The following is a 54,811-nucleotide window of genomic DNA, read 5'->3' as shown; positions in this document are numbered from 1 at the left end:
CGTTTGTGCTTGCAACCTCCGCTCGACCCCCTGGATGTCACCATGCGCTTCAACGCTCCCCCCACCTGGCCGCAGCCCCCGGAAGGCTGGGCTCCCCACCCCGGGTGGTCCCCCGACCCCGCGTGGGGTCCGGCGCCGGACGGATGGCAGTTCTGGGTCGACGACGAGGCTGATGCTGGTGCGGGAGAGAAAGAGCCCCTGACCCAGCCCCTGCCGGCCAGTGATCCGGAAGCCGCCCACGAGGTGGACCGCACGGATCATCCCAGCTCCCGTCGCTCCGGCGCAGCACTCGCCGGCGCCTGGACGCGCGCCACGACGTCGTTCCGCCGTGACCGGTCCGACATCGGGGCCGACTCGTCCGCCCCGGAACGGCAGAAGAGCAGGACCAAGCCGATCGTCATGGCGGTGGCCGGTGTCGCGCTCTTCGCAGGAGGTCTGGGCATCGGAGGTGCCGTGGCCTCGGACCCCACCTCGAGTGACGAGTACGTCGCCCTGGCCTCCGCCAAGACGGGCGTCGAGGAGGACTACGAGTCGCTCCAGGAGGACTACGACACGATGTCGTCCGGTCTCCAGGACCGGCACACGGAGCTCCAGAAGCGCGAGGACGAGGTCAGCGCTGCCGAGAAGGCGCTCGAGGAACGCGAGGACGACGCCAAGGAGGCGGAGGACGCCGTCAAGAAGCGTGAGGAAGCAGTCACCGGAGCCGAACAGAAGAAGGCGGAGAACACCATCCGCGAGGGCACGTGGACCGTCGGCGTGGACATCGATCCCGGCACGTACCGCTCAACGGACGACGTGGGTTCGAGCTGCTACTGGGCCATCCTGACCTCCGGCACCAACGGGGACGACATCATCGCCAACGACATCCCCGGCGGTGGACGGCCGTCCGTAACCCTGGCCGAGGGACAGGACTTCGAGACCAAGCGCTGTGGCACATGGGAGCTCCAGTGACCACTGGCTGTTGCTGATCCGGGAATCCCGCTGACGCGTCGGAGGTTCTTCGGACCGGCGCAGAGCGCATCGGGACGATGTCCCAGGCGGCGTCGCAGGCTCCGGCGCGTCGACTCCTAAGAACCACAGCCGTGGCTCACCGAGGCGGTGTCGGCCCCACCGTCGCGTCCAGCGGCCGGTCTTCCCGCATCCGGGTGGTCAGCTCCGCGAAGAACGCCCGCAGCCGGGCCACCGCCTCTTGACCGGCGCCCTCACGCAGCAGCTGCAGCATGTCCTGCCAGCCCTCGACCCAGAGCGGCACGAGGTGGCCCGAGGGGTAGAGCGTGATCCGCCGCAGCGAGCGCAGCATGACCTGCTCCGCCATGGCGGTCAGTTCGTCGTTGTCGGCGGCCGCCAGCAGTACCCGCACGGCGTCGATGAGGCCGGTGCGGGACTCCTCGAAGTGGTGCTGCCCCGCCTCTTGGGTGAAGCGGGTGACGGTGTCGGCGAGCGCGTCGAGCCGGCCGTCGTCGAGGCGGGGGACCGCGCGCTCGAGCGCGGCCACGGTGACGACCCCGAGCACGTCCATCAGCTCGATCGCCTGCCGCTGGGTGAGCACGGCGACGTGCCGGCGCTTGTTGGCGGTGCTGACCACGAGCCCTTCGCCGATGAGCTCGGTGATGGCCTCGCGCACCGGCGTGATGCTCACGTCCAGGCGCGCCGCGATCTCGGCGTCGCGGATTGGGGCGCCGGGAGCGAGCGCACCCGAGAGGATTTCCTCCCGCAGGTGCTCCGCGACCGCCTCCCGCCGGGTGGCCGGCATCTCGAACGCCACAGTTGTCGTGTCCCTCCGTCTCGCCGGTCCGGACGTCGCCGCTGGTGCCGCAGCAACCACAGGCGGTCGGCCGGTGCTGCCCCCAGCGTAGCCAGAAGTGAGCGAGAAACATTCGGGGGCCCTCTAGAAAGAATGCAGTGTGCAGTCTACCGTCGGTGTGACCTGCATCACTCAGCACGAGCGGTGCCGGAATCGTTCCGTCGATGAGGAGACACCCATGTCCCTGGACCACGCCACCCTCGCCTTCCTGGCCGCCTCCGCCGAGGCCGCCGGGCCCGACGCCAAGCCCATGTGGCAGATGAGCCCCGCCGAGGCCCGCGCCACCGCCGCCGCCATGAACGAGATGTTCGGCACGGGCCCCGAGATGCACCGCACCGAGGACCACGTCCTGGACGCCTCCGACGGCGGGAGCTTCCGCGTCCGGGTGCACGTGCCGCGGGAGTCCCCGGCCGGCGTGTTCGTCTACCTCCACGGCGGCGGCTGGGTGCTGCAGGACATCGACGGCTACGACACCCTGGGCCGGCAGCTGGCCGAGAAGTCGGGCTGCGCCGTCGTCCTCGTGGACTACCGCAAGGCCCCGGAGCACCCCTTCCCCGCCGCGGTGGAGGACTCCTGGACCGCACTGACCTGGGCGGGCGAGCACCTGGCGGAGATCGCCGGGGCGCAGGTCCCGCTCTACGTCGGCGGGGACAGCGCCGGCGGCAACCTCTCGGCCGTCATGGCCCTGCGGGCGCGCGAGAACGGCGGGCCGGCGATCGCCGAGCAGGTGCTGATCTACCCGGTCACCGACGCCGACTTCACCCGCCCCTCCTACACCGAGGAGGAGAACCAGACGCTGCTGACCACCGAGTTCATGACCTGGTTCTGGGACCAGTACGTGCCCGACGCCGAGCAGCGCCGACACCCGGACGCCGCGCCGTTCCACGCGGAAGACCTCTCCGGCCTGCCGCCGGCGCTGGTCATCACCGCCGCCCACGACGTACTGCGGGACGAGGGCGAGGCCTACGCCGAGAAGCTCCAGGAGGCGGGGGTGGAGGTCCACCAGCGCCGCTGGGAGGGCCAGATGCACGGCTTCTTCTCCATGGTCAACGTGCTGCCGGCCAGCGCCGAGGCCCTGGACTTCGTGGTGGAGTCGATCGCCACGGACGTCCAGGCCGAGCTGGAGGAGGCGGGCGAGCGATGAGCACGGTGCGCGAGCTGGACGTCGTCGTCGTCGGCGCCGGGTTCTCCGGCCTCTACCTCCTCCACCGCCTCCGCGAGCAGGGACGGTCCGTGGCCGTCGTCGAGAAGGGCGACGGCGTGGGCGGCACGTGGTACTGGAACCGCTACCCCGGGGCCCGGTGCGACGTGGAGAGCCCCTACTACTCCTACTCCTTCTCCCGGGAGCTGGAACAGGAGTGGGAGTGGACCGAGCGCTACCCCACCCAGCCCGAGATCCTGCGCTACCTCAACCACGTGGCCGACCGCTTCGACCTGCGCCGCGACATCCAGCTGGACACCGAGGTGGTCTCCGCCGTCTACGACGACGCCACCGCCCGGTGGGCCGTCACCACCCGCTCGACCGCGGACGGCACCGAGGAGACGGTCAGCGCCCGGTACTGCATCATGGCCACCGGCTGCCTCTCGGCCGGGCGCGTGCCGGACTTCGAGGGCCTGGCCGAGTACACCGGGGAGGTCCACCACACCGGCTCCTGGCCGCACGAGGGCGTGGACTTCACCGGCAAGCGCGTCGCGGTGATCGGCACCGGATCCTCGGGCATCCAGTCGATCCCCGAGATCGCCCGGCAGGCCGAGCACCTCACGGTCTTCCAGCGCACCCCGAACTTCAGCGTCCCGGCGCGCAACCAGCCGCTGGACCCGCAGGAGTGGGCGCAGATCAAGGCCGACTACCCGCGGATCCGGGAGATCGCCCGGCAGACCCCGACCGGGCTGCCGTTCCCGCCCAGCACCGCCTCCGCGCTGGAGACCGGCCCGGCGGAGCAGCGCAAGGTGATGGAGGAGCACTGGACGCTGGGCGGGTTCCGCCTCGGGCAGTGCTTCTCGGACCTGGCGATCAGCAAGGAGGCCAACGACGTGGTGGCCCAGTACATCCGCGAGCGCATCGACGAGATCGTCGAGGACCCGCAGGTCGCGGAGTTGCTGAAGCCGTACGACCACCCCGTGGGGACCAAGCGGATCTGCGTGGACACCGACTACTACACGACGTTCAACCGGGGAAACGTCTCCCTGGTCGATGTCCGGTCCGCGCCGATCACCCGGCTGACCGAGCGGGGGCTGGCCACCACGGAGCGGGAGTACGAGGTCGACGCGATCGTCTTCGCCACCGGCTTCGACGCCATGACCGGGGCCCTGAACCGGATCGACATCCGGGGCACCGAGGGGCTCGCCCTGGCCGAGAAGTGGGCCGCCGGCCCGCGGACCTACCTCGGGCTGGCCACCGCCGGGTTCCCCAACCTGTTCCTGGTCACTGGCCCCGGCAGCCCGTCGGTGCTCAGCAACATGGTGACCTCGATCGAGCAGCACGTCGACTGGATCACCGAGCACATCCGCTACCTCGAGGACCAGGGCCTCGTCCGCTCCGAGGCCTCTCCCGAGGCGGAGGACGCGTGGGTGCAGCACGTCAACGACGCCGCGGACATGACCCTGTTCCCGCAGGCGAACTCCTGGTACCTGGGCGCGAACGTGCCCGGCAAGCCGCGGGTGTTCATGCCCTACGTGGGCGGGGTCGGCGCCTACCGCGCCAAGTGCGACGAGGTCGCCTCCCGGCAGTACGAGGGCTTCAGCGTCGCCTGAGCAGTTGAACAGCCGAACGGAGGGCTCCGGTGCTGCGGCACCGGAGTCCTCCGCATGCCGGCAGGCCGGGGCTTCGGGGCGCATCCCCTCCTCGGCAGCCTGGTGCTCGGAGGACGCCAGGAGAGCGGAATCGACGCGCCGCAAACGCATTTCTTTCTTTTTGCGAATTCCTGGGACAACAATGGAGATTGCCGGAGGAGATGGCCTTTCCCGACCCTCACGGAAGGGGCCGATCCCGTCGGCGATCTAATGTTCTGTGGACCTTTCCCGGCAAACGGTCGTGCCCTGCCACGGGTGGCGTCACCGATACTCGGCCCCAGGGCAGGGCATGCTTGCCCGTCGGCACGACCCGGACAGAGTTCCAGGTCAAGACCACTTTCGTCTCGAACTGAGCCTCCCGAGGGATCCCCATGGGCGCGCCTCACCGGACCACGGCGTCCCGGCGCGGAGGTGCCCTGCCGGATCAGCACTCAAGCCGAGACACGCCCGTGATCTAAACGAGACTTTCTCGTTACTTTTCGATTAGTGTTTCCTCCGTGCCGATCGCCTCATCGATCGGCACCCCCGTGCACATCGCCGAATTCTGCCGGTGCCCGGGGCCCCCCAAGACACATCGCTCGGCAGAAGCGGGGGAACCAGAAACGGTCCCTCCCCCGGGACCTAGGGGTTAAGTCGTCAGGGCCCCCACCCTGCGACCGGGTGTCTCCCACCCGCATCCGACAGCTCACCTCGCAGGCAAGAGGGAGGACATCACTCATGCCCGTTTTCCAGTCCCGCACGCCCCGCCACCGCGCCCAGAGCTCGTTCCGCCTCGGGCGCACCGCCATCCTGGCGGTCGCCGGCGGCGCCCTGGCGCTCAGCAGCGTGGCCCCGGCCCAGGCCGCCCCCGCCGCAGCCCCCCAGCAGGTCCTCAGCACCCAGTCCCAGTCCGGCAAGGCCGCGACCATCGCCGCCGCGGCCCGGAACCAGCTCGGCGTGCGGCAGGACTGCACCGCCCTGGTCACCAAGGCCCTGCGCGCGGCCGGGGTCAAGCACCACGGGTGGCCGGTCTCCTACCTGAAGCTCGGCACCCGGGTCTCCGCCGCACAGGCCCGGCCCGGCGACCTGGTCTACTACGCCAACGGCGGCATGGGCTTCGCCCACATCGCCGTGTACATCGGCGGCGGCAAGGCCGTCCACGGCGGCTGGAACGGCAACCAGACGGTCATCCAGACCGTCAACGTCGGCTCCGGCCCCGTCTACCTCCGCGTGCGCTGACACTCCACGCCTGATGCGGGTGTGCGGTTCCCCTCCCGACGGGAACCGCACACCCGAGTCTCGTTACGGGGCGCCTCAGGACTCAGAGAGGCGTCGGACTCCTTCAGCCGTGACCCTGTACCGGCGCTTGCGACTGGTGGGAGGAGCCGTGGCCTCGAGCATGCCACGGCCGATGAGCTCGTTGATCCGGCTCAGCGTCCGGCTGTAGGTCCATCCGAGGTGGGCGGCCACCGGGCGCGTGGCATCCAGACCCTCTGCACCCACAGCACGCAACACGGACTCCAAGTCTTCGTCCAGGACGATCGTCCCGCCGGGTCGAGGCACCAACCTTGCGGGCGGGCTCGGTGGGTCGACATCGGGGCCGGCCACTCGGGAAGACAGCGCGACGTCCGGTGAGAGCTGATACCGGGCATAACGTCTCCCTCCAGAACGCTCGGCCAGCCCCCGGTCGACGAGGTCGGTGAGTGCCGCGGTGGCTTCCCGGCTGTCGAGTCCCCAACTGCGCAACCGCTCGTTGGACACCTCGGTGCCGTGGTGGAGCATCGCCAGGGCCATGTGCTGGGCATCGCTGAGGCCGGTGGCACCCAGGGAGGCAATCCATTCTACGGTGTCGGTGTCGAGAAGGGCATGCCGGGGAACGGTGACCTTGACGTGGCTCAGCGTGGCCTCGAACTCGGGCGGGGTCATGCCTGCAGCGCGCAGCGTCGCCATAATCCGGGGAATGCCCGACCCCCTGTTCTCGCAGACGACCTCGCGCCGGCCCGGGAGTTCGACGTCGGAGAGCAGACGAGCCAGCAGACCGTTGCGCGAGGACGTGATCTCGTCCGCGCCGAGGCCCCCGACCTCGACGCCACCGTAAAGCGAACCCGGGTTCTTGACGACGAGCCGATCCGCATAGAGCTCGATCTGCACCTGGGTCCCCCTGGCCAAGGGCCCGTAGTCCCGGTGCATCAGGGCGTTGACCACGAGCTCGCGCACGGCTTCGAGCGGGTACTCGTACCGGTCCGACCGTCCAGCCCCCTGGATGACGGCGCCACGCAGCATATTGCGCTCCACCGCGGCCACTGCGTCCTGCACCATGACCGGCAGCGGACCGTCGACGGTCTGGTTGTCGAGAAACCGTCGTCCGTCCTGGGTGGTTTCGCCCATGGTGGTTCCCGGCAGCGCCACGAAGGTGACGTTGAGCTGCGGGAAGAACTGCTGCGGGTAGATGCCCAGGCACAGCAGGCCCGCCAGTGACGGAACGAGGTTCTCACCGTCCCGCACCAGCACGCCCAGGCGGGTGAGAGCGACGTCGTCGGGCACTGCGGCGAAGGCCCGAGGGGAGCGCTCCCGCACGCGGGCGAGCAGCGCGGAGACCGCTTGGGGGTCGAGGTCAGCGAGCGCGGCCTCCCTGACCGGCTGCTGATCATCGGTGGGTTGGCCCTGGTTGGCGAGAAGCTGAGTGACCTCGTACTGGGTCAGTTTCCGATCACCGTCGCCCACGCGGAGGTAAGAACCTCCGTAGACACCCCGGGCCGTCACGTAGCACGGCTTCTCGCCGGAGTTCATCTCCGGGACGTCGATCCGGACGATGCGGGCTCCTTCGAACGGCTCGATGGCGATCTCGCACCGCACCGCGGGTGTCATGGAGTCCGCCGCCATGCCTGCCGCAGCATCCCGGATGGCATCGGCGTCGAACGACGCCACAGGCGTGAAGTCCTCGTCCTCACTCAGTCCGAGGAGAACGATGCCTCCCTCCCCGTTACTGAAGGCGCTCAGGGTCTCCTTGAGGGATTTCGGCATTCCTCCCGCGGCGGCTTTGACCTCCACATGCGTGGGCTCGGCTCCGCGACGACGCAGATCGGCGACGACCTCGTGTGTTTCGCTCACGGAACTCCCTCACTCGTTCTCTCATTCACTTGTCACTCACTCATTGTGCCTGAATGAGGGGTGAATGACGGAGTGAGCGCCTGAATGAACCTTTAGGTCGCTCGGCGCTCACTGCCTCCCTGTAGGACATCATCCGGGAACCACTCTTCCCAGGCTGATATATGAGTCGTATGCTCGGTGCGGGTCCGCCAGCGGATCGATCGCCAACTCGACGAGGAGTGGAACAGCATGCGGGAACTCGCACACCGGCTCGACCGGCTGGGCACCGAAACCGCCTTCAGCGTCGCCCAGGCCGCCGCCGCCTGGAAGGCGAAGGGGAACCGGGTGTACCCCTTCCACCTCGGTGACATCAACATCCCGACGGCCCCGCACATCGTCGAGGCGATGGACCGGGCCATCGCCGACGGCTACACCGGCTACTGCCCGGGCCCGGGCATCCCGCAGCTGCGCGAGGCCCTCGCCGAGGACATCGGCTCGCGTCGGAGCATCGACCTCAGCCCCGAGAACATCGTGGTGATGACGGGCGGCAAGCCCGTCATCACGAAGTTCCTGCAGGCGGTCATGAACCCCGGCCAGGAGGTGCTCTACCCGAACCCCGGCTTCCCGATCTACGAGTCGCAGATCGAGTACCTCGGGGGCACCGCCGTGCCGTACCGCTACCTCCCCACGGAGGACGGCTTCGCGATCGACCTCGACCAGGTGCGCGCCTCGATCACCCCGAACACGGTCGCCATCATCTACAACGACCTGCAGAACCCCATCTCGGCCGAGTCGACGGCGGCCGAGCGCGAGGCCGTCGCGCAGCTCGCCCAGGAGCACGATCTCTGGGTGCTCTCCGACGAGGCCTACTTCGAGACCCGTTACGAAGGGGTCTCGAGCTCGATCGCCTCGCTCCCCGGCATGGCCGAGCGCACCGTCATCCTCTACACCTTCAGTAAGAAGTTCGCCATGACCGGCTCGCGCCTCGGCTGCGCCGTCGCGCCCCTGGAGATCGCGAAGGTGCTCAGCACGCTCAACACCAACGACGAGTCGTGCACCACGCACTACGTGCAGTGGGCCGGCATCGAAGCACTCCGCGGCACCCAGGAGCCCGTGCAGCAGACGCTCGACATCCTGCGCGAGCGCCGCGACGTCGCCTGTGAGCTCGTGAACGCCACCCCCGGCATGCACGTGGCCGTGCCGCAGTCGACCTTCTACCTGTTCCCCGACGTCACCGCCGCCATGGAACGCATGGGGTACACGGCGGTCGGCGACTTCGCCACGGCGGCGCTGCACGAGACCGGCGTCTCCTTCTGCACGCGCGAGCACTTCGGCCGGCGCCAGCCCGGCGAGGACCGGCAGTACATCCGGCTCGCCTACTCGGGCATCGACGTCGACGACATCCGCGACGGCCTCGGCCGCCTGCGCGCGTGGATCGAGACGGCATGAGCCGGGTCGTCGTCACGGGACGGATTCCCGACGCCGCGATCGAGAAGCTCCGCGCCGCCCACGAGGTCGACGCCTGGCCGGATCCGGAGCCGATCGGCCGCGAGGAGCTCCTGCGCCGGGTCGCCGGCGCCGATGCCGTCGTCAGTCTGCTCACCGAGCGCATCGACGCCGAGCTGCTCGACGCCGCCGGCCCGCAGCTCCAGGTCGTCGCGAACGTCGCGGTCGGCTACGACAACATCGACGTGCCGGCCTGCGCCGAACGGGACGTCGTGGCCACCAACACCCCCGGCGTGCTCACGGACGCCACCGCCGACATCGCGTTCGGCCTCATCCTCATGGCGACGCGCCGGCTCGGCGAGGCGGAACGGCTCATCCGCTCCGGCCAGGACTGGAAGTGGGGCATGTTCTTCCTGCTCGGCAGCAGCCTGCAGGGCAAGACCCTCGGCGTCGTCGGCATGGGCGGCATCGGCCAGGCGACCGCGCGCCGGGCCAGGGCCTTCGGCATGGAGATCGTCTACCAGTCGCGCAGCGAGATCGACCCCGGGATCGCCGCCGAGCTGGGCGCCCGGCGGGTCGAGCTCGACGAGCTGCTGGCAGTCTCCGACGTCGTCTCGCTGCACTGTCCTTATGGGCCCGCCACGCACCACCTGATCGGCCCCGAGCAGCTGGCGGCGATGAAGGACTCGGCGTACCTCGTCAACACCGCGCGCGGACCGATCGTCGACGAGGCGGCGCTCGCGTCCGCGCTGCGGGACGGTCGGATCGCGGGCGCCGGGCTGGACGTCTACGAGCACGAGCCCCAGGTGCATCCCGAGCTGCTGGAGCTCGACAACGTGGTGCTCCTGCCGCACCTGGGCTCCGCCACCGTGGAGACGCGCACCGCGATGGCGGTGCTCGCCGCCGACAACGCGCTCGCCGTGCTCAGCGGGGAACGACCGCCGGCACCGATCGGCTAGCAGCAGGGCCGTCCGTCGCCCAGGCAGGACCGCCGGCCCCCCTCGATTTCCCCAGAGCGCGGCCAACGTGATGCTCTTCTGGCCACGCCTGGGGAGGTTTCACCTGGGCACCAGAGATGAGCCACCAGCCCCCTCGGACATCATGCGCGACGGTAGAATCGGTCACCAGGAGGAGAGGAGGAGCAATGTCCCAGGACACCGAGATGAACCGGTCAAGCCTGCGCACCCTGCTGCTCCACCGGTCACTGGTCCCCAAGCTGAACGAGGAGACCCTGTCCGCCTGGACACCGCAGATCCTCCAGAACCTCGAGCGACTCAGCAGCTCGGTGCAAGGGCATCCGCACGTCGAGAACCTCGGCCGCTGGCGCCGCATCGTGGAGACCCGCGATGTGGAGACCCTGCGGACGGTCCTCGATTCCCCCGACCCTGGCAGCATCGAGATGCGCGAGGTCTCTCCCATGGGTGGCCTGATCGGCCAGGACGAGCGGCTGTCCATCCTGAAGTCGTTGCCGAGACGCTGAGTGCACCGCTACCAGCTCGAGCACGCGATCCGCGCCGCCTGCAGCATCATCCGCAGAGACCAGGTCATCATCGTGGGTTCCCAGTCCATCCTGGGTTCCTTCCACGAGGACGATCTGCCGGACCAGGCCACGATGTCCACGGAGATCGACATCCTTCCCATGGACGACGACCCGCAGACGGTTCTTGATCTGTCGGATGAGCTCTCGGCGGTTGCCGGCGAGTGGTCGGACTTCGACCAGATGCACGGCTTCTTTTTGGATGGCGTGGACGACATGACGGCGAAGCTGCCGGCTGGTTGGCGCGAGCGCTTGGTCGCGGTCAGCAATGAGAACACCCGCCAGGTGGGCACCGGCCAACAGTTCACCGGTCTGTGCCTGGACAAGGAAGACCTGTGCGTGGCGAAGCTGCTGGCCTACCGGGAGAAGGATCAGGCGTTCGTCGGAGCCCTGCTCCAGTACCAGATCGTCGACCGAGAAGTCATCATCGAGCGACTCCACAGCGTTCAAGAGCGTTGGCCCGTCGAAGTCGGACGAGCACTGGGATGGCTTCAACGCGGCACCTGACCATCCATATCGACGGACAGAGCCTTTGCGTCGGAAGGCCAGGTCTTCGGGGCTCGTCACCACCTCGGTAGCCTGATGCCCGTGGGGCATCGGGAAGTCGGAAACGAGGTCGAGGCGTTGCGATCGCGGATCGCCGACCTCGAAAGCGAACTGGCGGAGGCGCGCGCTGCGCTCCGCAAGCTGGAGAGTGATCGGGCAGGCCCCGGGAGCACCGGAAACTTTTCAGACATTCGTTCCAGCGCGTCTTCAAGCGTCACGGCGACGTCATCGAGCGCCGAGAAGCTCGCGCTTTTCGGCACTCGCTTCGTCGGCAGGAACGACGTCTACGCGGTCAGATGGACCAGCACCCGCACGGGAAAGTCCGGCTGGAGTCCCGCGGTCCGTGGTGGCTTCTACACCGGGGCGGAGACCGCGGCGGACCATTTGGCACTCGACGGTGCCGTCCTCGAGCGGCACCTTCGTGGGGGCACTCGCCCAGGGGATCGTGAGTTCCACGTCGGTATCTACCCGATGCTCGCGGAGGACACCTGCCAGTTGCTGGTGTGCGACTTCGACGACGCAGATTGGCGCCTGGATGCCGCAGCATTCGTCGAGGAATGCAGGCGTGCCGGCATTGATGTTCTCGCCGAGATCTCCCGGTCCGGCGAGGGCGCGCACGTCTGGATGTTCTTCACCGCGCCGGTGCCCGCCGCCACCGCGCGGTCGGCGGGGATGTCGCTGCTTCGCGCCGCGATGGCAAAACGGCCCGGGATGGCCTTCCGCAGCTACGATCGCTTCTTCCCCTCGCAGGACACGTTGCCGGATCGGTCAACAGGCCGGTCGCGTCTCGGGAACCTCATCGCACTGCCCCTGCAGGGGAACTGCCGCCGTCGCGGAACGACTGTGTTCGCCGACCCTGCGACATGGGACCCGTACGAGGACCAGTTCGCCGTGCTGGCGACGACGGCTCCCGTGCCTGTCGAGCGCGTGGCAGAACTAGGGATGACAACCGCGACCGACTCCCGCGTCGGTCCGTCAGAGACGCTGGGCGCGCGACCCCGGCGAGCGAGCATCACAGTGCTCGCTCGCGCAACAGCCGGGCAGGTACTCGAGTTGCGCCGTGATGCCGTCCTGCACGTCCCGGCAGGCGACCTTCCCGGCGTCGTGCTCACCGAGCTCAAGCACATGGCGTCGGTACCCAACCCCGAGTTCTACCGCAAGCAGGCCCAGCGATTCAGCACCTTCGGCACACCGCGCCTCGTCACCAGCTTCGAGCACGACGAGAACGAACTGCGCCTGCCGCGCGGCCTCACCGACGAAGCAGTGGCGTTGCTGCGGGAAGCTGGTTTCCGCGTCACCATCAGCACCAGCTCGGAGACCCACAAGCACCTGGAGTTGGCATTCGTGGGGGATCTCCGTGAGGAGCAGCGAGTGGCAGTCGATGCGCTCCTCGCGCACGACACCGGCGTCCTCGTCGCGCCCCCGGGCGCCGGCAAAACGGTCATCGCCTGCGCACTCATCGCCCAGCGTGCCGCGCCCACAGCGATCCTGGTGAACCGCGCCGAACTGCTCACGCAGTGGCGGGAGCGCCTGAAGCAGTTCCTCGGCCTGACGGACCAGCAGATCGGCCAGCTCGGCGCAGGACGGCGAAAACGGCGCGGGATCGTGGATCTCATCATGATGCAGTCCATCGCGCACCGGAACGCGGACCCCGCTCTGCTCGAGGAGTACGAGCAGATCATCATCGACGAATGCCATGCCGTCGCAGCACCCGCGACCGAGGCCGCGCTGCGCAACGTGAACGTCCGTCATTGGGCGGGTCTGACGGCGACTCCCTATCGAGCTGATCAGATGAACGGTCTGATCACGATGCAGTGCGGCCCCATCCGACATGTGATCGACTCCGCTGACCGAGCTCTTCGGGAGCTGATCACGCACGAGACCACATTCACCACCGAGGAACCGGGAACGGACGGGCCGTCCATCCAGGCGATCTACTCCGAACTCGCGGTCGATGTCGCCCGCAACACGATGATTGCGCAACACGTCACAGACGCCGTCGACCAAGGTCGCACCTGTTTGGTCCTGACGAACAGGCTCGGTCATCTTGACGCACTCGCTGATGCTATCCAGGGATGTGATGCACCCGTGTTTCGACTCCACGGTCGCATGACCCCCGCTGAGCGTGGTGAGGTCCGGAGAGAACTGGGAGCAGCGGACGCGCAGCAGCACCCATTCGTGCTCGTAGCGATCGACAAGATCGCCGGCGAAGGACTCGATCTCCCGTCTCTCAACACGCTGTTCCTCACGGTCCCCGTATCTTTCAAAGGCCGCGTGATCCAGCAACTCGGGCGCATCACTCGCGGGCGGACGGAGGCCCCCCTTCCGGCTGTCGTCCATGACTACCGTGACAAGGACGTACCACTCCTGGAACGCATGTATGCACGGCGGCGGCGAGTCATGGCGAAAGAAGGCTTCCAGTCGGCAGAACACGCGGTGCCTTCACGCCCGCAGTCATGAGGTGCCGCGGAGCCAGTCCTCGAACCGGGTCGGGGCAGTCGTGAAATTCCCCCGGGGCAGGAGGCCGCCGTTGCCGAGGGCGGTGAAGGACACCGGCACCCGAAGGACCTTGCGGCGTCCTCCGCGGCGCTCGGCGAGCGCACGGGCCAGCTCCGCCAGATCGCGGACCTCGGGCCCGGCAATGACGGCGTCGTCGGATGTCGCCGTGCCGAAGGGCTCCAGGGCACGGTCAGCGACGAACGCGGCGGCGTCCTCGGCGGCCAGCGGCCGGGAGCGCATCCCCGGCACCACCGAGAGCGGGCCGATGCGCAGCTGCGACAGCAGGGTCTCGGCCAGTTCGTACCACTGCGCCGAGGCCACGACGGTGACCAGGACCGGCCCGGCACGGTAGGTCTGCTCCTGGGCGGCCTTGCCCGCGTAGTAGCCCAGCCACCGGTGCACCTCCGGGTCCCGGGCGTTGAGGATCGTGACGCACACGATCCGGGACACACCGTTCCGCTGTGCCGCGGCCAGCACGTTGCGGGCGGTGGTGCTGAAGAAGTCGACGGCGCGCCGGCGGGACAGCGTCGGCAGGTGGAGGCAGTCCACCACGGTGGAGACCCCGTCGAACGCGGCGCCCAGGCCCTTCCCGGAGTAGACGTCGATGCCCTGTCCGCGCGAGACCTCGACGACGTCGACGCCGCGCTCGCGCAGATGCGCCACCACCCGTGAGCCCAGCTCCCCGGTCGCCCCCAGGACCGCCACCTTCCGGCGCTCGCCCTCACCCGTGCTCTCCATCGTCCACCGTCCGCTTCCCGTCCGCCTACGCTCCGGTCCTGATGACACCGATTCTCCTCACCCGCCGGCCCCGCCGCGACTGGCATTTTCATAGCTGTCGTCGACTTCCTGCCGCTCTGCTGGAAGCATGGACCCATGATCAGCAACGTGGCCGTCATCGTGTTCGGCGAGGTCTCCCCCTTCGAGCTCGGCGTGGCCTGCGAGGCCTGGGCGATCGACCGCTCCGCCGACGGCCTGCCGGTGATGGACTTCGCGGTGTGCAGTCCCGGCGGGCGGCCGGTCCGGACGATCGCCGGCTTCGACGTGGCCGTCCAGCACGGGCTCGATCGGGTGGCCGAGGCGGATCTCGTGGTCCTCCCGGCGATGTCCCGGGACCGGGAGGTCCCGGCCGAGGTGATCGACGCGCTGCGCGCGGCCCACGACCGCGGCGCCCGGATCCTGTCCATCTGCTCGGGGGCCTTCGTGCTGGGGGCGGCCGGTCTGCTCGACGGCCGCCGCTGCACGACCCACTGGATGCACACGGCGGAGCTGGCCGCGCGGTTCCCCGCCGCCCAGGTGGTGCCCGAGGTCCTGTACGTCGAGGACGGCAGCATCCTCACCAGCGCCGGCACCGCGGCGGGCCTCGACGCCTGCCTCCACCTGTGGCGCCAGGAGTTCGGCTCAGCCACCGCCAACACCGTGGCCCGGCGCATGGTCGTGCCGCCGCAGCGCCAGGGCGGGCAGGCCCAGTTCATCAAGGAACCGGTCCCCGAGCGCCGGGCCGAGACGCTGGACCCGCTGCTCACCTGGATCGTGGGACACCTCGACGAACCACTCGACGTCGACGCCCTGGCCCGGCGCGCCGCCATGTCCCCGCGCACCTTCGCCCGCCGGTTCCGCGACGAGACGGGCACCACGCCGCACGCCTGGATCACCGCGCGGCGCCTGCACCGGGCCGAGCAGCTGCTCGAGGAGACCGACCTGCCCGTCGAGCGCATCGCCGCGGACGTGGGCTTCGGCAACGCGGCCACGCTGCGCCACCACTTCACCCGGATCCGCCGGCTCAGCCCGCAGCAGTACCGCCGCCGCTTCGCGACCACTTCCTGAGCACAGCCACGCAAGCGCCTCGGCCGAGAGAGCGTGGCCGAGGTGCTCCGTCATGGTCGCCATCAGGGGCGAAGAACTGCCCCATGCCGGCTTCGAAAGGAGGCAATGACAGAAATGGCAGGAAGTGATCGACACTAGTCATTTCTGCCACTCGTGCGGAGAGTGCCAAGCGACCAGGCTTGTCAGCGTGAGAGTGAGCCGGATCGGCCGGCCCACGACGAGCAAGGAGCTCATCATGATCGCGTTCCTGTTTCTGCTGACGGCCACAGCCGCTGTGCTGTCGATGTACACGGCGATCGGGCGCCTGGCCATTCCCGCGGAGGAGCGGGTGCCGTGGCGCGACCTCGGCTGGGACGGCTGGCGGCAGACGCTGCGGCGCAGCCTGGTCTTCCTGGGTGGCTCCGCCCCGCGGGGCGGAGCCCGCACCTGCTGAGACCGTCGGGCATCCCGCCAGATCGGATGCGCAGGCGAACCCGACCATTCCCCGGAATGAGCGGCCGGCAACAGGTCCGGCCGCTCGGCGGGCTGTTCGACGCGAGGGACCGGGCAGGAGACGATGACCTGATGAAGATCCTGATTCCCGACACCACCGACATCGACCCCGGCGACCTCACCGGCCACGAGGTCGTCCGCTACGCGGCAGCGGAGCCCGTCCCGCCGGAGCACGCCGACGCGCAGGCCGTCGTCGTCTGGGGCACTTCCGGCGACGTCCTGCAGGAGACGGCCCGCCGGCTCACCCGCGTGGAGCTCGTCCAGGCGCTGGCGGCCGGGCCGGACAGCGTGCTGGAGGCGGGGTTCCGCGCCGAGGCGGTCGTCTGCTCCGGTGTCGGCCTGCACACCCGCCCTGTGACCGAGCACGCGCTGGCGCTCCTGCTGAACCTGGTCCGCCGGCTGCCCGCCGCGGCCCGGAGCCAGGGCGAGCGCACCTGGGACCCGCAGCTGGGCGGCCTGCAGCCGCTGCACCCCGAGGGCCGGGTCACCACGCTCATCGACGCCCGCGTCCTCATCTGGGGCTTCGGCGCCATCGGTCAGCACCTGGCCGACCTGTGCACCGCCCTGGGCAGCCAGGTCACCGGCGTCGCGCGGAGCTCCGGCGAACGCGGCGGGCACCCGGTCATCACCCCGGAGCAGCTGCCCGAGCACCTGCCCGGCACGGACGTGCTCGTCCTCGTCCTGCCCCACGCCCCCGCCACGGAGCGCGCCCTGGACCGCGAGATGCTCGACGCCCTTCCGTCGCACGCCCTGGTGGTCAACGTGGGCCGGGGATCGACCGTGGACGAGGACGCCCTCGTGGAGGCCCTCAGCACCGGGTCCATCGCCGGCGCGGCCATCGACGTCGCCGCCCAGGAGCCCCTGCCCGCAGACTCTCCCTTGTGGTCGGCCCCCAACCTGACCATCACCCCGCACATGGCCGGTGGCCGGCCCATCGGGGCCGCGGACCTGCTGCGCGAGAACCTCGAGGCGCTGACGCAGGGAGGCGGGTTCACCAACCGGGTCGACCGGGCGCGAGCCTGAGGACGGGGCGGCCGCGGGACCTCAGGGCGTCCAGCCGAGGACCGCTTCCCCGAACGTCATGACCGCGAACCAGGTCACCCCGGCCACGACGGGGACGAGGAGCACCAGGTAGGACCGGCGCTGCACCAGCCGCACGCCGACGTAGGTGAGGAGCACCCACCACACGCCCAGGAGCGCGATGGCCCACAGCGGGGCCATCAGGCCGCTGGCCATGTAGAAGTACCCGGCCACCAGCTGGGCCAGGGCCGCGACCACCACGGCCAGCACGAACAACGGCGTCGTCGTTCTCATAGCAGAACTGTGCGCCTCCGGGGAGGCGACCGCAACAGGGAGCGCGCACGATGCCGCGCCCCCCGGCTCTCCTGCGCCCGGGCCCCGGTTCCTGCGCTCGGGCCCCGGCTACGTCCGGCCCAGCTCGTCCCACAGGTGGGCGAGGGTGGCGGCCCCGGCCAGCAGCAGGTCCGTGCGGACGCTCTCGTCGCTGTTGTGCCAGTTGTCCTCGAGCAGCCCGGTGCCGAAGAACACCACCGGTGCCTCCAGCGCGGTGGCGAGCAGGTCGGCCGGCCCGCCCCCGGCATTGCCCATCCGTCCCACCTCGTCCACCCCGAAACCGGCGGCCATGGCCCGGGCCAGGGCCTCCACCACGGGGTGGTCGGGGGTGCGGTAGGCCTCCTGCGAGGTCTTGGTCGACACGGTCAGCTCGTACTCGTAGCCGTCCCCGACCCGCTCGGCCACCCAGGTGCGCAGCTGCTCGGCCACCTCCTGCACCTTCTGGCCGACCACCGTGCGGATGCTCAGGTCCATCGCCGCCATCGAGGGGATCACCGCCCTCGAGACCTCCGTGGGGTCGCCGGCGATCAGGGCGATGACCTCCAGGGCAGGGCGTTCCCACAGCCGCTCCAGCACGGTGTAGCCGGCCTCCCCGCCGATGCTGCGCGTGTGGGTGCGGGCCAGCCAGTCCCCCTCGTCGAAGGGCAGCGCGGCCAGCTCCGCCCGCCGGGCGGCGGGGATCTCCGGGACGCGGTCGTAGAAGCCGGGCAGGGTGATCCGGCCGTCCTCGTCGTAGAGCTGGGCGAGGACCCGGGCCATCTCCAGGGCGGGGTTGGGGGCGACCCCGGACACCGCCCCGCTGTGGATGTCGGTGAAGGGCCCGTGGATCTCCAGGTGCGCGCTGAGCATCCCGCGCACCCCGGTGCACAGTCCCGGGTGATCGGCGCGCCACAGCAGCGTGTCGGAGAAGATCACCACGTCCGCGGCCAGCTCCTCCGGGTGGTCCTGGATCAGCTGGGCCAGGCCCGGGGACCCGGCCTCCTCCTCGCCCTCGACCAGGAACTTCAGGTTCACGGCCGGCACCTCTCGCCCGGTGACGGCCAGGTGCGCCCGGACGCCCCACAGGTGGGCGAGGACCTGGCCCTTGGCGTCCGAGGCGCCCCGGCCGTAGAGGCGCCCGTCCCGGGCCACCGGGTCGAAGGGGGACGTCTGGTCCCAGTTCTCCTCCTTGACCGCCCGCACGTCGTGGTGGCTGTAGACCAGCACCGTGGAGGCGCCCGGGGCTGCGCACCAGGCGGCGTGGACGGCCGGGCCGTAGGTACCCGGCCAGATCTCCGTGGTGGGGAAGCCGGTGTCACGCAGTGCCCCGGCCAGCCAGTGCGCCGAGCGCAGCAGATCGTGCTCGTGCTCCGGGGCCGCGGCCACCGAGGGGATCCGCACCCACTCCTTCAGCCCGTCCAGCATCTCGGGCAGGTGTGCTGTCAGGAAGGAGTGCATCTCGTGGTCGGCGGTCACGGTCACCTCCGCGGAGACCTCTGGCTGCCGGGCCCTAGAGCTCGCGGTCCTCCACGACGTCGAGGTCCCGGAACACGGGCTCCCCGTCCATGAGCTCGGTCAGCTTCCGGGCGTACTCCTGGGTCTCCGGGAGCTGCGAGTTCTCCATGGCGGACTCGTAGGAGTCGAAGAAAACGATCTCGACGAAGCGCTTCGGATCGTTGCGGTCCTTCGCCGACAGGACGCGGCGAGCCGTGCGTTTCCCCTGGGAGGACTGCTGCCACTCCGCGAGGACCTCGGCCACCTCCTCCGGCCTCGAGGTGGTGTATTCGATCAGCTGCACGAAAGCCATCACGCACGCTCCTCCGGAAAAGTCCGTTGCGGGTCTCCATTCTAGGTCCGGGCGGCCAGGATGGCCCGGACGGACGGGAGATGACGGCCCGCCGTGGAAGCCTCCAGGCCAGGCTGTGCGCCGTGTTGGTGTCACACAGCACACGTATTGAAGGGCCTGGGGCTAGGCTGACGCTGATCTTTTCCGAACACGTGGGGGCGTGGACATGAAGCAGAGACTGGGCGGACTTCTCGGTGGGGCGGCGGCGCTGAGCCTGCTGGCGGGACTCGTGGTTCCGTCACCGGCCGCGGCCGTCATGGTGAAGGGCTACGAGATCGACGATCCGAACAGCGCGACGGTGGTGGTGAACAAGCACCGGCCCCTGAACCCGGTCACCCACGTGCCGAAGCCCCTGACCCGGATCAAGACCGAACAGCTGCGCACCGACGCCGCGCAGGCGTACCAGCAGATGGTCAAGGACGCCAAGGCGCAGCGGGTGAACATCGTGGCCGTCAGCGGGTACCGCTCCTACGACCACCAGGCCAGCCTCTACGACAGCTACGTGCAGCAGTACGGGCAGGAGACCGCCGACACCATCGCCGCCCGGCCCGGGCACAGCGAGCACCAGACCGGCCTGGCCATGGACGTGGGCAACGCCTCCGGGGCGTGCGCGCTGCAGGACTGCTTCGAGGGCACTCCGGTCGGGGCCTGGGTGGACGAGCATGCCTGGAAATACGGGTTCATCATCCGCTACCCCAAGGGCGAGCAGGGCATCACCGGCTACAAGTACGAACCCTGGCACCTGCGCTACGTCGGGATCGATCTGGCGGAGGCCATCAAGTCGGGAGCCGTCCCTGGCAAGATCGACGACATCGACACCATGGAGGAGTTCTTCGAACTCGGTCCGGCCCCGGACTACCTGTACTGAGCAGATCGACTCTCCCGTCCCGCCGACTGCCGGCGTCTGCGCAGGCCAAGAACTCGAATTCCGCCTGCACGTTGCTCTCCCGCGATCGCCCTCGAACGCCGGGTGCTGGTTCTCCAAGCCGTGGAGCACGCACAGCTGGAGGGTGCGAGCCACCCGTTCAAGACTTTTGTCCGCACGTTACAGGACGACGAGCGCCGGGTCGACGAGCTGGAGTCCGGGATCGCCTCAGTTCTTCTGCGGCTGTCGACTCTCGAACTGAAGCGCCGCAGCGGCTTCCGGAGCATCATGTACACGCAGGGTGAGGTGGACGACTTGCTCGAGACGGTGTATCGCCTCCGGGCCCTGGGCGATGAGCTCAGCGCGGGGATCCACCACGCTGACGTCGCGATCGAGATCGAACGGCGCAGCGACGGATCGATCGTCGTATTTCCCGGCGTGCCTGCGTGACCTTTTCCGAAGGCCGCGCAACACCGGACTGACACAACGACCCAGCGACTGTTCGCCTACGCGTTCGCTCCGAACCCCGGACCGGCGCCGAGCAGGGCCGCCAGGAGGTCCGGGCCGACGTTGACGGCGGCAGCAACGCCCCCGATGAGCAGCGCGAGTTCCCACAGCGCACGCCGGTGCTGCGCGCTCCGCACGGAAGCCCGAAGCTCGGCGAAGCGCTCCTGCAGCGCGATGGGATCCTCGGACGGAACAGGGCTGTTGTGCCAGGTATTCGGGCCCACGGCTGCGGCCGTGATCCGGGCGACCTGTTCAGGCGCCAGGACGGGGCGACGGCGCCGCAGCCAGCGCAGCAGCCGCCGGTCGGTGATCACGTGGACTCCCGCGGGTCGCTGCTTGACCGTCAGGTCCTTCGGTGCGATCAGCACCAGCACCGGAGTGACCGGCACCGGTTCCCCCACCACCGCGCTCAACCGCTTGGCCGCCCGCGCCGCCTCATGACGAGCGTGGGAGAGGTAGTGCTGCCTGTGCCCGTCGACGAGGAGCGCGCGCTCACCGACCCAGACCTTCTTGCCCGCGTGGTTCTTCGTGTTGAGCGTGAACACTCCCGGGGGGCCGATCAGGACGTGGTCGATGTCCGAGGCCCCGGCACCGACCGGAACGGCGTGGAGCACCGTCCACTCCGAGCCCAGGCCGCGGAGGACCTGCCCGACCGCGATCTCTCCCAGTGCACCCCGGAACCAGGATCGGCCGGCGGAACCGAGGGGACTGCTCCCGATCAGTCGTTGCCACCACGCCCGGGGCGGCTCTTCGCCCTGGAGCCGCAGCGTCTCGGCCATGACCGACTGACCTGCGCTCCGACCCAACAGGCTCGACGGGCTCGACGGGCTCGACGGGCTCGACGCGAGCTTCTGGGCGGTGGTGCCCGCCACCGGGCCGAGGAGCCGAAAGGCAGCGAACCCCAAGGTGCGGATGGGCGCAGGGGTCGGAAAAGTGGGGTCCGTGGAGGGCGTCATGGTGAACAGCTTTCGAGCAGAGCAGAACGGTGTTCCTGCATTTCATGTCTTTGCACTCGCATACGACAAGCCGGTGCCTCTGGACTCCGCATTGTGACGCTCGCCCGGAGCAGGACGGACTTGCCACTCCCCCGCGCGGAAAGCTCCACCCCCCGAACTGGGGACACGAGCCTCCCCGGTGATTGCTTGTGCATCCATAAGCTGGAGGGGAACTGACGACTTCCTGACAGGACCCCCCGTGACACCTCCCCCTGTTTCCCTCCGCCTGGGCGCCTCGGCGCTCGTCCTCCTGCTCCTGACCGGCTGCGGCGGGACGGCGGCCTCCAGCGACGCGACGTCGTCGTCGTCGAACACCTCCTCGACCGAGACGTCCGCCGCTCCGGAGCTGCGCGGCGAGCGCGCCGTGGTGGATCGGGTGGTCGACGGCGACACCGTCGACGTCCGGCGGGGCGGCGAGGTGGTCCGCGTGCGGCTGCTCAACATCGACACCCCGGAGACCAAGGACCCGAACGAGATCGTCGAGTGCCTCGGCCCGGAGGCCACCGCCCTGCTGGAGGAGCTCCTGCCGCCGGGCACCGTGGTGGGCCTCGAGTACGACCAGGAGCGCACCGACTCCTACGACCGCACCCTGGCCGGGGTGTTCCTGCAGGACGGCACCCTGGTCAACGCCGAGATCGCCCGCCAGGGCCTGGGCACGCCGCTCTACATCGCGCCGAACGCCCGCTTCCTGCCCCCGGTGGAGGAGGCCTTCGCCGAGGCCGAGCAGCAGCAGGCCGGCCTGCTCGACCCCGCCCACGGCTGCACCGTCCCGGCGCAGGTGCAGCAGGCCGCTAGTGCGCTCGCCGACGCCGCGCCGGCGGACCTCGCCGACCCGGCCGGTGAGGTCGCGGCCGCCGTCGCCTTCCTGGCGGCCCTCGACGCGGTCGACGGCGACGCCCACCCGCACGTCCGCCATCTGGTCGGGCTGCCATCGCCGAAGGGCGGGATCGCCGGAGTCCGCCAGGACGTCGCCGACCTCCAGGAGCGCGCCGCCGAGCAGCGCCGCGCGGCGGAGGCTGAAGCCGCGGAGCGCGCGGCGGCAGACGAGGAGCGCCGACAGGCCGAGGCAGCACGCCAGGCGGAGGCCGACCGGCAGGCCGAAGCGGCCCGTCAGGCGGCAGCCGACGCCGCCCGCCGGGCCCCCGCGCCCGCGCCGGCCCCTGCGCCCGCACCCAGACCGGCTCCCGCACCGGCCCCGGCTCCTGCCCCTGTGCCTGCGCCGAAGCCCGCCCCGAACCCGGGCGCCAACATCGTCGACCAGGCCCCTCCGGGGTACTACGCGGACATCCCCGGCTACACCGGTCCGCGGTGCTACGCGCCCGGCGGGAAGTTCTTCAAGCCCTGCTGACCCCGACGGGTCCGGATGACCCGGAGCCCCGGGGGACGGCCCGGCTTCACGGGCCGGGATCCGCTGGTGGTAGCCGGAGGCGGAGAGGATCATAGGACCCAGCACGACCCCTGCCCCGTTGCACCTCCATGACGAGGGTCCTGACATGGCCATCCACGCGCTCCCGTCCCGCCGGGACACCCGGTCGGTCCTCGCCGCCCCCGGCGCGCGGCCCGGGCCAGGGGGGTGGATCCGGTGAGCGAGGCCTTCCACCTCGAACTCGCGGCCGAGGACCCGGACGCCGTGATGCTGCTGTTCGAGACGATCGGGGCGCGCTTCTCCTTCCAGCCCTCCGAGCGCGGCCTGTCCTACCGGGAGGAGAGGACCGGGGACGAGGACGTGTCCCTGGCGCGGGTGGAGGTGGAAGGGTCCTACTCCTCCTGGGGGGACACCGAGATGTTCAGCGTGGTCCAGCGCACCGCCGGCCGGTGCGACTGGTCCACCCGCACCGAGTCCGGCACCGGGATCGGCGCCCCGGTGCTGATCACCCCGTCCAGCCCGACCCTGTTCGTGGTGGACTCCCTGCGGGCCAGCAACGTCTACCTCACCGCGGGCATGGTGCAGGACATCGCCGAGACCGTCTACGGCACCGAGAACACCCCGGTGGCGTTCGCCTCCGCCCACCCGCTCACCCCCCAGCTGGGCCAGTACTGGTCCTCCCTGACCCGCCTGGCCCAGGAGCTCGTGGACTCCGGGGCCTTCGACGCCCCGCTGGTGCGCGCCGGCCTCACCCGGCACCTGGCCGTGGCGCTGCTCGAGTGCTTCCCCCTGGTCGGGGACCAGGAGCTGCGCGCCCTGTCCATGGCCGCGCAGACGCGCCGCTACCGCATCGCCAAGCAGTTCATCGACGACCACGCCCACCAGCCGATCACCGTCGACGACGCCGCCCGGGCGGCGAACACCCCCACCTCCACCTTGGCCCAGGCCTTCCGCGCCAACCACCCGCACCGGCTCAGCCCCACCGAGTACCTCGCCCAGGCACGGCTGGCCGGAGCCCACGCCGAGCTCCTGCACGCCGATCCCACCACCGGGGAGACCGTGGCCGGCATCGCCGCCCGGTGGGGCTTCGCCCACTCCGGCCGGTTCGCGTCCCGCTACCGCGCCACCTACGGCGTGCCGCCCAGCACCACCTTGTACCGCTGACCCCGCCGCCGTCCCCTCCGGGACCGGCGCACGGCACGGGCCGGCTCCACGGCACGGGCCGGCCCCGCGGCAGGCCGGGGTCCACTCGACATGCCGGGAGAACCCTCGGACCCGAGGGATGTTTGCTGGAGCACAGAAATGTCTCGCTCAGAACCGCCGATGTTGCACGCCGGTTTGATTCGGCTGTGACCCGGCCCACACCATGGTGGGCGGAAGGGGCAGCATCCATGGGCCGGCCAGGGCCCCGGGTGCACCCTTCCTGACCGGAGGGGTCTGCCCGGACGACGTGGTCCGCAGCCCGCCGCCGGTCATCCGCCCACGGGGGGACAGAGCTGGGGACGGAACGTGCTGGGGGGCCGTTCCGCCTCCAGCCACCCCGACCGCCGCGATCGGCCATCCCTGCGCTGCCGTGTCGGACGGGCCGAGGACCCTGGTCCCTGAGACGATCGTCGTCCCAGCGACCCCGAGGAGCCCGCCGTGGAGAAGACAGGACAGCCGGTCGAGGAACACCTCGCCGGGGTCACACCGAAGCGGCGGCGGGCCGACGCCGAGCGCCTCGTCCCGCTGTTCACCCGCGTCACCGGGCAGCCGGCCGAGATGTGGGGCACCGTCGTGGGCTTCGGCCAGTACCACTACAAGTACGCGAGCGGCCACGAGGGGGACGCCCCCGCGGCCGGCTTCGCCGCACGCAGGGCGGCGACGACGATCTACGTGTACGACGGCGTGGACGCCCACCAGGAGAACCTGGCCCGCCTGGGCCCCCACACCACGGGAGTGGGCTGCATCTACCTGAAGGACCTCGACGCCGTGGACCTGGAGGTCCTCGAGCAGATCGTCGCGGCGTCCTACGCCAAGCTCGGCGACGACCCGTGGACGGACCGCGCCCGCGACGGCGCCTCGAGCTGACCGGACGCCCCCGACACGGAGACGCCATGGATCACGGACCGGCGACGATCCGGCCGACCCCCTTGGGGCCGGCCCCGCCGCGTGCCTACGGTCAGCACACTCCTGATCGAATCCGACGGGACGGACACGAGGGGACAGGACGATGCCGCTCTATCTGTCGAAATTCCGCTACACCCCCGAGACCTGGGCCCGGTTGATCTCCCACCCCGAGGACCGCCGCCCGGCGGGCCAGGACTACATCGAATCGGTCGGCGGGACGCTGCACGGGTTCTGGTACGCCTTCGGCGAGCACGACGGCTACAGCCTCTGGGAAGCGCCCGACGACGTGTCCATGGCCGCGGTGGCCCTGGCCATCACCGGTGGCGGGGCCGTGAGCTCCCTGGAGACCACGGTGCTCATGAGCGTCGAGGAGACGCTGGAGGCCCTGCACCATGCCCAGCAGATCAAGTACCGGCCGCCCGGGACCTGACCGGACCCACGGCCTGGAGCGGCGGGGCCCCGTGCCCACCGCCCGGTGCAACAGGCGGGAAAGATGCTGGCGAAGCGCACCTTCCCGGTCGCAGTGCCACACGTAGACGGCCGCCCTGGTCTCGGCCCCGCGGACGACGCATCTGCGCGTCGAACAACGATCCGGTCTCGCCCGCACGACCGGGCGCGGCTCGGGCTCTACCGTGGAGGCACCCGGCCCGTCGCGCAACGGCGGCGCTCGGACCCTGACCGCCCGGACACACCGCGGAGGAACACCATGCAGACCCTGGGCCGCGCCGAGGACTCCGTCCACGTCGAGGCGCCACCGCAGGCGGTCTACGACCTCGTTGCCGACGTCACCCGCACCCCCGAGTACAGTCCCGAGGTCGACGACGTCGTCTGGCTCGACGACGGCGGCCCCCGTGTCGGCGCACGCTTCCGCGCCCGCAACCGAGTGGGGGCCCACCCCCGATTCTCCTGGCACAACAAGCCGATCATCATGTCCGCCGAGCCCGGTCGGGAGTTCGCCTTCGCCCGCACCGAGCCCTTCGCAGGCACCCTCGTTTGGCGCTACCGCTTCGAGCCCGAGGGCACCGGCACCCGTGTGACGGAGTCCTACGAGGTCGCCCGCCCGGTCCGCCGCGCCGGCTGGTTCATCATCGGCACCCTCGGCCGGGACCCGGACCGGATGACCACGATGCGCAAAGGCCTCCACGAGAGCCTGCAGCGGCTCAAGCGCGTCGCCGAGGCCGACGCCGCGTCGCCGCCCGCTGCATCGTGACGGCTTCTCAGCCCTGCGGGGCGCTCAGCTGCTCGAGGTGCTCGGTCTTGAGCTTGCGGTAGTGGGGCATGAGCTCGGCCGCGGTGTAGGTGGCGGTGGCGGTCACCGGCGTCCCGGGATGGCCGTGCTCGGTCAGGATCTGCTGCAGCGCGGTCTCGTGCTGGGCGAGGATCGTCTGGTTGAAGTAGCCGTGGTGCAGCAGGGCGGCGATCCCGCCGGCGTAGGCCCAGGTGGGTGAGCCCTCGTCCATCGGGGCGCGGGGGTCGTCCCAGTCGGCGGGGCCGCCGGTGGCGGCCAGTTCGGAGGCCAGGACGCTCTCGAGCACGTCGGCGCGGAAGGACAGGGAGAGCTCGGCGACCTCGTCGACGATCTCGAACCGGTCCACCCGCACGCCGGCCGGGGGCGGGGTCTGCACCAGGTCCTTGACGGCCTGCAGGATCTCGGGGGTGGTCATCGTCGTCTCGCTTCGTCAGTGGGAGGGGAGAGGAGCCCGGTCGATGTGTTGTCATCAGCCTACTGGCTACCGATGAGTCACAATTCGGCCGATCTGTCCCCACAACAGCCCACGCACCGGGACGCCGTCGGCGTCGGGGGCACCCGTCCCCGGACCGGCTCCACCCCTGGTGGGGCGGCCCCGGCGCGCTCGGGAAGGCCCGGTCCGCCCTGCCGCTCGGCGACCGGCGCCCTCTTCCGTGGACGTCACACGTCCTCCATGGCATTTCATTTGAAAATGCGGTGATCTAGGGTGCAAGCAATTCGTCCGTACAACGGGACCGGGTGGGGGACAGATGAAGGTCACCGTGTTCGGGGCTGTCAGTCCCATCGGCCAGGAGCTCGTCGAGGACCTGCTGTTCCGCGGCTACGAGGTCGTCGCCCTCGTCACCGACGCCACGCACGTGCCGCCCGCCTGGGGCGAGGACGTCAAGCTGGTCACCGGGCAGATCACCGACCCCGCGGCCGTCGACGCCGCACTGGACGGCGCCGAGGCGGTGGTCAACACCCTGGACCCGCGCGTGCGGCCCCGCGCTCGCGGCCTGGACCTGGTCGAGGGCGCCGGTCAGATCGTGGCGGGCATGCGCCGCCGCGGGATCCGCCGCTACATCGGCCACGGCACCCCGGTGGTGACCCTGTGCCCCAAGGAGAGGCCCACCGCCCGGATCAAGGTCCACCGCTTCCTGGCCCGCCACCTCGATCCGCGCGCCTACCGGCAGATGGCGGGGATGCTGCAGGTGGTCGCCGGATCCGGGCTGGACTGGACGATCGTGCGATTCATGCACGTCACCGGCGGCAGCGCCCGGGGACTGAAGTACGTGGGATTCTTCGGCCCCGGTGCCGTGGGCTCCTCGGCCACCGCCGCCGACATCGCGCGGTTCACCACCTCCCAGATCCTCGAGACCGCCTACATCCGGGACGCCCCGGCCGTCAGCAACTGAGTCGTCGCCAACGGAGCGCGCACCCTCCGCCGGGGACAGCGGCGCCGCCGGCCCGGGACACGGTCGGGCGGCCGGTCACACCAGCCGTGCCGCCGCGGCGACGACGGCGTTGCGCACGGGCAGCAGGTGCCGGGCCGTGCTGACGCCGTTCGCCAGGCGGGCCACGCGCACCGTGCGGGTGACCCGCCGGCGGCGCGCGGCGTCGTACCGGCGCAGGGCGCCGGGCACGTCGGGGGCCGCGGCCAGCGCATCGACGAGGGCCGTGGCGTCGAGCAGCGCCTCGCACGCGCCTCGGCCGAGGTTCGGTGCCATGCCGTGGGCGGCGTCGCCGAGGAGCGCGGTCCGCCCGCTCACCCAGGAGGGCAGCGGGGGCACGTCGAGCAGCGTGCGCCGGTCGATCGGGCTGTCCCCGAGGGCGTCCAGGACGCGCCGCACGGCCGGGTGCCAGTCCCCGTAGAGATGGCGCAGGATCTGCGGGTCGGTGCGGCCGCGCCCCGCGGAGGCGAGCACGTCGGCGCGGACGCTGGCGAACCAGTTGGTGTGCTCGTCGTCGTGCGGGGTGATGCCGAAGAGCCGGGCCGGCCCCCAGGTCTCGGTGGTCCCGCCCGCCGGACCCGGGACCGTGCCGCGGAGGGCCACGGTGCCCAGCGGACGCGGGGCGACGCCGAAGAGCGCGGCGCGGACGGGGCTGTGCACGCCGTCGGCGGCGACGACGAGGTCGGCCGCGGGCAGCGCGCGGTGGTCGGCGACCGGGGCGTTCCACACGACGAGTCCCGGGGGAAGGCCCTCGGCCAGTGCCGCCAGGAGCGCGGGGCGCGGGACCAGCCGAGCGGCCCGGTCCAGGTCGACGTGGGCGATCTCGGTCCCGTCCGGCCGGAGGAGCCGCGCCCCGCGCTGCTCGACGGAGGCGGCCCGGACGCGCTCCCCCGCGCCCAGCCGGTCCAGGGCCCGCATCGCCTCGGGCCACATGCCCAGGGCCGTGCCGGTGCCCGGCAGGCCCTGCGAGCGCTCGAGCACGTGCACCTCCCAGCCCGCGCCGAGCAGGCCGCGGGCTGCGGCCAGGCCGGCGATGCCGGCCCCGACGACGACGGCTGATCCGCGCACGGGACCTCCTGGAGTCGGTGCTTCTCGGCCCGGGGGTGCGTCCGGGCCGGGAGACCCTACCGGCGGCACGGGGACGACCACCCCCGCCGGCGGGCTTCCCTGTCCAGTGTCTACGCCCGGGCCGCCCAGACGGTACGGGCGGTGCGCAGCTCCAGGTCCCGCCGGTTCGGCAGGGCCTCCGGTGCGTCCGGGGTCAGGAGGCGGTCCAGGACGGCGAGGTCCTCGGCGGCCAGCCGGCCCTGGAGGGCCGGGCGCAGGTGGGCGATCCAAGCCCGGGCGTAGCGGGCGATGGCCGCAGGGTCCTGCGCCGCCGCCGTGCTGACGGTGTGCGGGCCGTGGACCTCGAACCCGGACTGCTCCAGGAGGGGCCGCCAGTCCGGATGGGCGTTCCATCCGGCGTCGGCCAGGACCCGGTGGCAGCGGTCCTCCAGCCCGGGCCGGCCGATCCCGAGGTCGTCCGGCAGGAAGCGGGGCAGGCCGTCCAGCTCGACGACCACCAGCAGCGCGCCGGGTCGCAGCGCGGCCCGGAGCTCCGCCAGGAGCGCACCGGGGTCGGCGACCTCGTGCAGGAACGAGGAGGACCACACCAGGTCCGCCCCGGAGACCGCGGACCGGGCCGCGCCCAGGTCCGGGCCCAGGTCCGCGGGCAGCGCGTGCACCCGGCCCTCCAGGCCCTGGGCGCGGGCAGCGCCCTGCACCCGGTCGAGCATTCCCGCGGACCGGTCCACCGCCACGACCTCCGCGGTGGTGAAAAACCGGGCGAGGGTCAGGGCGCCGGTTCCCGTGCCGGCGCCCAGGTCGACGATCCGGAGCGGGCCGCCCTGGACGTGCTGGACGGCCCACGCGATCACCTCCTCCCAGGTGCGACCGGACGTCGCGGCATCCAGGTCGAGGAGATGGGCCAGTTCCTCCTCGAGTCCGTGTCCGGGTCCGTGGGCGTGTCCGTGGGCGGGGTCCGGGGCCGTTCGGAGAGGCGCGTGCTCGGTCATGCCCCCACCGTAGCGGGGTTGTGCCACAGTGACATGCCGTCTTGCTTCGAACGCAATAATCGTTCCCCGACGGTGGTGCGCGGCCCGGATACCCTGAGGACCGGCTCCACGGCGCGACCGGCCCGCCCTGCGCCCCGGCCGGTCGTGCAGATCGACCCCTGACCGGCCGACGGCACCCAGGAGGGAGACCAGGCATGGACGAGCTGGAGCGGATCGCCGCGGCCTTCCCGGACCTGCGGTGGTCGAGGGCGCGGCGGATCACGGAGGGCTGGGACCACGTCGTCGTCGTCCTGGACGACGCCCTGGTGTTCCGCTTCCCGCAGGAGCCGCCCTACACGGAGGCGCTCGGCCGGGAGATCGCAGTCCTGGACCACCTCGCGCCGCGGCTGCCCGTGCGGATCCCGCGCTACGACCGCGTGGCCCCGGACGGCTCCTTCGCCGGTTATCCCCTCCTGCCCGGGCGGACGCTCCAGCCGGAGGTGCTGGCCTCCCTGGATGGAACGGCGCGCAACGCGCTCGTGGACCAGCTGGCCGGCTTCCTCTCCGCCCTGCACACCGCGCCCGTTCCCGGCACCCCGCTGGCCCGGGTGCCGGCGTCCGCCCTGACCGAGGACCAGGCCGACGTCCGGGGCGCGGCCGCCGCGCACCTGCCGGCCGTGCTGACCGCGGCGGAGCTCGAGGAGGTGGAGCGGATCCTCGCGGACGTCGACGCGCTGCTCGCCGCCGACCTGCCCGCGGTGGTGGTCCACAACGACGTCTACAGCCGGCACCTGCTCTGGGACGACGCCGCGGCCCGCCTCGGGGTGATCGACTTCAGCGACATGTGCCTCGGCGACCCGGCCGTGGACTTCGCGGAGCTGTACGAGTACGGCGAGGCCTTCGTCCGCGCGGTGCACGAGCGCTGGACCGGCCCCGGGGACCCCGGGCTCCTCGACCGTGCCTGGACCTACCAGTGCTGGATCGCGGTGTACATGCTCACCGACCACTTCGACGTCGGCAAGACCTCGTGGGAGGTCGCCCGGGAGACCTTCGACCGCGTCCGGCGGGGCCGGCCGAAGGTGGTCCGCGCGGCGGGCTCTCCCTAGGGTGGAGCGCACGGGCGGCACCGTGCCGCCCCGCACCGAGGAGCAGCCATGGCCTCCACCCCGTTCACGATCCGACCGGCGACGAGCGAGCGGTTCGACGACGTCGCCACCGTCCTGGGTCCGCGGAACCCGGACTCGGCGGTCTGCTGGTGCCTCACCTACCGGCTCCCGTCGAAGGAGAACCGCGCCCTGGCCGCCCGGGAGCGCCCCCAGGTGGTGCGGGAGCTCTGCGCCCGGCCGGTCCCGCCGGGCGTCCTCGCCTACGACGACGACACGGTGGTCGGCTGGTGCGGTGTCGCCCCGCGGGCCGAGCTGCACGCCTTCACGCACGGCAGGACGATCCCGCACGTCGACGACCTCCCGGTCTGGGCCGTGTGGTGCTTCCGGGTGCGCGGCGGCCACCGCGGCCGGGGCGTGGCCCAGGCCCTGCTCGAGGGCGCCGTGGAGCACGCCCGCGGCCACGGCGCACCGGCCGTCGAGGGATACCCCGTGGACAACGGGGACCGGAAGGTCGACACCACCATGGCCTATGTCGGCACCCGCGCCATGTTCGAGCGCGCCGGCTTCACCAAGGCCGCCGACACCGCCTCGACGCTCAACAAGTTCCCGCGCGTCCTCATGCGGCTGCCGCTGCGCTGAGCAGAGTCTCCCGCTCGCCGCCGACCGGGCGGTGGCCGGGTCCTCAGACGTCACGTTGCGCCGGAGCAGGACCGCCGGGTGTGAGAGTGCCCACTCGGCCTGGGCATTCCCCGGTCCGTCCGGATAATGGGGAAGGCTGGCCCGAGCAACGTCGCGGGGAACAGCACCCCCTTCCCCGCAAGCGAAGCAGGACAGCATGACTCTGGAAAGACCACGCACCGAGGCCCCCGCGCCCGACGACCAGACCCCGATCCCGGCCGAGGCCGAGGAACAGCCCGAGAAGAAGAGCCCGGCCCTGAACATCCCGGGTCTGCTTGCCGGCGCCGCCACCGCCGCGACCATGTCCGTGATCGGCGGCCACCTGAGCGTGGTCGGCACCGTGCTCGGCGCGGCGCTGACCAGCATCGTCTCCGGCATCGCCGTGGTCGTCTACTCCACCTCCCTCGAGAAGAGCCGGCACGGGCTGAAGAAGGTGAAGACCACCGTGGCCCAGCGCGTGCTCGCCCGCCCGGGGCTGGACGCCTCCGGTTCGGACGGCAGCACCGCGGTGACCGGCGGCAGCCGGTGGAGCGCCCTGCGCCCCCGCCTCAAGCCGCTGCTGGTCAGCACCGGCGTGATCCTCGGCCTGGCGGTCGCGGCGGTCTTCGGCGTCCAGGCGCTCACCGGCACAGAACTCTCCGGCGGCACGGGCACGATCCAGCGCTCCGTGACCGGCAGCGAGTCGATCGCCGTGCGCAGCGCCGCCACCCCGGCCCCGGCCGAGGACCCGGCGGCGGGCACCGGTGAGGTCGCCCCCGCGGAGGGCACCGCCCCGACCGCGGAGACCCCCGTGGCTCCCGGTGAGGTCGCGCCCGGCGAGGCCGCCCCCACGGCAGGAGCCGTGACGGGGGACGGCAGCACGTCCGGCGAGGAGCTCCCGGCCACGGGCGGCCAGCAGCTGGACAGCGGCCAGACCGGCACCGGTGAGGCGGGCGCCGGCGCGGCCGCGGAGCCGGGCGTGACCGGCGCCGACGCCGGGGCGGTTCCCGCGGCACCGTGACCGGGAGCTCGCGAGCCGGGCCGGGGCGGGGACGTGGACACCACGTCCCCGCCCCGGCCCGTTCCGGCACGTTCGGCCCGGTGCCGGCGGCGCCATCTTTCGTCATGTTCGGTTCCCACCCCTGACCAGGAGCGATGTTCCCACGGCGACCTCGAGGTCTGGACTTAAGTAGCCAGACATATGCCCCGCTCGGCACCTAACTTGGGCTCAACCGGTTGCAGCAGCAGGCCGGTGGAGCAACGACGGAGGGAAAGACAGTGGCAGGGGTACGAGAGGTCCGCGGAAATCAGGTGGCGCAGTGGCTGACGGTCGCGGCCGTCATGCTGTTCGTCGCCAACGGCGCCGTCCTGGCCCTGGGCTCCCAGGCCTACGGGTGGGCCACGCTGCTCTTCGCGGCCGCCGCGTACTTTGCGGTCTCCACCGGGATCGTGGGACGCCCCCTGCGGCAGCACTGATTCCCCGGGGCGGCATCCCCCGGTGCGTCACTCGGGCGGAACGGGCTCCCCGTCGTCGTCCCGGCGGCGGTTCTGCACCACGGTCCGGCCGATGAGCCCGAGGATCAGCCCGGCGGGCACACCGACGGCCACGCCCAGGCCGACGTTGCCGATCAGCACGCCGAGGACGACGCCGAACGCCGGGCCGAGGGCGATGCCCAGGACGAACAGCTCGTTGCCGGGTGCTTCACCATCGCTCATGCGCTCACCGTAGGCACGGCGTCCGCCCACGGGCGGCACCCCGCCGCCCGTGTCGCGCTCCGGGCGGTCGGCGCAGGCCCGGAGCGGCACCGGCCGACTGGTATCGTCCCTGTGGTCCACCCCACTTTGCACATCCAGCGAGGACCACCATGTCGCGCTCCCCTGCCCCGCGGACGATCTCCGCCGATGCAGAAACCGCCCTCTCCCCGACGACCACGCCCCCTGCCCAGGGCCGCCCGGCCGCGCCCCGGAGGCGGCCCTCCGCGGTCGACACCGGCTGGATGCTCGGCCTGTTCGGCACCGCCATCGGCGCGGGCATCCTCTTCCTGCCGATCAACGCGGGCGCCGGCGGCCTGTGGCCGCTGCTCATCGTCACGGTCCTCATCGGCCCGATGACCTACCTCTCCCACCGGGCCCTCGCCCGCTTCGTGTGCGCCTCGCCGAAGCAGGGCGAGGACATCACGGTCGTGGCCCGCGACTACTTCGGGGAGGGCGCCGGGCGGGTCATCACCGTCCTGTACTTCCTCGCGATCTACCCCATCGTGCTGATCTACGGGGTGGGCATCACCAACACGGTCGACAGCCTGCTGGTCAACCAGCTGGGCCTGCCCCAGGTGCCCCGCGTGCTGCTCTCCGGGGTGCTCATCGCCCTGATGATGCTGGTCATGGTCGCCGGCCAGCGCCTCATGCTGGCCGTGACCCGGTGGCTGGTCTATCCGCTGATCCTGGCCCTGCTGGGCGTGACGGTCTACCTCGTGCCCACCTGGCAGCTGGGCGACCTCGCCGTGGTGCCGTCCACCGACGAGCTCGCCCTGTCGGTCTGGCTGATCATCCCGGTGATGGTGTTCGCGTTCAACCACTCCCCCGCCATCTCGCAGTTCTCCCTGGCCATGCAGCGCGAGCACGGGGCGCGCGCGCCGGAGGCCGCGTCCCGGGTGCTCCGCCGCACCACGGTGCTGCTGGTGCTGTTCACCATGGCGTTCGTCTGGTCCTGCGTGCTGTCCCTGGGCACCACCGGGCTGCAGGAGGCCCGCGAGGCCAACCTGCCGGTGCTCTCCCACCTGGCCAACGTGCAGGACAGCCCCTGGATCGGCTACCTCGGCCCGGCCGTGGCGATCGTGGCCATCGTCTCCTCGTTCTTCGGCCACTACCTGGGCGCCGCCGAGGGCGCGGCGGGCATCGTGCGCAGCATGCTGCCCGCGCAGGCCCGTCAGCCGCAGGAGCGGACGCTGCGCCGCGGGATCGCGGTGTTCGTCTTCCTCACCACGTGGGCGGCCGCGGTGCTCAACCCGAGCATCCTGTCGCTGATCGAGTCCCTGGCCGGGCCCGTCATCGCCGTGATCCTCTACCTCATGCCGATGTACGCCGTGCGCCGGATCCCCGCCCTGGCGCCCTACCGGGGGCAGCTGTCCAACGTGTTCGTGACCGTCGCCGGGTTCGTGGCGATCAGCGGCATCCTCTTCGCCCTGGTCCGCTGAGTCCGCTGCACCGGTGCACGCGCAGCGCCGGTGAGCCCGTGGCGCCGGTGAACGCACGCTGAGCGTCGCCGGTGCGGCGTGTCGTCCGGCCGCGGCGCCGGGAGGCCGGTGCTCAGCGCGTCAGCGCGGCGGCCCCGGGGCCGGTGAGCTCCCCGGGGCCCACCGGGCGCCCGGAGACCGCGAGCAGCAGCGCGAGGACGCTGCCGTGCACCTCCGGGCCGGTCCCGGCACCCAGGACGGCACCGGGGTCGGCGTCGGCGGGCACGAGGCGCAGCCCCGCCGCCCGGTCCCTGCCGCCGCCGAGCCTGCCGCTGGTCCGCAGCTGGTGCCGGAGGGCCTCGAGGACCGGCCCGGCCGGATATCGGCGGGTCAGGGCGAGCGGGCGCCGGATGTCCTCCCCGTGCACGAACGCCTCGACCAGCCGGGTGGGCAGCGGCGCCGGCGCGCTCGTCGTGCGGCCGCTCACCGCGCGGAACGCGGCCAGCGTGTCCCGCGGGTCGGCGCGGCGCTCCCGCGCGATGCCTCGGGCGTTGCAGCGGTCGAAGTCGAAGCCCGCGGCCGCGAGCCGGCGGAGGAAGCCCAGGCGCGTGGTGCTCGCGTCGTCGACGAGGTGGGCCAGGACGTCGTGCACGTCCCAGCCGGGCACAGTGAGGGGGTGGCCCACCGCGAGGCCGGGACGTTCGCCAGGTCCCGGGCCAGCGCCCGGCGCTCGGCGTGGACCACGGGCCAGATCTCGGTCATGCCGCCTCCGCTCAGGTCAGGGCCGTGCTCCGCACGCTACCGGGTCGGGCCCGCCCCGAGAACGGCCGGGCCGCGCCGGCTCCGCGCCCGGCGCCGCCGGGACCGCGCCCGCACCGGCCGGCGGGGACCGCCGTCGTCGTCGGCTACCGCACGTGCTCCCGGAGGAAGGCGACCGCGCACTCCCAGGCCGCGGCCGCCGCCTCGGGGCGGTGGTTCGGCCGGTTCCGGTCGTTGTGGAAGGCGTGCGGGGCGTCGTAGTAGTGGAACTCCACGACCGGCGCGGAGGACTCGCGGCGCAGCTGCTCCTCGAGCGCCTCCGCCCGCTCCACCGGGTAGGCCGTGTCCTCCCGGCCGTAGTGGCCCTGCACCGCCGCGCGCACCCCGTGGCAGGCGTCCGGCACGCCCTGCCCGACCCCGTAGAACGGCACCGCGGCACCGATCCGCCCGCCCTGGTCGGCGGCCAGGGCGAGGACGAAGCCGCCGCCCATGCAGAAGCCGATGGCCCCCGCCGTGGAGCTGGTGACCGCCTCGTGGCCCAGCAGGAAGTCGACGGACCCGGCGAGCAGCCGGACGCCCTCGTCCTCGGGCAGCCGGGACATCATCTCGGCGGCCTCCTCGCCGTCGTGGGTGACGGACCCGCCGTAGAGGTCGGGGGCCAGGGCCACGAAGCCCTCGGCGGCGAGCCGGTCGGCCACGTCCCGGATGTGGTCGGTCAGCCCCCACCACTCCTGGATGACGATCACCCCGGGCCCCCGTCCGGCGGGCGGCAGCGCCAGGTAGCCGTGGGCCTGCCCGCCGGCCGAGGGAAAGGTGACGTTCTGGTGCGGGGTGGTCTGCACTGCGGTGCTCCTTCGCGGTCGGGGCTGCGTCGGGCCAGTGTAGGCAGGACTGTGGACAGGCGGATCCCCGTCACAGAGCGCGGAGGAGGTGCTCCTGTCTATTTGCTTTCGTACACTTCAAGACGGCGGGCACGACCGCCGCCCGCGCACAGAAGCCAGGAAGCATGCACCAGCCCGGTGGCGCCACGCCGCATCGGGGAGCGTCGCCCCGCAACCGCGACGAGCGCACCGCCGGCGCACGCCTCCGGACGTCACCGAGCGGACGCACCCCGCAGTGGGTGCTCGACGACGCCCTGGAGCAGCGGCAGCAGGCCCTGCTGAGCCCGGGCGAACGGCGGCGCCGGGCCCGGCGTGCCGCCCGTGCCGCCCGGCGCTCCGCCCGCCGCTGGGCGAAGGTGCCCCGGAGCCGCAGCAGGGCGTGGCGGGCCACGCCGGCCGTGGGCGTGGTGGTGCTGCTGATGCTCTGGTTCACGCCCGGGCTGTTCCAGGACTACGCGCTGCCGGCCCTGCGCCCCTACCTCCCCGGCGCGTCGGCGCCCCCGCGCGGCGTCGAGGCCGCGCGGGCGCCGCTCGGCACGCCCCCGGCGGTCGCGGACACCGGCGGCTACCGCTTCATGGACTCCCCGGACCCCGGCCAGCCGATGGTCGCCTACGACCCCTGCCGCCCCGTGCACTACGTCGTGCGCCCGGACGGCGCCCCGCCGGGCGGGCAGCAGCTCGTCGAGGAGGCCGTGGCCGAGATCTCCGCGGCCACCGGGCTGCGGTTCGTCGCCGACGGGACGACGACGGAGGCCCCGTCCACCCAGCGCGCCCCCTATCAGCCGGACCGCTACGGGCGGCAGTGGGCGCCCGTGCTCATCACGTGGTCCGACGCCACCGAGGTCCCGGACCTGGCCGGGAACGTGGTGGGACTCGGCGGCAGCACGCCCCGGCAGGCGCCCGGGCGGCCGTTCGTCTACGTCACCGGCCAGGTCACCCTCGACGCCCCCGGGCTGACGGAGGTGCTGGACCGCCCGGACGGCGCGGCCCACGTCCGCGCGACCATCGTGCACGAGCTCGCGCACGTCGTGGGGCTCACCCACGTCGACGACCCCGCCCAGCTCATGCACCCGGGGGGCGGGGCCACCGCGCTCGCGGCCGGGGACCGGGCCGGACTCGCCGAGCTGGGCGCCGGGGAGTGCGTGCCGCAGCTGTGACCCGGTACGGGCGGGGCCTGGGCGGCCCGGGCCGTCAGCGGCGGCGCCCGCCCCCGCCGTCGTCGTCCTCGTGGCCGTCGGCAGCCGGCGCTCCGCGCCGGGAGACGCCGACGAGGACCGCGGCCGTCGCCGTGATCGCCACCGCGAGCACCGCGATCCAGACCGCCACCGCCCCGTAGCCGCCGGCCGACTCGTTGGGGTCCAGGAACGGATAGGGGTACCACCAGGGGTTGCCCGTGCCCTCGTCCAGCACCCACGGCGCCCGCACCAGGGTGTAGACCGCCCACAGCACCGGGTACACCACGATGCCCGCGACCGTGCGCCACCGGACCCGGCTCCGCCCCGGGGCGAACAGCCAGTCCAGCAGCGCGTAGACGGGCACGATCGTGTGCAGCACCTCGTTGGCCCACGGCTGCTCCAGGCCCGCCTCCTGCGGCAGGCTGCGCAGCAGCGCGTTGTAGACCACCCCGGTGGTGACCGTGTACGTCGTGGCCGCGGCCCGCAGGGCGGCGAACCGCCCCGGCTCGGCGCCCTGCCGGGCGAGCAGGAACCACGCCCCGGTCCCGAAGACCACGGCGTGGAACAGCGACGTCTGGATCGTGAAGTAGGAGAAGAAGTTCGCGACGTCGACCGCGAGGGCCTGGTCCCCGCGCTCGATCCAGAACCGCAGATAGGCCTGCAGCCGCCCGGCCACGGCCGCGAGCAGGGCCAGGCCCGCCAGCACGCGGGCCGCGGCGAAGCCTCGTCTCATTCCTGCCCCCCTCCGGTGCTGCAATCTACCCTGCCCGCCGACCTGCGAGAATAGGAGGCCCGACAGCACCGGCCCGAGCGGAGGGAGCACCGTGCGCAGGACCGCGTCCCCGCAGCCCCGTGCCCGGAGGGCGGGGCTCGTCCCGCTCGCGCTCGCCGTGGGCGTCCTGGCCGGGTGCACCCCGCCGGCCCCGCAGGGCTCCTCCCCCGCCGAGCGCGCGCTCGCCGCCCTGTCCGTCGAGGACGCCGCCGGCGGCGAGGACTACGACCGGCTCGCCCAGTTCGGGGACTGGGCCGATCCCGACGGCAACGGCTGCGACGCCCGCAACGACGTCCTGGCCCGGGACCTGACCGGCGACGTGCTCGACGACGACGGGTGCACGGTCCTCTCCGGGACCCTCGAGGACCCCTACACGGGACGGACGATCGCGTTCCAGCGCGGTCCTCTGACCTCCTCCGACGTGCAGATCGACCACGTGGTGGCGCTGCGGAACGCGTGGGTCTCCGGGGCCGACCGGCTCGACCCGGACGGGCGCACGGCCCTGGCCAACGACCCCCTGAACCTGCGGGCCGTGGACGGGCCGACCAACGGGGAGAAGTCCGCCTCCGACGCCGCCGAGTGGCTGCCGCCGCACGAGGCGTTCCGCTGCGAGTACGTGGCCACCCAGATCGCGGTCAAGACCCGCTACGAGCTGTCCGTGACGGCTCCCGAGCGGGACGCCATGGCGGAGGTGCTGGCCGGCTGCCCGGAGCAGGAGCTGCCCGGTGCCACGCCGCCCGCCGGGAACGCCGCCCCTGCGGAGCCGTCCGCCGCGGAGCCCTCGGCCACGGGGCCCCCGGCCATGGATTCCCCGGCCACAGGGTCCTCCGCCACGGACGAGGTCTACTACGCGGACTGCGCCGCCGTGCGCGCGGCCGGCGCGGCCCCGCTGCGCTCGGACCAGCCCGGCTACCGCCCGGCGCTGGACCGGGGCGGGGTCGAGGGCCTGGCCTGCGAGTGACGCGTGTCGCGGCCGACGCCTCCCGCGCTCCTCCGGGAAGCCGGCGGCGCTCCTGCGGACAGACGCTCGGGACGGCTCGCTCAGTGAGCGGCCAGCGCCTCGCCGACCGGCGGCTCGGCGCCACGCCCGAGCCAGCGGGCCACGGGCACCAGCACGATCAGGGCGAGGAAACCGGCCAGCACCACCGTCGGCACCGCCAGGGAGTCCTCGAAGTTGGCGAGCACCACCACGGTGGCCGCGCCCATGTTCCGCTGGGAGGCGGAGATGCCCAGGACAGCCCCACCGCCCGACCTCCAGGAGCCCAGGACCCACCCGAGCCCGAAGTTCAGGGCGATGAAGGCCAGGATCGCCGCGAAGGTCCCGGTGCCGGCCAGACCGGCCAGTTCGCGGTGGTCGGCGACGAACTGGTTGACCAGCATCACGACCATGGCCACGAGGCTCAGCCGCCCCACGTGCCCCTGCGCCAGGCGAGCGGCCGCCGGGGTGAACTGGCGCAGCAGCACCGCCCCGACCAGGGGCAGGAACATGGTCAGCAGCAGCACGGAGGCGATGGCGCCCGGGGCGACCTCGACACCGGGGAGCAGGACCGGCAGCGCCACCGGCATGTAGCCGATGGTGGCGAGCAGCATGACCGCCAGCAAGGACGAGGACACGGCCATGTCCGCGCGCGCGAGCTTCGACAGCTTGAGCACGAACGGCGCCCCGGCGGCGCAGGCCAGCACCATCAGCCCGATACGGGCCTCGTCCGGGATGCCGAGTGCGGAGACGACGCCGAAGGCCACGGCCGGGGCGACGACGAAGTTCGCCGCCATGCCCGCCAGCACCAGCCGCACGTCCTTGAGCGGGGCGAGGAACTGCTGGACCGTGTGCCCCAGGCCCACGGCGACCATGCTGGTGACCGCGAAGAGCGGCACCGCGACGGCGGCCACGGCGTCGGTGGCGGTCTGCAGGTCCATGGGGCTCATTGTGGGCGGGTGCCGCACTAGACTGGCCCCAGATTTCCATCCAGTGGAAGAGGAAAGCATGGCTGGGAACGCGGACACCCCGGGGCGCTCCGTCACCTCCCGGGTCCTGGAGGTGCTCGGGTCCTTCGATCCCACGCACACCAGGCAGACCCTGTCCCAGATCTCACGGCGCAGCGGGATTCCGGTGGCCACCTGCCACCGGCTCCTCAAGGAGCTGTCCGGGTGGGGAGCGGTGAGCCGCCAGCCGGACGGCACGTACACGGTGGGGCCCCGCCTGGCCAAGCTGGGGATGCTCGCCCCGATGCAGCGGGGGCTCCGCCAGGTGGCCGCTCCCTACATGCAGGACGTCCTCTTCGCCACGCGCCAGGTCGTCAACCTCTTCGTGCTGGACGGCACGGAGGCGCTGCTCCTGGACCGGATCGCGGGCACCCACGTCGGCGCTCCGATCGCCCGCCCCGGGGACAAGCTGCCGCTGCACACCAGCGCCGGCGGGAAGGTGCTGCTGGCCTACGGGCCCGCCGAGCTGTGGGAGGCCTGCACCCAGGCGCTCGTGCGGGAGACCTCGCGCAGCATCGTGGACCTTCCCCGGCTGGAGCAGGAACTGGCCTCGGTGCGCGAACGCGGCTACGCGACGACCGACGGGGAGCACTCCCCCGGTGCGCACGGCCTCGCGGTGCCGGTCCGGGACGCCGGAGGCGGCGTGATCGCCGCTCTGGGCATCGTCACTCTGGCGCGGATCAAGGACTCCCAGCGCATCGTTCCTGCGCTGCAGGTGGCGTCCGCGGCGATCACCCGTTCGTTGGGCGTTCCCGCCTGACACCCCGCCCGGCGGGTCAGGCGGGACTGGTCGCGGGGGCTTCGGCGGGCACGACGGCGTAGATCTCACCCGGCCGCGCCACGCTGACGGGCCCGGCGTACTCCGCGGCGACACCGGCGGTCCACTCCGCGTCGGTGGCGACCCCGGCCAGGTGGGACAGGACCACCCGGGCGGCCCCGGCACGGGCGGCGACCCGGCCCACCCCGGCCGGAGTGGTGTGCGAGATCTCCTGGTGGTTGAGGAACTCCGGGCCGAAGTCCCGAGCCCGGTAGAAGTCGAGGTTGACGGCCTCGTGCACCAGCAGATCCACACCGTCGGCCAGCGTGGCGGTGTTCCGGCTCTCCGTCGTGTCCCCGGAGACCACCACCGACCCGTAGGCGGTGTCGAAGCGGAAGGCGAAGGCCGGGAAGATCGGCGGGTGCTCCACGAGGATGGCGCTCACCCGCACGAATTCGTCCTCGTAGACCACGAACGGGTCCATCTCCGGGGTGTGCTCGCCGTCGGCTTCGGCCGCGGAAGCCGGCAGCTCGATCTCGTCGACCTGCACGAGGTCGTACAGCGGCGGACGGCCTTCGTCGACGATGCGGACGTCGATGTCGTAGGAGTAGGCCTGCAGCACGTGCTCCACGAGACCCGCGATCCCGACCGCCCCGGCCCGGGGGTCGGCCGGGCCGGGGCCGAGGATCTGCACCGGCCCGGTGAAGCCCTGCACGGGCCGGCCCCAGTTCCACAGCAGGTAGGCGGGGATCTCGGCCACGTGGTCCGAGTGCAGGTGGGTCACGAAGCAGGCCATCAGGTTCTCGCCGCGCAGGCCCGCCGCATGGGCGGCCCGGGTGACCCCGAGACCGAAGTCCACGAGGTAGAACCGGCCGTCCACCACGATGGCGGTCGCGATGCCGGGGCACTCCGAACGGATCGCGGGCCCGGCGGCCGTTCCGAGCGTGACCACGTGCAGCCCGCGGGCCTGGTCGAGAGGGGTGTCGAGGGCAGCGCGGTCAGTCATGGGGGGGCCTTCCGATCGGGACGCGTCCTGCACGGACGGGCAGGCGAAGTGGTCCCACTCTGCCCGAGCCGCCGGGGCGGGGAAATGCGCGATTTTCACTGACCGGAAAACGTCCTATGTGCTCCAGTTCACAGGCTCCTAGATTCACAGGGACACTTCACCACGGCCCGCACTTCTGTGGGTGCACGACGGGAGATCACCACCATGACCACCACTGCCGCACCTCGATCCGCCCAGCCGGCCCCGCCGGGAGCGGGCATCGACCCCAAGGACCCGAGCCGCTGGAGCAGCAAGAAGCGTTCCCGCTACGCCTGGATGCTGACGTTCCTCCTGCTGTTCCTCATGATGCTCAGCTGGGCGGACAAGGCCGTCCTGGGCCTGGCCGCGGTGCCGCTGATGGAGGAGCTGAACATCACCCCGGAGCAGTTCGGCCTGGTCGCCAGCGCCATGTTCCTCACCTTCGGGCTCGCCCAGCTCGTGGCCGCCCCGCTCGCGAACAAGTTCCGGGCCAAGAGCATCCTGCTGATCCTGTGCTTGATCTGGTCGCTGTCCGTGATGCCGGTCGTGGTCTTCGCCACCCTGCCGGCGCTGTGGGTCTCCCGGCTGGCGCTGGGCGCCGGTGAGGGCCCGCTCGCTCCGGTGCTCATGCACGCGGTCTACAAGTGGTTCCCCTCGAAGAAGGGGGCGACCCCGGCCGCGGTGGCCTCCTCCGGAGTGACGCTGGGCATCGTGGCGTTCGCGCCGGTGCTCGCATGGGTCATCGCCCAGCACGGGTGGCGCACGGCGTTCGTCGCCCTGGCCGTGGTGGGCGTGGTGTGGTGCACGGCGTGGATGATCCTCGGCAAGGAAGGGCCGTACACCTCCCTGGCTGCCGAGCGCGAGATCGAGGGCACCGAGATCGCGGTCTCCGCTCCCGGGGCCTCCCGGGTCAACGAGGAGAAGGTCCCCTTCTTCCGCAGCATCATGAACCCGACGTGGATCTTCGCCGTCATGGCCTCGTTCTTCGCCTACTGGACCTTCACCCTGGCCATGTCCTGGGGCCCGGCGTACTTCCAGAACGTCATGGGCTTCAGCGGGCAGCAGGCCGGCTCTCTCATCGCCCTGCCGGCCGCCTGGGGCGTCGTCGCCACGATCGGCCTGAGCATCCTGATCCAGCGGATGGACCAGCGGGGTGTGCCCAGCCGCCGTTCGCGCGGATGGACCCTGGGCCTGGCCGGGGCCGGTGCGGGCACAGCCCTGCTGGCCTCCACGTTCGTCTCCTCCCCGGTGCTCGGGGTGGCGCTCATGAGCATCGGTTTCGGCACCGCGCCGGCCATGTTCGCCATCACCTACCTGGTCGTGGGCGAGCTGACCACCATCTCCCAGCGCGGCGGGCACCTCAACGTGGCCAACGCCGTGCTGACCACCGGCGGCGTGTTCGCCCCGGCCGTCGGCGGCTTCCTGATCGGCGGAGCCGCCACCCCGGCCGACGGCTACCGGCTGGCCTTCCAGGTCACCGCCGTCCTGCTGGCGGTCTTCGGCGTGCTCGCCCTGGCGTTCGTCAACCAGCAGAAGCAGCGTCTCCGGCTGGGCATCGAGGCCTGACCGGCCCCGCCCGCGAAAGGGGCCCCGCACCGGAAGAACGGTGCGGGGCCCCTTTCGTCGTCCGTGCCGCCGGCGTCAGCCGGCGTGCGGGCGGGCGTTGACGGTGCGGGGCTCCAGGTACTCCTCCAGCCCCCACCGGCCGCGCTCGCGTCCCAGGCCGGAGCCCTTCCACCCTCCGAAGGGGGCGTCCAGCTCCACGACGGTGTGCTGGTTGATCCACGCCGTGCCGACCTCGAGCCGGGAGGCCACCTCGTGGGCGCGCTCGAGGTCCGGGGACCACACCGAGGCCCCCAGGCCGAACTCCTGGGCGTTGAGCTCGTCCACGGTGGCGTCCAGGTCGTCGTAGGCCACCACCGGCAGCGCCGCGCCGAACTGCTCGCACGCCACCAGATCCGTGTGCTGCGGGGCGTCGGCCACGACGGTCGGCTCCAGGAAGTACCCCGGCAGGTCGGTGCCGTGGTCCCCGCCGTGGGCGATGCGCCCGCCCTCGGCCACGGCCCGCGCCACGTAGTCCTTCACCAGCTGCTGCTGTCCGCTCGTGTGCATCGGCCCCATGGTGGTCCCTTCGGCCACACCGTGGCCGACCCGCAGGGCGGAGACCGCCTGCACGAGGGCCTCGGTCAGGGCCGCCGCCTGCGCACGGGGGACATAGACCCGCTTGACCGCCATGCACACCTGGCCGGCGTTGCGGAAGGCCGAACCGGCGATCCGGGCGGCCGTTAGCTCGAGGTCCGCGTCCGGGAGCACGATCGCCGGATCGTTGCCGCCCAGCTCCAGCGTCACCTTCTTCACGGTCGGCGCGGCCTGGGCCATGATGGCGGCGCCGATCTCGGTGGACCCGGTGAAAGAGATCTTCCGCACCCCCGGCAGCTCCGACAGCGCCCTGGAGAGGACACCGCGGCCGGTGACGACCTGCAGCACGTTCTCGGGCAGGAACCGGTTGAGCACCTCGGCGAGCGCGCGGGTGGACATCGGGGTGGACGGGGACGGCTTGGCGATCACGGTGCACCCTGCCACCAGCGCCGGGGCCAGCTTCACCGCCAGCAGGGAGATCGGGAAGTTCCAGGGCGTGATGGCGCCCACCAGCCCCACGGGGGCGTACTGGACCTGCACGGAGCGGCCGTCGCGCTGGGGCAGCGTCTCGACCAGGTCCCAGTCGAGGTCGGCGTAGTGGCGCAGCAGCCCCGCCGCGGCCTTGAACTCCTGGGTGGCCTCGGCCCAGACCTTGCCCTGCTCCAGCGACAGGATCCGGCCGAGGTCGTCCGCCTCGGCCAGCACCGCCTCGGAGGCCCGGCGCAGCGCGGCACGGCGGGCCTCACGGTCCGCGGCCCAGGGACGGGAGACCGTGGCCGCGGCGGCAATCGCTCGCTCGACGTCCTCGGGCCGGTGCAGAGGCACCTCTCCGACAGGGTCCAGCGTGGCCGGGTCGATGACTTCGTAGGTGGCAGGCACCGGATCTCCTTCTCGATCGTGTTCCGGAAGTGCCCACCGACCGGCGGACGGACTTCCCTGCTTCCAGCATCGAGCTCCTCTGTGACCGGACACACGCCATCTTCCACCCAGTGAAAAGCAGAGATGAACCGGGGTGCGCCACGCCACATAGTGGAGGAGAACAGCCGAACCGCACGCGAAGGACCTCTCGAGCGTGCGGGGCCACCCTCCTGGAAGGACCACGTCCATGACTTTCGACGGACAGACTTTCGTCGTCACCGGCGCCGCCTCCGGCATCGGTGCTGCCACCGCAGCCCTGCTGCGCGATGCCGGTGCGGAGGTGATCGGCGTGGACCGCAACACGGCCGCCGACTTCCCGGGGGCCTTCGTCCAGGCGGACCTCTCCACGGCCGAGGGCGTCGCCGCGGCCGCCGGGCAGATCCCGGAGGGCATCACCGGCCTGCTCAACATCGCCGGCGTCCCCGGCACCGCCCCGTGGCGCCTCGTGCTCTCCGTCAACGTCTTCGGCGTCCGCGACCTGACCCGGGCCCTGCTGCCCAAGCTGGTCCAGGGCGGTGTGGTCCTCAACCTGGCCTCCAACGTGGCCAGCGGCTGGGCGGAGCGCCGCGACCAGATCATGGCGTTCACCGCCGCCGAGAACCGGGAGGCGGCCCTCGACCTGGCCGGCGCGGACCCCGAGGTCACCGGCAACTCCTACCGGTTCTCCAAGGAGTGCGTCCGCTGGCTGACCCTGGAGGCCGCCGCCTCCGCCCTGGGGACGGTGCGTGTCGTCTCGGTCAGCCCCGGGCCCATCCAGACCCCCATTCTGGAGGACTTCAAGACGGACCACGGCCGGGACAAGGTCGAGGGCGCCGTCGCCCTGCTGGGCCGTGCCGGTCAGCCGGCCGACATCGCCCGCACCATCGGTTTCCTGGTCGGTCCGGAGGCCGCCTGGATCAACGGCACCGACGTCTGCGTGGACGGCGGCCTGAGCGCGCACCGCGCTGTGGCCGCGTCCTTGTCCGTGACCGCCTGAGTGGAGGAATCATGACCACCGTGAACACCGTTCCCAGCCCCGTCACCGGGGGTCAGCCCGCGAACGGCTACCGGCACGAGGTCGAGGAGGTCATCGTCGACCGGCTCGAGACCGTGGCGGAGGGCGTCCGCCGCGTGACGCTGCGCCTGCCCGGCGGTTCCGACTTCCCGCAGTGGGAACCCGGCTCGCACATCGACCTGATCCTGCCGCACCACATGCGCCAGTACTCCCTGTGCTCGCCGCTGGCCGACCGCAGCCGGATCCAGGTGTCGGTGCTGCGCACCCGGGACTCCCGTGGTGGTTCCGCCTACGTGCACGAGGATCTGGCCGAGGGCGACACCGTCCACATCAACGGCCCCCGCAACAACTTCCCTTTCCTCGACTCCCGCAAGTACCTGTTCGTGGCCGGGGGCATCGGCATCACGCCGATCCTGCCGATGATCGAGGCCGCAGAGGCCGCCGGCCGCGAGTGGCGCCTGGCCTACGGCGGACGCAGCCGGGCGTCGATGGCCTTCGCCGACGAGCTCGTGGCCAGGTACGGGGACCGCGTCCTGCTCTACCCGGAGGACGAGGTCGGCCGCATCGACCTGGAGGGCCTGCTGGCTCTGCCCCGGGCGAAGATGCTCGTCTACGCGTGCGGTCCCGATCCGTTGCTGCGCGTGATCGAGGACTACTGCATGGGCTGGCCCCCGGGTGCTCTGCACCTGGAGCGCTTCGTCGCGGCCAACCTCGATGCCGGGGCCAGCGCCGAGCCCTTCGAGGTGGAGCTGACCGACACGGGCAGGACCGTCACCGTGCCCCCGGACCGCACCGTCCTGGACGTGGTGGAGGAGCACGGGGTCCGTGTGCTCTCCTCCTGCCGCGCCGGGGTGTGCGGCACTTGCGAGACCCGTGTGGTGTCAGGGGAGGTCGAGCACCGGGACGCCATCCTCAACGAGGAGGAGAAGCACTCCGGCGACGCCATGATGATCTGCGTCTCCCGCGCCGCCGCCGGGTGCCGCAAGCTCACCCTGGAACTCTGAACCACCGACCCGCCACAGGAGCCACCATGACTGTCACCGCCACGAGGCACGAGGCCGTGTCCCTGCCCGACGATCCCTTCTCCGTCGAGAACATCTCCGACCCCTACCCGTTGCACGAGAAGCTCCGGGACGCCGGTCCCGTGGTCTGGCTGGAGAAGTACGGCTGCTACGCCGTGACCCGCTACGAGTGGGTCTACGAGATCCTCACCGACTTCGAGTCCTACTGCTCCAGTGGCGGGCTCGGCCCCAAGGACATCCGCAAGGAAGCCGAGTGGCGCCCGCCCTCGATCCTGGAGTCCGACCCGCCCACGCACACCGTGATGCGCCGGGGCCTGGCCGGGGTCATCTCCCCGTCCACCATGCGCCGGCTGCGGGAGCAGTTCAGCCCCTTCGCCGAGGAGCTCGCCGACCAGGTGGTGGCTCGGGGCGACGTCGACGGCATCAAGGACATCGCCGAGCCCTACCCCCTGAAGGTGTTCCCCGACGCGGTGGGCCTGCGTCCGGAGGGCCGGGAGAACCTGCTCCCCTACGGCGCGATGGTGTTCAACGCCTTCGGCGCGGACAACGAGATCCGGGCAGAGGCCTTCACCGAGGGCGAGAAGGTCGCCGCCTGGATCATGGACAGCTGCGCCCGCGAGAACCTGTCGATCACCGGCCTGGGCGCCGACATCTGGAAGGTCGCCGAGGAGGGGCGCATCGCCCCGGAGCAGGCCACCCTGCTGGTGCGTGCCCTGCTCTCGGCAGGAGTCGACACCACGGTGTTCGGCATCGGCAACACCCTCTACAGCCTCGCCCGGCACCCCGAGCAGTGGGAGAAGCTCAAGGCCGATCCCAAGCTGGCCAAGTTCGCCGTCGACGAGGCCCTGCGCGTCGAGTCCCCGTTCCAGATGTTCCACCGCACGGCCACGGTCAACACCGAGATCGGAGGCGTCCGGATCCCCGCGGACGCGAAGATCCTGCTGTTCATGGGCGCGGCCAACCGGGATCCCCGCAAGTGGGGCGAGAACGCCGACGTCTTCGACCTCGACCGCAGCGCCTCCGGTCACGTGGCCTTCGGCATGGGCCTGCACCAGTGCGTGGGGCAGCCCATCGCCCGGATCGAGATCGAGCTCGTCCTGCAGGCGCTGGCCAAGCGGGTGGACCGGATCGAGCTCACCGGCGAGCCGTCCCCGTGGGTCCACAACGTGCTGCGCGGCTTCGCCCGTATGCCCCTGCGCCTGACGCCGCTGGCCCGGACGAGCTGATGCGCCTCCCGCTGGTCCCCCGGGCGCGGACGTCGCGTCCAGCACGAGCCGGGGAGGCACCGCATGGATGAGTCCGTGGCACAGCGCCCCCGCTTCTCGGCGCGCGTGCTGGGCGGCGGGACGGAACCGGATCCGCGGTTCACCCTGGCCAACGAACGCACCTTCCTGGCCTGGATCCGCACCTCCTTGGCGTTCCTGGCCGGCGGCATCGCGGTGGAGGCGTTCACGGAGGACCTCTTCCCCGAACCGATGCGCACCTCCCTGGCGGTGGTCCTGCTGCTGCTCGGGGTGCTCATCAGCGCCGGCGCCGCCTGGCGCTGGGTGGGGGTGGAGCGCAGCCTGCGACGCCGAACGCCCCTGCCGCTGCCGCTGATCGCGCCCCTGCTGGGCATCGGCGGGGCCATCGCCTCCGGGGCCCTGGTCGTGTTCGTCCTGCAGACCTGACCGGGACCACTCGATGATCAGCTCCTCCCCGCAGTCCCCGGGCACGCGGACACCGGCGCCGGCGCACGAGGACCCCGGCCTGCAGCCCGAACGAACCGTCCTGGCCTGGGGGCGCACCGTGCTGGCGCTGATCACCGCCGCCGCCGTCTGCCTGCGCTGGGTCTCCCACCACGGGCCGTTCGTCCTGGCGCTCTTCGCCGTCGCCGTCCTCACCGGCACGGCGGTCTATCTGACCCAGCGGGCCCGCTACGCCCGCAGCTCCTCGGGAATCACTGCCGAACGCGTCGCCGCCGACGTCCGCGGCGTGCTCGGTGTCACCGCGGCCACGGTCGTGCTCGGCTGCCTGGGCCTCTACGTCGTGGTCGTCCTCGCCTGATCCCACCGCTCGGGCCCGGCCCGGTCGTCCCACCCCTCGGGCCCCGCCCGCTCGTCGGATCGACGTCGCCCGGACCTCGTCTGCGCTTCACCTCGCGTTGATCCTGCTGTCTTCTCCGTCCCGTTGGCTGGCCGTGCCATCACTGCCGATCGGAAAGACACCCCCCATGAGCATTCCCCGCCCCGCGTTCCGCCCCTTCCACGTCGCTGCCGCCGGCGCCCTGACGGCCGCCGGCCTGCTCGGCGTGGCGGCCCCCGCTGCGGCCGCCCCCACCGGGCCCGCCGTCGCCGAGCCCCCGGCCGCCTCCACCACCACCCAGGACCGCCCCCTGGTCATCGGCCACCGGGGTGCCGCCGGCACCGCGCCGGAGAACACCGTGTCCGCGTTCAAGGACGCCCGCGCCGCCGGGGTCGACTACCTCGAGATCGACGTCCAGCTCAGCGCCGACGGGGTGCCCTTCCTGTTCCACGACAACACCCCGGCACGCACCACGGACGTCGCCGAGGTCTTCCCCGGCCGTGAGCACGACCCGATCACGTCCTTCACCTGGGCCGAGCTCCAGCAGCTCGACGCCGGCTCCTCCTTCGACGGGAAGTTCGCCGGCGAGCGGATCCCGCACCTCGACGACGCCGCGAGGATCGCCACCGTCAACACCGGCGTCTACATCGAGATCAAGTCCCCCACCCACTCCCCGGGCATCGAACAGGTCGTCGCCGACGCGCTGGAACAGGACCAGGACTGGGCGAGGCTGCTCGAGGCCGGCAAGGTCACCGTCATCGGCTTCGACGAGACCTCCAACCGGACCTTCGCCGGGCTCGCCCCCGAGGTGCCCCTGCAGCAGCTCACCGGCACCGTTCCCGGCTCCGCGACGCTGGAACGGTGGGCCGGGTTCGTGGACTCCGTGGGCACCAACTACCGGGCCCTGGACGCCGCGGGCGTCGCCCGCGTCGACGCCGCCGGCCTGGACCTGGGGGTCTACACCGTGAACTCCCCCGAGGCCGTCCAGCAGGTCATCGGCCTCGGCGTGGACATGATCACCGGGGACTTCCCGATCCAGACCGACCGCTACCTCGACGGGCAGCACCCCTACCCCGCCGACCACGGCGTGCAGATCACCGACTCGGTCAACGACGTCCCGGGCAACGACGTCCAGCCCGAGACCGGTGAGCACGTGGTGCTCACCAACACCGGGAGCCGCACCGTGGACGTCAGCGGATGGCTCCTGCGCGACGCCGCCAACAACGCCCTGGTGGTGGGCGAGGGCTACGCCCTGGCCCCGGGCGCGCAGCTGCGCGTGCACACCGGGCCCGGGACCGACACCGGCAGCGCCTACTACAACGGCGGAACGAGGTCCGTGCTCAACAACGGCGGCGACTCCCTCGCCCTGTGGACCGACGAGGACAGGCTCCAGGACGTCTTCGCGAACTGAACCGGGACGGATTGCCGGACTACACTGAGTGGCGTCGAGGCAACCGCGGAACAGCTCGGCGGCTGCCACGGACCGTTTCGAGGGGCGTGATCCGATGACCGACCGCAACCAGGACGACGCGGGACCGAAACTGCTCTCGGGAGGCAATCCCCAGATCCCCAAGGGCGAGGGGGACGGCCCGGTGCAGGAGTACATCGCGGCCATGCCGGGGTGGAAACGGGACCTCGGCCGGCGCCTCGACGACCTGATCGTGCGCACCGTCCCCGAGGTGCACAAGGCCGTGAAGTGGAACCAGCCGTTCTACGGGCTCCGGGACGAGGGCTGGTTCCTGGCCTTCCGGTGCTACACGCACTACGTGCAGCTGCAGTTCTTCAAGGGAGCCGCACTGGAGCCGCCGCCGCCCAAGGCCTCCAAGCACCCGGAGGTCCGCTACCTCGACATCCGCGAGACCGACGAGCTGGACGAGGCGCGGCTGCGGTCCTGGATCGAGCAGGCCGCCGGGCTGCCCGGCGAGAAGATGTAGCCGGACCGGGCCCCGGGGCCGCCCGCGCTCGGGCACCCCGGCAGCGGTCCACCCGCAGGAGAAGGTGAGAGGGCCGTGTTCGCCACCGTCGCCGAGGTCGCCGACCTCGATCAGTTCCTGAGGACCTTCTCGACCATCGGCGTCGAGAAGCGGAGGCAGCACGGGTGCCGGGGCGCCCACGTGTTCCGGGATCCCGACGACCCGCACCGGGTGTGGGTCCTCTTCGACTGGGAGCTCAAGGACTACCAGGGGTTCCTCGCCGATCCCGAGATCCCGGCCATCGCGCGGGAGCTCGCGCTCCGCGAGCCGCCGGTGAAGGTCGACCCCCTCGCGCAGTACGACGCCTGACCCATCCGTCCCCGCCGCCGCACGGGTGCGACCTCGATCCCGACGGCGCGGACGCCGCCGTCGAGGCGGTCCGCACCGCGGGAGGCGCGGCCGCTCAGCCGCCCTGTTCCCTGCCGCGCAGTTGCGCGCGGCCGACCCGGCGGACGCACTCGGTGATGCGGTGCAGCCGCGGCGAGTCCAGGGTCCAGCTCTGCCAGTAGAGCGCGACGTCGTGGTGTGCGTGGTCCTCCAGCAGGTCCAGGGACCCGTCGGCGAGGTCCGTGCCCAGCTGCAGCTCCGGGAGCATGCCCCAGCCCAGGCCGGCCCGGACGGCGGCGAGGAATCCTTCGGCGGACGGGACCGTGTGCGTGGGCGGGGGCCGGTCGACACCGCGGACGCGCAGGGCGTGCTGCTGCAGGTCGTCCTTGGCGTTGAACCGGAGCACGGGCATGGCCGCCCAGTCGACGCCGTCCTCGGTGCTGAACCGCCGGCGCAGTGCGGGGGCGGCCACGGGGACGTAGCGCATGAACCCCAGCCGCTCGAGCCGGCACCCGTTGACGGGCGCGGGATCGGAGGTGACGGCGCCGATGACGTCGCCCTGGCGCAGGAGCCGGCTGCTGTGGTCCTGGTCCTCCACGTGCAGGTCCAGGGTGGTGTCCGACCAGCCGGCGGCCTCGTGCAGGACGGGCACGAACCAGGTGGCCAGGGAGTCGGCGTTGACGGCCACCGGGGTGACCGTCCGGGAGGAGGCGCCGTGGCCCAGGGCGTGCAGGGCCTCCGCCTCGAGGACCTGCATCTGGCGGGCGGTGCGCAGCAGCACGGCTCCCGCCTCGGTGGGGACGCAGGGCACGCCGCGGCGCACCACGACCTGCCCCACGGAGGTCTCCAGGGCCTTGATCCGCTGGCTGACCGCCGAGGGACTGATCCGCAGGGCGTCCGCCGCGGCCTCGAAGGTGCCCTCGTCGACGATCGCGGTCAGGGCGCGCAGGTGCTCGAGATTCATGAAGCAAAGCTAACGCACCCGTCAAATCATTCGTTTGTCTGAATCCGCGGGGCTGGCTAGCGTCGAGGCCATGTGGAGCATCTGGGGCACCGGGCTGATGAGCGGCCTGGCACTGATCATCGCCATCGGCGCGCAGAACGCCTTCGTGCTGCGCCAGGGCATCCGGCGCGAGCACGTGGGCGTGGTGGTGGCGCTGTGCATGGTCAGCGACGCGGTGCTGATCCTCGGCGGCACCGCCGGGATCGGAGCACTGGTGTCCCGGTTCCCGGGGGTCCTGGACGTCCTGCGGTGGGGCGGCGCCGCCTACCTGGCGTGGTGGGCCGTGCGGTCCTTCGTCTCCGCCGTGAAGCCGTCGTCCCTGACCGCCGAGGCCCCGCGGTCCCGCGGATCGGTGGTCGCCACCACTCTGGCCCTGACCTACCTCAACCCCCACGTCTACCTGGACACCGTGGTGCTGCTGGGCAGCCTCGCCAACCAGCACGGCCCCGACACGCGGTGGGTCTTCGCGGCAGGGGCCGTGGTGGGCAGCGTCGTGTGGTTCTCGGCCCTGGGCTACGGCGCCCGGGCCCTGTCCGGAGTGCTCAGCAGCCCGCGCACCTGGCGGGTGGTGGACCTGGTGATCGGCCTGGTGATGCTCGCCCTGGCCGTCAACCTGATCCGGGGCTGACGGGGCTGAGTCCACCGTCCCGGCCCACCGCCGCTCCTGCTCCTGCGGGCCCCGTCAGGACTCCGGTCCCGAGGACGTCGGGACGGGGTCGCCGCCCGCGGGGCCGGGCTCCCCGGTGGCCGGTTCATCGGTGGCCGGCCCGTCGGTGGACGGCTCGTCCGTGGCCGGCTCGTCCGTGGCCGGCTCCGGCGGCACCGCGTCGGTCCACGAGGCGCCCGGTTCCCGGGGCACGCCCGCGATGAAGGCCTGCCGGACGGCCTCGGCCTGCTCCTCGGGGCCGGCGTGCTCGGCCGCAGCGATCACCGTGGCGAAGGCCTTCGTGTCCTGGACCAGCTCGGTGATCGTCTCGGGCGAGTCGACGCACCAGGCGTAGGCCGTCGCGTAGTCCACGGGGCGTCCGTTGGCGGTCACGGTCCCGTGCTCGTCGATCTCCACGCTCATGCGTCCTCCTCGGTCGGGTCTCCGGCGCTGCGGAGCCGGCCGGACGTAGGGCGAGAGTACCCCCGGCCGCCGCTGCGGGACCGGAGCGGCCCCCGTCGGCGGGCCGGATCCGCCCCTCCCCGGCCCGGGCGGACCGCGCTCGCAGTGACAACCTGTCGTCAGCGGGTGTCAGGGCCCCTCCCTAGACTGGACGGGTGCAGGCCTGGCTGGAGTCCCTCCCCCTCGGCGCCGCGATCCTGTTCTTCTGGGCGGGAGCCGTCGTGCGGACCACCACGATCTTCGCCCTGGGTCGCGCTGCCGCCACCGGCGGGAGCCGGCGCTCCGACCGCGTCCGCGGGCTCATGGACACCGCTGTCTACCGGCGGGCCCAGAAGCTCGTGCACCGTTGGGGCGTCCTGGCCGTCCCGGCGTGCTTCCTGACCGTGGGCCTGCAGACCGCCGTCATCCTCACCACCGCCGTCACGGGCATGCCCCTGCGCCGCTGGATCCCCGCGATGCTCGTGGGCACCCTCATCTGGGGAGTCGTCTACGGCACCGTGGGCATGGCGGTCGTCTGGGCGTGGCTGGAGCAGCCGTGGGTGGTCGCGCCGATCGTCGTCGTCGTGCTCCTGCTGGTGCTCGGCCGGACCCTCCGCGCGCGGTGCCGGGCCCACGGCGAGCGCCGCGACGGGAAGCTGCCGGTCTCCCGGTGATGCCCTGGACCCGCAGCGACCCCGCCATCGTTGTCGTGCGACGCAGGTCACAGTACGGTGGCCCCAGCATCCGGCGTTCCGCAGCGTTTCCAGCGTCCGCACGCCGGACGGCCCCCGATCGTGAGGATCTCCCATGAGTCTGAGCTGGAACATCGAAGAAGCCACCATCGACACCGTCCACTCGGCCTACCGGGAGGGGAAATCCACCGTCCGCGAGGTGGTGCAGACATACCTGGACAGGATCGCCTCCCTCGACGGCGCCGGACCGGCGCTCAACTCCGTGATCACGGTGTCGGAGACCGCCCTCGAGGAGGCCGACGCCCTCGACCTGCAGTACGCGGCCACCGGTGAGCTCTCGGGGCCGCTGCACGGCGTGCCGGTCCTGATCAAGGATCAGGTCGCGACCGCCGGCCTGCGCACCACCTATGGCAACCGGAACACGGCCGAACACGTCCCGGAGCGTGATGCCACGGCAGTCACCAAGCTGAGAGCGGCGGGGGCGATCGTCCTGGGCAAGACCACGATGCCCGACTTCGCGACCTCCTGGTTCTCGACCTCGTCCGTGTCCGGGGTGACGA

59 protein-coding genes and 1 riboswitch (1 of these 60 running past the window's edge) are annotated in these 54,811 nt (G+C 71.9%); of the genes, 40 read left to right on the top strand and 19 right to left on the bottom strand.

Features of this window, described 5'->3' with window-relative positions; all coding sequences use genetic code 11:
- Positions 1–243: 243 nt before the first annotated feature.
- On the top strand, positions 244–951 hold the full coding sequence (locus RCG67_RS01825) for an Rv1352/Rv1906c domain-containing protein (protein ID WP_368824576.1): 708 nt from the start codon (positions 244–246) through the stop codon (positions 949–951).
- 136 nt (positions 952–1,087) lie between these two features.
- Here RCG67_RS01825 and RCG67_RS01820 read toward each other — a convergent pair whose 3' ends face one another.
- The gene (locus RCG67_RS01820) at positions 1,088–1,765 is read right to left on the bottom strand and encodes a GntR family transcriptional regulator (protein WP_368824575.1); all 678 of its coding nucleotides are present in this window, start codon (positions 1,763–1,765) and stop codon (positions 1,088–1,090) included.
- A 217-nt stretch (positions 1,766–1,982) separates the two neighbouring features.
- Between RCG67_RS01820 and RCG67_RS01815 the strand changes: the two genes are divergently transcribed.
- The 3 genes from RCG67_RS01815 to RCG67_RS01805 all read left to right on the top strand — a co-directional run bounded on the left by RCG67_RS01815 (position 1,983) and on the right by RCG67_RS01805 (position 5,815).
- The gene (locus RCG67_RS01815) at positions 1,983–2,948 is read left to right on the top strand and encodes an alpha/beta hydrolase (protein ID WP_368824574.1); all 966 of its coding nucleotides are present in this window, start codon (positions 1,983–1,985) and stop codon (positions 2,946–2,948) included.
- Positions 2,945–4,558: a flavin-containing monooxygenase gene (locus tag RCG67_RS01810; RefSeq protein ID WP_368824573.1), complete on the top strand. Its 1,614-nt coding sequence runs from the start codon at positions 2,945–2,947 to the stop codon at positions 4,556–4,558. Before RCG67_RS01815 ends, RCG67_RS01810 begins: the two co-directional genes overlap by 4 nt.
- A 564-nt stretch (positions 4,559–5,122) precedes the next feature.
- Positions 5,123–5,309, top strand: a riboswitch (cyclic di-AMP (ydaO/yuaA leader).
- Positions 5,310–5,314: 5 nt separating this feature from the next.
- Entirely contained in the window at positions 5,315–5,815 is a 501-nt protein-coding gene (locus tag RCG67_RS01805) for an NlpC/P60 family protein (protein WP_368824572.1), read from the top strand.
- A 75-nt stretch (positions 5,816–5,890) separates the two neighbouring features.
- On the opposite strand, the gene RCG67_RS01800 is transcribed toward RCG67_RS01805, so the two are convergent.
- Positions 5,891–7,687: an ATP-binding protein gene (locus tag RCG67_RS01800; protein WP_368824571.1), complete on the bottom strand. Its 1,797-nt coding sequence runs from the start codon at positions 7,685–7,687 to the stop codon at positions 5,891–5,893.
- Positions 7,688–7,915: 228 nt separating this feature from the next.
- On the opposite strand from RCG67_RS01800, the gene RCG67_RS01795 reads away from it, so the two are divergent.
- The 5 genes from RCG67_RS01795 (at position 7,916) to RCG67_RS01775 (ending at position 13,655) form a co-directional block, all read left to right on the top strand.
- Positions 7,916–9,115 carry a pyridoxal phosphate-dependent aminotransferase gene (locus RCG67_RS01795; RefSeq protein ID WP_368824570.1) on the top strand — a complete coding sequence of 400 codons (1,200 nt, stop codon included), beginning with the start codon at positions 7,916–7,918 and terminating at the stop codon, positions 9,113–9,115.
- Entirely contained in the window at positions 9,112–10,071 is a 960-nt protein-coding gene (locus RCG67_RS01790; RefSeq protein WP_368824569.1) for a 2-hydroxyacid dehydrogenase, read from the top strand. The genes RCG67_RS01795 and RCG67_RS01790 overlap by 4 nt, the downstream gene beginning before the upstream one ends.
- Positions 10,072–10,256: 185 nt before the next feature.
- Positions 10,257–10,592 carry a hypothetical protein gene (locus tag RCG67_RS01785; protein ID WP_368824568.1) on the top strand — a complete coding sequence of 112 codons (336 nt, stop codon included), beginning with the start codon at positions 10,257–10,259 and terminating at the stop codon, positions 10,590–10,592.
- On the top strand, positions 10,593–11,156 hold the full coding sequence (locus RCG67_RS01780) for a DUF6036 family nucleotidyltransferase (protein WP_368824567.1): 564 nt from the start codon (positions 10,593–10,595) through the stop codon (positions 11,154–11,156).
- An 81-nt stretch (positions 11,157–11,237) separates the two neighbouring features.
- Positions 11,238–13,655, top strand: a complete 2,418-nt coding sequence (locus tag RCG67_RS01775; RefSeq protein WP_368824566.1) for a TOTE conflict system archaeo-eukaryotic primase domain-containing protein — start codon at positions 11,238–11,240, stop codon at positions 13,653–13,655.
- Here the strand turns inward: RCG67_RS01775 and RCG67_RS01770 are convergent.
- Positions 13,650–14,432 carry an SDR family oxidoreductase gene (locus RCG67_RS01770; RefSeq protein WP_368824565.1) on the bottom strand — a complete coding sequence of 261 codons (783 nt, stop codon included), beginning with the start codon at positions 14,430–14,432 and terminating at the stop codon, positions 13,650–13,652. The two genes, RCG67_RS01775 and RCG67_RS01770, sit on opposite strands and share 6 nt — an antisense overlap.
- A gap of 135 nt (positions 14,433–14,567) precedes the next feature.
- Here RCG67_RS01770 and RCG67_RS01765 point away from each other — a divergent pair, with 135 nt between their 5' ends.
- The 3 genes from RCG67_RS01765 (at position 14,568) to RCG67_RS01755 (ending at position 17,033) form a co-directional block, all read left to right on the top strand.
- Positions 14,568–15,518 (top strand): helix-turn-helix domain-containing protein, encoded by a 951-nt coding sequence (locus RCG67_RS01765; RefSeq protein WP_368824564.1) that lies wholly within the window; start codon positions 14,568–14,570, stop codon positions 15,516–15,518.
- Positions 15,519–15,705: 187 nt separating this feature from the next.
- On the top strand, positions 15,706–15,951 hold the full coding sequence (locus RCG67_RS01760; RefSeq protein WP_368824563.1) for a hypothetical protein: 246 nt from the start codon (positions 15,706–15,708) through the stop codon (positions 15,949–15,951).
- 131 nt (positions 15,952–16,082) lie between these two features.
- Positions 16,083–17,033, top strand: coding sequence for an NAD(P)-dependent oxidoreductase (locus tag RCG67_RS01755; protein WP_368824562.1), 951 nt, complete (start codon positions 16,083–16,085; stop codon positions 17,031–17,033).
- Positions 17,034–17,054: 21 nt separating this feature from the next.
- Here RCG67_RS01755 and RCG67_RS01750 read toward each other — a convergent pair whose 3' ends face one another.
- From RCG67_RS01750 to RCG67_RS01740, 3 genes are all read right to left on the bottom strand, one after another.
- Positions 17,055–17,324 (bottom strand): hypothetical protein, encoded by a 270-nt coding sequence (locus tag RCG67_RS01750; protein WP_231738265.1) that lies wholly within the window; start codon positions 17,322–17,324, stop codon positions 17,055–17,057.
- Positions 17,325–17,432: 108 nt separating this feature from the next.
- Positions 17,433–18,818: a M20/M25/M40 family metallo-hydrolase gene (locus RCG67_RS01745; RefSeq protein WP_368824561.1), complete on the bottom strand. Its 1,386-nt coding sequence runs from the start codon at positions 18,816–18,818 to the stop codon at positions 17,433–17,435.
- Positions 18,819–18,852: 34 nt separating this feature from the next.
- Positions 18,853–19,149, bottom strand: coding sequence for a hypothetical protein (locus tag RCG67_RS01740; protein ID WP_368824560.1), 297 nt, complete (start codon positions 19,147–19,149; stop codon positions 18,853–18,855).
- A gap of 205 nt (positions 19,150–19,354) precedes the next feature.
- Here RCG67_RS01740 and RCG67_RS01735 point away from each other — a divergent pair, with 205 nt between their 5' ends.
- Together RCG67_RS01735 and RCG67_RS01730 are read left to right on the top strand one after the other, a co-directional pair.
- Positions 19,355–20,056, top strand: a complete 702-nt coding sequence (locus RCG67_RS01735) for a M15 family metallopeptidase (RefSeq protein WP_368824559.1) — start codon at positions 19,355–19,357, stop codon at positions 20,054–20,056.
- A 120-nt stretch (positions 20,057–20,176) separates the two neighbouring features.
- Positions 20,177–20,503, top strand: coding sequence for a hypothetical protein (locus tag RCG67_RS01730; RefSeq protein WP_368824558.1), 327 nt, complete (start codon positions 20,177–20,179; stop codon positions 20,501–20,503).
- A gap of 56 nt (positions 20,504–20,559) precedes the next feature.
- Here RCG67_RS01730 and RCG67_RS01725 read toward each other — a convergent pair whose 3' ends face one another.
- A complete protein-coding gene (locus tag RCG67_RS01725; protein ID WP_368824557.1) occupies positions 20,560–21,516 on the bottom strand; it encodes a nuclease-related domain-containing protein in 957 nt (318 codons plus the stop codon).
- A gap of 238 nt (positions 21,517–21,754) precedes the next feature.
- Between RCG67_RS01725 and RCG67_RS01720 the strand changes: the two genes are divergently transcribed.
- The 5 genes from RCG67_RS01720 (at position 21,755) to RCG67_RS01700 (ending at position 26,240) form a co-directional block, all read left to right on the top strand.
- On the top strand, positions 21,755–22,903 hold the full coding sequence (locus tag RCG67_RS01720; protein WP_368824556.1) for a thermonuclease family protein: 1,149 nt from the start codon (positions 21,755–21,757) through the stop codon (positions 22,901–22,903).
- 234 nt (positions 22,904–23,137) lie between these two features.
- Complete coding sequence (locus RCG67_RS01715; protein ID WP_368824555.1) at positions 23,138–24,085, top strand: helix-turn-helix transcriptional regulator; 948 nt, start codon at positions 23,138–23,140, stop codon at positions 24,083–24,085.
- Positions 24,086–24,562: 477 nt separating this feature from the next.
- A complete protein-coding gene (locus RCG67_RS01710; protein ID WP_368824554.1) occupies positions 24,563–24,991 on the top strand; it encodes a DUF1801 domain-containing protein in 429 nt (142 codons plus the stop codon).
- A gap of 142 nt (positions 24,992–25,133) precedes the next feature.
- Positions 25,134–25,460 (top strand): GYD domain-containing protein, encoded by a 327-nt coding sequence (locus RCG67_RS01705; protein ID WP_368824553.1) that lies wholly within the window; start codon positions 25,134–25,136, stop codon positions 25,458–25,460.
- A 276-nt stretch (positions 25,461–25,736) separates the two neighbouring features.
- A complete protein-coding gene (locus tag RCG67_RS01700) occupies positions 25,737–26,240 on the top strand; it encodes an SRPBCC family protein (protein ID WP_368824552.1) in 504 nt (167 codons plus the stop codon).
- 7 nt (positions 26,241–26,247) lie between these two features.
- Here RCG67_RS01700 and RCG67_RS01695 read toward each other — a convergent pair whose 3' ends face one another.
- A complete protein-coding gene (locus RCG67_RS01695; protein WP_368824551.1) occupies positions 26,248–26,694 on the bottom strand; it encodes a hypothetical protein in 447 nt (148 codons plus the stop codon).
- Between the two features lie 334 nt (positions 26,695–27,028).
- On the opposite strand from RCG67_RS01695, the gene RCG67_RS01690 reads away from it, so the two are divergent.
- On the top strand, positions 27,029–27,673 hold the full coding sequence (locus RCG67_RS01690) for an NAD(P)H-binding protein (RefSeq protein ID WP_368824550.1): 645 nt from the start codon (positions 27,029–27,031) through the stop codon (positions 27,671–27,673).
- A 75-nt stretch (positions 27,674–27,748) separates the two neighbouring features.
- Here RCG67_RS01690 and RCG67_RS01685 read toward each other — a convergent pair whose 3' ends face one another.
- Positions 27,749–28,777, bottom strand: a complete 1,029-nt coding sequence (locus RCG67_RS01685) for an FAD-dependent monooxygenase (RefSeq protein ID WP_368824549.1) — start codon at positions 28,775–28,777, stop codon at positions 27,749–27,751.
- 110 nt (positions 28,778–28,887) lie between these two features.
- Positions 28,888–29,766 (bottom strand): class I SAM-dependent methyltransferase, encoded by an 879-nt coding sequence (locus RCG67_RS01680; protein ID WP_368824548.1) that lies wholly within the window; start codon positions 29,764–29,766, stop codon positions 28,888–28,890.
- A 194-nt stretch (positions 29,767–29,960) separates the two neighbouring features.
- On the opposite strand from RCG67_RS01680, the gene RCG67_RS01675 reads away from it, so the two are divergent.
- From RCG67_RS01675 to RCG67_RS01660, 4 genes are all read left to right on the top strand, one after another.
- Positions 29,961–30,851, top strand: coding sequence for a phosphotransferase family protein (locus RCG67_RS01675; protein ID WP_368824547.1), 891 nt, complete (start codon positions 29,961–29,963; stop codon positions 30,849–30,851).
- 48 nt (positions 30,852–30,899) lie between these two features.
- Positions 30,900–31,490, top strand: a complete 591-nt coding sequence (locus RCG67_RS01670; protein ID WP_368824546.1) for a GNAT family N-acetyltransferase — start codon at positions 30,900–30,902, stop codon at positions 31,488–31,490.
- Between the two features lie 196 nt (positions 31,491–31,686).
- Positions 31,687–32,529, top strand: a complete 843-nt coding sequence (locus RCG67_RS01665; RefSeq protein WP_368824545.1) for a hypothetical protein — start codon at positions 31,687–31,689, stop codon at positions 32,527–32,529.
- A 290-nt stretch (positions 32,530–32,819) separates the two neighbouring features.
- On the top strand, positions 32,820–32,984 hold the full coding sequence (locus tag RCG67_RS01660) for a hypothetical protein (protein ID WP_017834952.1): 165 nt from the start codon (positions 32,820–32,822) through the stop codon (positions 32,982–32,984).
- A 27-nt stretch (positions 32,985–33,011) separates the two neighbouring features.
- On the opposite strand, the gene RCG67_RS01655 is transcribed toward RCG67_RS01660, so the two are convergent.
- Positions 33,012–33,224, bottom strand: a complete 213-nt coding sequence (locus RCG67_RS01655; RefSeq protein ID WP_368824544.1) for a hypothetical protein — start codon at positions 33,222–33,224, stop codon at positions 33,012–33,014.
- 149 nt (positions 33,225–33,373) lie between these two features.
- On the opposite strand from RCG67_RS01655, the gene RCG67_RS01650 reads away from it, so the two are divergent.
- A complete protein-coding gene (locus tag RCG67_RS01650) occupies positions 33,374–34,702 on the top strand; it encodes an SLC5/6 family protein (protein WP_368824543.1) in 1,329 nt (442 codons plus the stop codon).
- 112 nt (positions 34,703–34,814) lie between these two features.
- Here the strand turns inward: RCG67_RS01650 and RCG67_RS01645 are convergent, their stop codons facing one another.
- Together RCG67_RS01645 and RCG67_RS01640 are read right to left on the bottom strand one after the other, a co-directional pair.
- Positions 34,815–35,348 (bottom strand): maleylpyruvate isomerase family mycothiol-dependent enzyme, encoded by a 534-nt coding sequence (locus tag RCG67_RS01645; protein WP_368824542.1) that lies wholly within the window; start codon positions 35,346–35,348, stop codon positions 34,815–34,817.
- Between the two features lie 238 nt (positions 35,349–35,586).
- The gene (locus RCG67_RS01640) at positions 35,587–36,282 is read right to left on the bottom strand and encodes a dienelactone hydrolase family protein (protein ID WP_368824541.1); all 696 of its coding nucleotides are present in this window, start codon (positions 36,280–36,282) and stop codon (positions 35,587–35,589) included.
- Positions 36,283–36,446: 164 nt separating this feature from the next.
- On the opposite strand from RCG67_RS01640, the gene RCG67_RS01635 reads away from it, so the two are divergent.
- Positions 36,447–37,478 (top strand): peptidase, encoded by a 1,032-nt coding sequence (locus RCG67_RS01635; RefSeq protein WP_368824540.1) that lies wholly within the window; start codon positions 36,447–36,449, stop codon positions 37,476–37,478.
- A 34-nt stretch (positions 37,479–37,512) separates the two neighbouring features.
- Here RCG67_RS01635 and RCG67_RS01630 read toward each other — a convergent pair whose 3' ends face one another.
- Complete coding sequence (locus RCG67_RS01630; RefSeq protein WP_368824539.1) at positions 37,513–38,229, bottom strand: Pr6Pr family membrane protein; 717 nt, start codon at positions 38,227–38,229, stop codon at positions 37,513–37,515.
- Positions 38,230–38,320: 91 nt separating this feature from the next.
- On the opposite strand from RCG67_RS01630, the gene RCG67_RS01625 reads away from it, so the two are divergent.
- On the top strand, positions 38,321–39,229 hold the full coding sequence (locus RCG67_RS01625) for a GmrSD restriction endonuclease domain-containing protein (protein ID WP_368824538.1): 909 nt from the start codon (positions 38,321–38,323) through the stop codon (positions 39,227–39,229).
- An 80-nt stretch (positions 39,230–39,309) separates the two neighbouring features.
- Here RCG67_RS01625 and RCG67_RS01620 read toward each other — a convergent pair whose 3' ends face one another.
- A complete protein-coding gene (locus tag RCG67_RS01620; protein WP_368824537.1) occupies positions 39,310–40,185 on the bottom strand; it encodes a bile acid:sodium symporter family protein in 876 nt (291 codons plus the stop codon).
- 67 nt (positions 40,186–40,252) lie between these two features.
- Here RCG67_RS01620 and RCG67_RS01615 point away from each other — a divergent pair, with 67 nt between their 5' ends.
- The gene (locus RCG67_RS01615) at positions 40,253–41,011 is read left to right on the top strand and encodes an IclR family transcriptional regulator (protein ID WP_368824536.1); all 759 of its coding nucleotides are present in this window, start codon (positions 40,253–40,255) and stop codon (positions 41,009–41,011) included.
- A gap of 16 nt (positions 41,012–41,027) precedes the next feature.
- On the opposite strand, the gene RCG67_RS01610 is transcribed toward RCG67_RS01615, so the two are convergent.
- Positions 41,028–42,014 carry an MBL fold metallo-hydrolase gene (locus tag RCG67_RS01610; RefSeq protein WP_368824535.1) on the bottom strand — a complete coding sequence of 329 codons (987 nt, stop codon included), beginning with the start codon at positions 42,012–42,014 and terminating at the stop codon, positions 41,028–41,030.
- A gap of 204 nt (positions 42,015–42,218) precedes the next feature.
- Between RCG67_RS01610 and RCG67_RS01605 the strand changes: the two genes are divergently transcribed.
- Positions 42,219–43,598 carry an MFS transporter gene (locus RCG67_RS01605; protein ID WP_368824534.1) on the top strand — a complete coding sequence of 460 codons (1,380 nt, stop codon included), beginning with the start codon at positions 42,219–42,221 and terminating at the stop codon, positions 43,596–43,598.
- Positions 43,599–43,673: 75 nt separating this feature from the next.
- Here the strand turns inward: RCG67_RS01605 and RCG67_RS01600 are convergent, their stop codons facing one another.
- Positions 43,674–45,050 carry an aldehyde dehydrogenase family protein gene (locus RCG67_RS01600; RefSeq protein WP_368824533.1) on the bottom strand — a complete coding sequence of 459 codons (1,377 nt, stop codon included), beginning with the start codon at positions 45,048–45,050 and terminating at the stop codon, positions 43,674–43,676.
- Positions 45,051–45,276: 226 nt separating this feature from the next.
- Between RCG67_RS01600 and RCG67_RS01595 the strand changes: the two genes are divergently transcribed.
- The 8 genes from RCG67_RS01595 to RCG67_RS01560 all read left to right on the top strand — a co-directional run bounded on the left by RCG67_RS01595 (position 45,277) and on the right by RCG67_RS01560 (position 51,451).
- Positions 45,277–46,065 carry a coniferyl-alcohol dehydrogenase gene (locus tag RCG67_RS01595; RefSeq protein ID WP_368824532.1) on the top strand — a complete coding sequence of 263 codons (789 nt, stop codon included), beginning with the start codon at positions 45,277–45,279 and terminating at the stop codon, positions 46,063–46,065.
- Positions 46,066–46,076: 11 nt separating this feature from the next.
- Positions 46,077–47,087, top strand: a complete 1,011-nt coding sequence (locus RCG67_RS01590; RefSeq protein ID WP_368824531.1) for a PDR/VanB family oxidoreductase — start codon at positions 46,077–46,079, stop codon at positions 47,085–47,087.
- Positions 47,088–47,113: 26 nt separating this feature from the next.
- Entirely contained in the window at positions 47,114–48,331 is a 1,218-nt protein-coding gene (locus RCG67_RS01585; protein WP_368824530.1) for a cytochrome P450, read from the top strand.
- A 63-nt stretch (positions 48,332–48,394) separates the two neighbouring features.
- Positions 48,395–48,775, top strand: coding sequence for a YidH family protein (locus RCG67_RS01580; protein ID WP_368824529.1), 381 nt, complete (start codon positions 48,395–48,397; stop codon positions 48,773–48,775).
- Positions 48,776–48,788: 13 nt separating this feature from the next.
- On the top strand, positions 48,789–49,151 hold the full coding sequence (locus RCG67_RS01575; protein WP_368824528.1) for a DUF202 domain-containing protein: 363 nt from the start codon (positions 48,789–48,791) through the stop codon (positions 49,149–49,151).
- A gap of 166 nt (positions 49,152–49,317) precedes the next feature.
- The gene (locus RCG67_RS01570; protein ID WP_368824527.1) at positions 49,318–50,580 is read left to right on the top strand and encodes a glycerophosphodiester phosphodiesterase family protein; all 1,263 of its coding nucleotides are present in this window, start codon (positions 49,318–49,320) and stop codon (positions 50,578–50,580) included.
- Between the two features lie 94 nt (positions 50,581–50,674).
- On the top strand, positions 50,675–51,103 hold the full coding sequence (locus RCG67_RS01565; RefSeq protein WP_368824526.1) for a DUF1801 domain-containing protein: 429 nt from the start codon (positions 50,675–50,677) through the stop codon (positions 51,101–51,103).
- A gap of 75 nt (positions 51,104–51,178) precedes the next feature.
- Entirely contained in the window at positions 51,179–51,451 is a 273-nt protein-coding gene (locus tag RCG67_RS01560) for an antibiotic biosynthesis monooxygenase (RefSeq protein WP_368824525.1), read from the top strand.
- 94 nt (positions 51,452–51,545) lie between these two features.
- Here RCG67_RS01560 and RCG67_RS01555 read toward each other — a convergent pair whose 3' ends face one another.
- The gene (locus RCG67_RS01555; RefSeq protein ID WP_368824524.1) at positions 51,546–52,433 is read right to left on the bottom strand and encodes a LysR family transcriptional regulator ArgP; all 888 of its coding nucleotides are present in this window, start codon (positions 52,431–52,433) and stop codon (positions 51,546–51,548) included.
- A gap of 70 nt (positions 52,434–52,503) precedes the next feature.
- Between RCG67_RS01555 and RCG67_RS01550 the strand changes: the two genes are divergently transcribed.
- Positions 52,504–53,100, top strand: coding sequence for a LysE/ArgO family amino acid transporter (locus RCG67_RS01550; RefSeq protein WP_368824523.1), 597 nt, complete (start codon positions 52,504–52,506; stop codon positions 53,098–53,100).
- Positions 53,101–53,154: 54 nt separating this feature from the next.
- Here RCG67_RS01550 and RCG67_RS01545 read toward each other — a convergent pair whose 3' ends face one another.
- The gene (locus RCG67_RS01545) at positions 53,155–53,541 is read right to left on the bottom strand and encodes a hypothetical protein (RefSeq protein WP_368824522.1); all 387 of its coding nucleotides are present in this window, start codon (positions 53,539–53,541) and stop codon (positions 53,155–53,157) included.
- 194 nt (positions 53,542–53,735) lie between these two features.
- On the opposite strand from RCG67_RS01545, the gene RCG67_RS01540 reads away from it, so the two are divergent.
- Positions 53,736–54,233 (top strand): DedA family protein, encoded by a 498-nt coding sequence (locus tag RCG67_RS01540; protein WP_368824521.1) that lies wholly within the window; start codon positions 53,736–53,738, stop codon positions 54,231–54,233.
- Positions 54,234–54,366: 133 nt separating this feature from the next.
- Positions 54,367–54,811 carry the start of an amidase gene (locus RCG67_RS01535; protein WP_368824520.1) on the top strand. 1,067 nt of this gene lie beyond the right edge of the window, so only the first 445 of its 1,512 coding nucleotides appear in the window; it begins with the start codon at positions 54,367–54,369; the stop codon falls past the right edge of the window.

The sequence above is a fragment of the Kocuria cellulosilytica genome, from assembly GCF_040981245.1.
Classification (GTDB): Bacteria; Actinomycetota; Actinomycetes; order Actinomycetales; family Micrococcaceae; genus Kocuria; species Kocuria cellulosilytica.
This window is presented reverse-complemented; position numbering and strand designations above follow the sequence as displayed.

Bases quoted from the DNA above. Each gene is read 5' to 3' on its own strand.
- RCG67_RS01785 (WP_368824568.1), top strand. From the start codon at position 10,257: ATGTCCCAGGACACCGAGATGAACCGGTCAAGCCTGCGCACCCTGCTG.
- RCG67_RS01570 (WP_368824527.1), top strand. From the start codon at position 49,318: ATGAGCATTCCCCGCCCCGCGTTCCGCCCCTTCCACGTCGCTGCCGCC.
- RCG67_RS01790 (WP_368824569.1), top strand. From the start codon at position 9,112: ATGAGCCGGGTCGTCGTCACGGGACGGATTCCCGACGCCGCGATCGAG.
- RCG67_RS01635 (WP_368824540.1), top strand. From the start codon at position 36,447: ATGCACCAGCCCGGTGGCGCCACGCCGCATCGGGGAGCGTCGCCCCGC.
- RCG67_RS01545 (WP_368824522.1), bottom strand. From the start codon at position 53,541: ATGAGCGTGGAGATCGACGAGCACGGGACCGTGACCGCCAACGGACGC.
- RCG67_RS01595 (WP_368824532.1), top strand. From the start codon at position 45,277: ATGACTTTCGACGGACAGACTTTCGTCGTCACCGGCGCCGCCTCCGGC.
- RCG67_RS01795 (WP_368824570.1), top strand. From the start codon at position 7,916: ATGCGGGAACTCGCACACCGGCTCGACCGGCTGGGCACCGAAACCGCC.
- RCG67_RS01700 (WP_368824552.1), top strand. From the start codon at position 25,737: ATGCAGACCCTGGGCCGCGCCGAGGACTCCGTCCACGTCGAGGCGCCA.
- RCG67_RS01725 (WP_368824557.1), bottom strand. From the start codon at position 21,516: ATGACGCCCTCCACGGACCCCACTTTTCCGACCCCTGCGCCCATCCGC.
- RCG67_RS01675 (WP_368824547.1), top strand. From the start codon at position 29,961: ATGGACGAGCTGGAGCGGATCGCCGCGGCCTTCCCGGACCTGCGGTGG.
- RCG67_RS01750 (WP_231738265.1), bottom strand. From the start codon at position 17,324: ATGAGAACGACGACGCCGTTGTTCGTGCTGGCCGTGGTGGTCGCGGCC.
- RCG67_RS01705 (WP_368824553.1), top strand. From the start codon at position 25,134: ATGCCGCTCTATCTGTCGAAATTCCGCTACACCCCCGAGACCTGGGCC.
- RCG67_RS01650 (WP_368824543.1), top strand. From the start codon at position 33,374: ATGTCGCGCTCCCCTGCCCCGCGGACGATCTCCGCCGATGCAGAAACC.
- RCG67_RS01770 (WP_368824565.1), bottom strand. From the start codon at position 14,432: ATGGAGAGCACGGGTGAGGGCGAGCGCCGGAAGGTGGCGGTCCTGGGG.
- RCG67_RS01550 (WP_368824523.1), top strand. From the start codon at position 52,504: ATGTGGAGCATCTGGGGCACCGGGCTGATGAGCGGCCTGGCACTGATC.
- RCG67_RS01735 (WP_368824559.1), top strand. From the start codon at position 19,355: ATGAAGCAGAGACTGGGCGGACTTCTCGGTGGGGCGGCGGCGCTGAGC.
- RCG67_RS01565 (WP_368824526.1), top strand. From the start codon at position 50,675: ATGACCGACCGCAACCAGGACGACGCGGGACCGAAACTGCTCTCGGGA.
- RCG67_RS01615 (WP_368824536.1), top strand. From the start codon at position 40,253: ATGGCTGGGAACGCGGACACCCCGGGGCGCTCCGTCACCTCCCGGGTC.
- RCG67_RS01810 (WP_368824573.1), top strand. From the start codon at position 2,945: ATGAGCACGGTGCGCGAGCTGGACGTCGTCGTCGTCGGCGCCGGGTTC.
- RCG67_RS01805 (WP_368824572.1), top strand. From the start codon at position 5,315: ATGCCCGTTTTCCAGTCCCGCACGCCCCGCCACCGCGCCCAGAGCTCG.
- RCG67_RS01630 (WP_368824539.1), bottom strand. From the start codon at position 38,229: ATGAGACGAGGCTTCGCCGCGGCCCGCGTGCTGGCGGGCCTGGCCCTG.
- RCG67_RS01575 (WP_368824528.1), top strand. From the start codon at position 48,789: ATGATCAGCTCCTCCCCGCAGTCCCCGGGCACGCGGACACCGGCGCCG.
- RCG67_RS01815 (WP_368824574.1), top strand. From the start codon at position 1,983: ATGTCCCTGGACCACGCCACCCTCGCCTTCCTGGCCGCCTCCGCCGAG.
- RCG67_RS01690 (WP_368824550.1), top strand. From the start codon at position 27,029: ATGAAGGTCACCGTGTTCGGGGCTGTCAGTCCCATCGGCCAGGAGCTC.
- RCG67_RS01665 (WP_368824545.1), top strand. From the start codon at position 31,687: ATGACTCTGGAAAGACCACGCACCGAGGCCCCCGCGCCCGACGACCAG.
- RCG67_RS01740 (WP_368824560.1), bottom strand. From the start codon at position 19,149: ATGGCTTTCGTGCAGCTGATCGAATACACCACCTCGAGGCCGGAGGAG.
- RCG67_RS01655 (WP_368824544.1), bottom strand. From the start codon at position 33,224: ATGAGCGATGGTGAAGCACCCGGCAACGAGCTGTTCGTCCTGGGCATC.
- RCG67_RS01695 (WP_368824551.1), bottom strand. From the start codon at position 26,694: ATGACCACCCCCGAGATCCTGCAGGCCGTCAAGGACCTGGTGCAGACC.
- RCG67_RS01610 (WP_368824535.1), bottom strand. From the start codon at position 42,014: ATGACTGACCGCGCTGCCCTCGACACCCCTCTCGACCAGGCCCGCGGG.
- RCG67_RS01620 (WP_368824537.1), bottom strand. From the start codon at position 40,185: ATGGACCTGCAGACCGCCACCGACGCCGTGGCCGCCGTCGCGGTGCCG.
- RCG67_RS01670 (WP_368824546.1), top strand. From the start codon at position 30,900: ATGGCCTCCACCCCGTTCACGATCCGACCGGCGACGAGCGAGCGGTTC.
- RCG67_RS01680 (WP_368824548.1), bottom strand. From the start codon at position 29,766: ATGACCGAGCACGCGCCTCTCCGAACGGCCCCGGACCCCGCCCACGGA.
- RCG67_RS01765 (WP_368824564.1), top strand. From the start codon at position 14,568: ATGATCAGCAACGTGGCCGTCATCGTGTTCGGCGAGGTCTCCCCCTTC.
- RCG67_RS01605 (WP_368824534.1), top strand. From the start codon at position 42,219: ATGACCACCACTGCCGCACCTCGATCCGCCCAGCCGGCCCCGCCGGGA.
- RCG67_RS01755 (WP_368824562.1), top strand. From the start codon at position 16,083: ATGAAGATCCTGATTCCCGACACCACCGACATCGACCCCGGCGACCTC.
- RCG67_RS01580 (WP_368824529.1), top strand. From the start codon at position 48,395: ATGGATGAGTCCGTGGCACAGCGCCCCCGCTTCTCGGCGCGCGTGCTG.
- RCG67_RS01555 (WP_368824524.1), bottom strand. From the start codon at position 52,433: ATGAATCTCGAGCACCTGCGCGCCCTGACCGCGATCGTCGACGAGGGC.
- RCG67_RS01590 (WP_368824531.1), top strand. From the start codon at position 46,077: ATGACCACCGTGAACACCGTTCCCAGCCCCGTCACCGGGGGTCAGCCC.
- RCG67_RS01585 (WP_368824530.1), top strand. From the start codon at position 47,114: ATGACTGTCACCGCCACGAGGCACGAGGCCGTGTCCCTGCCCGACGAT.